Here is a 57,671-nt window from a genome sequence, read left to right as displayed (position 1 = left end):
CGGGGACGTTGCCGGCCTTGTCTATCACCTTGCCCTCATCCCGCTGGTTGACCACCTGCCAGGCGGGCCAGAAGTTAAATTTGCTGGCTATCTCTGGCTCTTCATGGATGCACTAGTGGACATGGTGTCCATCAACCACATCGGTGAAAAAACGGTGTGGGCACTGCGGATGGGCGTTCATCTGTTTGCCGCTATCTGGATTTGCGGCGTCTCATGGGGTCTTGGTGGAGTTGCACTATGGATCGGAATTCCGCTCGGCCTCTTTCTTGCGGTCCATGCCACATTCCTTGCGGACGTGAAAAATTCCAAGGCTATCCTCGGGGTCGGTGTAGTGCCAGCTATGTCTGCCTGGCTCCTTGCGCTATCATATCATTTCTTGATGAGTGCAAATCTCGCATCCTGACCCAAGAGTTTTGAAACATCTGGATTGATGGCGCTCTTCTCCATGTTGCCGGCATCTACTGGCCGTGCGATCCGCGCCAAGTTACTCGGCGTGGCCCTTCAAGGCCACGCCAATTTTGATCAGAACTTTGTATGCGAGTAGCTGCAGGCGATTGTCAGAAGCCAGATCACCATGAGCGGGATGGCCGTCACCCCCAGGACCAGTTCGGAATCCGGCAGGTATGGGGAAAGCACTGCGTGAAGGGCTAAATAAGAGCCTAGCAGGATGCCAGGAAGTTTCATCCTAAGCGGCATATTTAGCGATGTACCGATGATCCAGATGGCCGCCGCGACGTGGATGCCAAGACGAAACGCCCAAATGATTTCCTCATCGAGGTTGTTGAGTCTGGCGACATCGAGAACAGCGTCGCTGTATATCCAGACAAAGCCGGCCATTGTTGCCCAGGATGGCGCTCTCAGGTTCGCGACCACCGGAGCGAGCGACAAGTGATAGACGAGCCCGAAGAGACTTCCAATTTGCGCTGAACCCAGCCCTGTACCCACAAACAGCATGACCCAGCCAAAGCACGAGAAGGCAGCGCCGATTCGTGTCTGAAGCTCAGGTGATTGTGATACGGCAGTCAGCATGAACTGACCTCTCGCAAACGGAGAGGTGGCAACAGATTGATCACTGTTTCGCATATCGCAGATTTCCAACGTCATTTGGCCGTGGCGCGGCAAAGGACACGGGCAGAAATCGCAGAGGTCCGGAGTTCAAAAATGGCAAGCCCACCATGAACCTCGCCCCGATGACCTCGACAAAAACGGCACACGTCCGCCTTCGTCGTGGTCCGCGGCCTAGGGGCTGGATTTAGGCTTCCTTGAGCGAAGCTGACCGGGGCTCACCAAAACCGGTCTACCATTTTCGACAATCAAAATCTATTCGGTGTGGCTTTGTAGTCAAGTTGTTTGGCAGGGCCGGCAGTCGGCTAGTCTCCCTTTTGTAGGTTGTCGCGGATAGCGTCGATAGCAACCTGTATCTTGCTCAGAGTCTCGGCATCCAGCCTCACTGTCTGCCTTTTGATCAAACACATTTAAGAGCGGACCGTCTGCAGGCCACCTCAAAACGGGAAATACCGACCCCATTCCGGCCAATTAACTAGTCTTTGACAGCTCTCAAAAGCTGCCGAAACTAATGTCGTTCGCAGTTTACATTTTGCTGCTAGGAATGGGGTGGTCGGCGTCCCACCCAGAGACTATGCATCTAGCGTCAAATTCCAGCGACAATTGTTCCAGTGTCACCTGAGAGAAACGCGCCATCAATTGTCTCTCGGCATCAACCAGCGTGTCAGCTAAGGCTTTGTTGACGACCGCCTCCACAGCGCACTGCGGATGATCGTTGTCGCTGCCGATAGTAAAAAGGCGTTCGGATCCGATCGAACGGTGAACATCGAACAGGGTTATCTCGGAAAGCTCACGCCCTATTCGCCATCCGCCATGATGGCCTTTTACCGCCCGAACCAAACCCGCTTCCCGCAGCCCAGCCAGACTCCGACGCACCACTGCACTGTTTGTGCCGAGCATTTGCGCAATTTGGTCGGACGTGAATGAGCCATCGTGGCGAGCCATGTGCAACAGCGTTTGTCCGGTAATGATCAGACTATCGAGCATGGAGAGCCTCCCGCCATGCAAGGCATTGGCTTCCACCAGATCGACATAGCGCGACTTGCGTGGGCGACGCAGCAAGGCCATCGCACCCAGGACGATGCCGCCCAATGCGGGGATAAAAGCAGCGTCGAAAGGCTATTGGTCCAAGGCGCTCAGGCGTTGGTTCGGTCCCAAGTTATACAGCAACTGCTGCAGCCTGTAGGCAAGTTCACGCAGGATCAGCACCATCAGACCCGCCAGGGCACCCGCGATGACCGCCAGGAGCACCAGCCAGCTTTCCCGGCGACGGACCATGGTGCGAAGCCGCACCAGCATGGCACCGAGCGGAACGTTTGCGACCCACCAGCGCGTAATTCGGAACCAAGCTCGCCCACCTCCGGACATGGCTAACGTATGCCGTGTCGGCGAAGGCGACGCATCAGGCCGCTGATCTTGGTTGTTAAGCTCGGACATTTTTTATCGGTTTACCTTCATGCTATCATAGGATCAACCATCGCTGGTCACCTGGACCGTTGAGCCAGCGAGTTCGAATGTTCGATTTTGTTTTGGTGACAACTAAACTGCAGCAACTGAGGTCCAACGCCCGGATGCGGACTGGCTCCGCTTGCCACCATGGGCTGGCTGTAACCGACCCCATTTCGGTCATTAGCTCTTCGATTCTGTGAGCTTCTCTAGTGGCGAGAAAGTGGCAAAAGTCGTGCACGGCGCCAGTCCACTTGCCGCCCGACGCACACCTTTTCCGATGCAAACTGGCTTCGAAATTTCGACGCTGCGTCGAGACGAAACGTGGGGGTTGCGTCTCTGATCACTCGCCCTGCGATTTTCAGCCGTGCTCATAGTCTGTATGTCGTGACTGACAGTACGGTTTACTGGGAAGTTTCTTCACGCCTGCAGAGCTCGATCAGTCTGCCGAAAACAGTAGTGCTGTCTGCCTCAGTGTGGTGGGAGCCGGCAGGGATGCCGACCCCATATCGGTGCCTCAGGCGTCGAGTTCGAGATAAAATGCCAGCATGGCCTCTGCCAGTGCCTCCGGTGCTTCCATGGCGACAAGGTGGCCGACACCCTCGAGCGTGACGACAGAGACGTTGTCTGCCACTTGGGCCATCGTGCGGCTGGTGAACGGGCCGCTGCCGGCATCGACCGCCAAAACCGGCAAGCTCAGCTTATGGTCGGCCACCAGGGCGCGGATTTCGACGCCTTCGGTCAGAAGGGCGGCATAAACGCCATTGGTGGCGCGCAACCCGCCAGCGCGCGAGAAGACCCGCTCGAACTCAGCCACGTCCCGCGCATCTATGGCGCCTGGCGTGCCGTTCATGACTGGATGTGCATAGTCGGTAAGGAATTGCCGCATACGGCCCTGCAGCAGCATCTCGGGGATGCCCTGTGCCGCGAGGAACCCGACATGCCACATGCCACCATGGGCGACGTCGGCAAATTTCTCGAAGCCAAAGCCGGGTAAGGCCGTTTCGATGGCAGTAAAGCTGCGAACCAAGTTCGGATGGGAGGCTGCCAGCCGAAAGGCCGGCGTGCCACCAATGTCCTGTCCGCTCAGATGCACGGGTCCAAGATCGAGATGGGCAATGAGATCGGCCAGCGCCTCGGCAATGCTGGCGCAGGTATAGACATCCGCCCCCGTGCTTGAATCGCCAAAGCCGGGCAGGTCGACAGCGATGACCCTATGATTGCGCTTCAGCAGGGGCATGAGCTTGTGGAACGCCCACCAGGATTCAGGAAAACCGTGCACCAGCAGGATCGGGGTCCCGGTCTCGCCGGCCGTCACATAGTGCAGGTCCTGGCCGTTCTGGCTGAGGGTAGCGTGCTCAACGTCGGGAATGGTTGCAGGGATAGCAGGCATCATGATCTCCGAGTAAAATAGACAATATGGTTGACTATCAACAAGGTTGACGCTAAGTCAACCAGGTTGTCCATAAGTCGTCAATTTGGTTGTCGGATCAGCGCGCTGCGCCTAGAATGGGCAAATGACCAAGAGTAAGACTGGCAATGGCGTTCATCTGGCGCAGCTCCTCATCGGCAGCTATCGCGCCCTTGTTGACGCCGCGATCGCTGATCTCGAAGCGTCCGGCATCCACGATTTCAGGCCCGTGCACGAGTTCGCCATGCAGGCGATTGCCGACGGAACGGACAGCGCCTCTGAACTGAGCCGCAGATTGTCGGTCTCCAAGCAGGCTGCTGCCAAAACCATCAAGACCCTACTGGACCGCGGCTACATCACCCGGCAGGTTGACCTGTCCGATTCCCGGCGTAAGCGATTGATCGTGACCCCCCTGGGTTTTGCGGTCATCCGCAAGGGCGAACTGATTTTCGATGCCTTGCGCGACAAATGGGCCAAGCAGATCGGCGGCAATGAATTGGACTGGATGGAACGGCAACTGGCCGAACTGGTTGGCGAAGCGCCGTTGCAAATCGACACGCCTGGTTGGATCGCCAGCACGACGGAATGAGCCGCGTATAGAACGCGACATAGGACCAGACGTCGAGGTTGATCGCCGTATTGACCTGCATTAGCGCTTGAGACGCGACGCGCCGCCATCGAGAATTTTGCCATCTACGAGGATTTAGAGATAAAATGATCCAAATGTGTTGAGCAAATTTTATTTAAGCAGACCAAATTCTGTTCTTGAGAAATTGGTCTGCTTGTCAAATTTTTTCGTAGATCGTCATTAAAGTCGCAGTGCCTTAATAACTGAAATCGCGGTAATTATTTGATCGTTGCGAAAATATCTGCAGGTGCCGTGGAGTTCAAAACGTTTTTAGATCTCAGCCACGGGGGGGGGGCACCATGAAACCCACCTACTAGTGCGTTTCTGCAGTTGCAGGTTCGCTCGTGGGAGATCGTGCCGATAGCGTCGATCAGGGTCTTTTCGATCAAGTCATGCAGACCTTCGCGGTAATAGGCGTCATTCATGCTGCCGGGGCCAAAGTGAACTACAGCTGGCGCCATCCCAGAGCCAAAATTTATAACTGGAGCGATCGATGCAAAGCACATCTCTGCCTCGCGCGCGAACACGACTTCAGGCACCAGCGGCGTGCCAACAATGTCTCCCCCTTCGCGCTGGAAACTGCGAATTTCTGCAGGAGTTTCAAAACGGGGACCTTCGGCACAGACGAATACGCCGCGTTCAATAACTCTGTTGGAGAACTTGGTGGCAGAAGTGATGAGATTGTTGCGCAACCGTGGGCAGAACGGATCGGTGAAGTCGACGCGTACCCAGCAGTCCCAATCGTCGAACAAGGACTGCGGTCGGTCCTTTGTGCGATCAAGGAAGTCGTCCGAGATCACGATATCCCCGGGCCGGATCGCCGGATTGACCGAGCCTATCGCGTTTTGAGAAATGATCGATTCAACACCGAGCTCGCGCAATGCCCAGATATTGGCGCGATAGTTGATCTTATGGCTTGGCACCGTAAGGTTGGCGCTGTAGCGCAGGACCACAGCCGATGGGCGACCTGCAATGGACCCGAGGAGGACCGAAGCTTCCCCAAATGGAGTCTTGACCACTTCAGTGCGCCGGTCTTGCATTAGTGTCTCGGAGGCGGCGCTGGAAATCAGGCCAATTGGGGCATCCGTCATTGTAGGAATCCTAAGCTGAGGGGATATGCGCGTAGTGTTGCTTAATGCGCGCGAAGATTGCGCCGGCATCAATGTTGCTGAAGCGGCCATCCGCATAGATCGTGCTGCCGGCGACCATCACCTCGCGCACGTGCTGGGGGCCAGCCTTGTAGACTATGTCCGAAAGCACGCGCTGCGCGGTATTGCCGAGCGGATGATCGAGATCGAGTACGACGAGATCGGCCTGTTTGCCGGGTACCAGTGTGCCGATGGCGTCTTGCCAGCCAAGGACCCTAGCGCCCTCCCGGGTTGCCATGGCGAAGGCATCGGCGGCATCGGTAATATGGGCGTCAAGGCTTGATGCACGTTGCAGCAATATCGATGCTTTCATCTCCTGGAAGATGTCTAGACTGTTGTTGCTGACCGTGCTGTCGGTTCCAAGGCCGACCACAATGCCGGCTTGGCGCATGGCCGGAATCGGCGCGATACCACTGGCCAGCTTGGCGTTTGACACAGGATTATGTGCAACACTTGCGCCGGTCTCAGCAAGTAGCTCTATTTCTTCGTCATCGAGCCAGATGCAGTGTGCTAGAATTGAGCGCTCATCGAGCAGACCTAGGCCGTGCAGCCAGCGCATCGGCGTCGTGCCGTGGCGCTCGCGAACGATCTCGGTCTCCTTGGCACTTTCTGCAAGATGGATGACGAAGGGCAGCCCCAATTCATCAGCCGCCTGTTTGACCTCGATGAGGAGTTCTGCCGTGCAGCTATAGGGGGAGTGCGCACCCAGATAGTGGCGCACCAAGCCATTGCCAGCATGCCGCGCCATGGCCCCTTCCGTTTCCTCCCTTGCAAGGGGCCAGTTGGCCCGTCCAGTCTTGCGATATTGAGGGGAATTGGCGAGAGCGCCACTGAGCGAACGCATGCCTATCGCGCTTGCAACGTCCGAGAATATGCCGGCGCCGAAACGAGTGCAGTCGCAGGCGGTAGTGATGCCATTGCGCACCATTTCCATCACCGCCAGCTCGCACCCAAAGCGATTATCCTCCAGCGAAAGGACCGAGGTGAATGGGGCAATTGTCTGCGCCCATTCAAATAGATCCCCATTGTCGCAACAGCCACGCTGCACGCTCATCCCGCCATGAGCATGAGTGTTAATAAGGCCGGGTATGACCACACGGCCCGCAAGGTCGCGAACGGCGGCGGCCACCGGCGCCTCGCTCGCAGGGCCGGTCCAGACTATGGTTTTACCCTCGATGAGGATGGCGGCATCAGCAATGAATCCGTTCGGCGTGCCGTCGCAGAGGAATAGGTTAGACAGCAAAATTCTCATGGGGCCCCCAGACAAAAAACTGCTTCATCGATGGTTGAGGCTATTTCGGTGTGCAGTGGCCCGGTGGGCGTCACGCCGGCATCGCTGATGCGAAGCGGGACATCATGTCCCGGCACGATAATGTCGGCCATGGCCATGATACGAGCAATGCTACCGACGGCCGCCGCCGTATCATGGGCTCCGCTCGTCTGGCCCGTTCGAGCATCAACCCTATGCTTTATGGCGTCCTGAGCCAGGATGTGGGTCTGACCAGCCCACTGCAAGGCCAAGGAAATATGGCCGGTCGTGTGGCCGGGCGTATGCAGCAGTTGCACGCCCGGGAACAGCTCAATTTCCCCATGGATCAATTGAAGCTTGCAGCGAGCCAGCATGCCCTCGATCTGAAACACAGGCAGTGCTAGATCGACCAGTCTCTGGTCATAGTAATACATCAGCTCGGTCTGGTGCAGCACCAATTCGGCATTAGGAAAGCACTCGACGTTGGCGATGTGGTCGAAGTGTAAATGGCTAAGCACAATGGTGCCGATATCTCCAGGAGCAACGCCCCGGTTTTCGAGGGCAGCAAGCAATGCCGGCCTGTCGCCGCTGGAGCCGGTATCGAAGAGGACAGGCCCGCCTGCCGTGTGCAACAGGACGCTCGTGCTCCAACCTAAAAAGCCGCGCGAAGTCCTACCTGGAAACCCATGGATTAGGATCTCATACATTGGACCTTGTCCCCGCGTAGAGATGGCATGCAACATTATGGCCGGGCGCAATCTCGACGCTCTTCGGCTCGATCGTTCGACAGGCCTCACCCACATCGGCAGCGCGCGGGCAGCGGGTATGGAAGCGGCAACCAGCGGGTGGGCGGATTGGCGAGGGCACGTCGCCCTGCAGCACGATACGCTGCTTCTTGACCCGCGGATTGGGCGCGGGAATGGCCGAGATAAGGGCCTGGGTGTAGGGATGGGCCGGAGCCGCGAACAGCCGCGACTTGGGCGCCGCCTCAACCAGCTTACCCAGATACATCACCCCGACATCGTCGGAGATATGTTTGACGGCTGCCAGCCCGTGGGCAATGAAAAGGTAGGACAGGCCCATCTCCCGCTGCAGGCGCTTGAGCAAATTGAGCACCTGGGACTGGATCGAGACGTCCAGAGCCGAAACAGGTTCGTCGCACACGATCAGCTTTGGGTTGAGTGCGATGGCCCGCGCAATACCGATGCGCTGTCGCTGGCCGCCCGAAAATTCGTGCGGGTACCGGTCGGCTTGCGAGGAGGACAGTCCGACCTGATCGAGCAGCTGGCGCACTCGTGCATGGCGTTCGCTGCCCTCCATGGAGCAGTGAATCTCGAATGGCTCTTCCAAGATCTGCTGCACCGTCATGCGGGGATTGAGCGAGGCGTAGGGGTCTTGGAAGATGATCTGGAGGTCCTTGCGCAGATCGCGCAGGCGCTGGCCCGAGCTGGCGAGGAAGTTCTCGCCGTGGTAGAGAACTTCGCCCGCCGTCGCGTCCTCGAGGCGGACGATCAACTTGCCAAGGGTCGACTTCCCGCATCCCGATTCGCCCACAAGGCCCATTGTGCGGCCGGCCTCGATCTTTAGCGAAACGCCGTCCACGGCATGGACCTTCTCGCTGCGGCGGTCGAACACGCTGGTCTTCTTGACCTTGTAGTGCTTGACCAGATTGCGGATCTCAAGAATCGGCTTGGTCATGCCGGGATCCCCTCGCGCAGCCGATCGGTTGCCAGAAAGCAGGCCGCCTGCCGGCCATGACGGACCTCCACAAGGGGAGGCTGTTCGGCACGACAGCGCTGGAAGACATAAGGGCACCGTCCGGCAAAAGCACAGCCCGGCGGGCGGTCGAGGGGATTGGGCACGCTGCCCTCGATGGCGTAAAGCTCATCGACATCTTCGTCGAGCCGCGGAATCGAAGCCAGCAGGCCTTCGGTGTAGGGATGCAACGGATTATCGAAGATCGTCGTGACGTCGGCGACTTCGACGATCTTGCCTGAATACATGACCACGACCCGGTCGCACATTTCCGCCACCACACCCAGGTCATGAGTGATCAGCACGATCGACATGCCTAGATCGCGGCGCAACTGACGCAGCAGGTCGAGAATTTGTGCCTGAATGGTCACATCGAGCGCGGTGGTCGGCTCGTCCGCAATCAGCACCCGCGGATTGCACGACAGGGCCATGGCGATCATGACGCGCTGGCGCATGCCACCGGACAGTTGATGGGGAAATTCGGTTGCTCGGCGCTCAGGCTCGGAAATATTGACCAAGCGCAGCATGTCGATGGCCTTGGCGAAGGCCGCCTTTTGCGACAGCTTCTGGTGCAGGGCTATGGTCTCTGCGATCTGCTCCCCGACGGTGAAGACCGGATTGAGCGAGGTCATCGGCTCTTGGTAGATCATCGACAGGCGGTTGCCGCGCAGGGCACGCATGTCCGCCTTGTCGAGGCCGAGAATGTCTTGGCCCTCGAACAGAATCTGACCACCTGCGTAGCGGCCCGGTGGCGTGGGGATCAGCCGCATGATCGAGAGCGAGGTGACGCTCTTGCCGCATCCGGATTCTCCCACAATCCCTAGGGTTTCTCCGCTGGCGACGCTAAAGGAGATGTCGTCCACCGAACGGACTTCGCCGCGTTCGCTGGAAAAGTAGGTCTTGAGGTTGCGGACCTCGAGAATGGGCGGAAGCGTCTGGTTCATCAGATGAGGGCTCCCTGCTGGCGTAGGCCGGCCTGCAGTTCGGCTACCGGCAGGTGGCGCGGGGTGGTACCGGCGCGCAGGCTCATCGCCGCCGCCAAGCCCGCGGCCTCGCCCATGGCCATGCCTGGCCCCATGACTCGAACAGAGGCCTGCCCGTCATGGGTCGCCGACACGCACCGCCCAGCCAGTAGCAGGTTGTCAATTTCAAGCGGTACCAAAGAGCCATAGGGCACGTGGTAATAGTCATCGCCGGGCAGGTGCAGGCGGATCGTGGTCTCGCCCTGGCTGTGATCTTCAATGGGCCAGGAACTGCGGCAGATCGCGTCGGGAGACTTTTCGGCGCCCAGCACATTCTGCCGTGTCAGTACATGCTCGCCCATGACGCGGCGCGTTTCCCTTACACCCAACTGCGGCGCGATTGCATCGACAATGGCATTTTCGAAGCCGGGTACGTACTTGATGAGGAAGCGGGAAAATCCCTCCACCTGCCGCCGACCTTCAAGCGTGCCGTTCGACAGGCTCCAGGGGTCGACACCGTTCACGCCGGCCACGCGGCTCATGTTTACATGCACCTTGCCTGGCTGCGGCGCGGGCGAGAATGAGCCGCTAATGCGCGGAAAATCAAACTCGCCGCTTTCCTTTACGGCAACCAGCAGCGCGCGGATGTCCTTTTCGGGAAAGGCCATGGCGCACGCGACGTCGACCCCACCCATGTAGAACACCATGGTGGGGGCCTGCAAACGCCCCTCTTCGTCACCCATCTCGAACGGTGCGCCCGCCAGCGCGGCAACATCGCCGTCGCCTGACGCATCCACGATCCGATCAGCCAGAATGACCTCGCGCCCGCCCTTGTGCTCGACCACGACGCCCTTGACGGCGCCATCGGCGACCAATGTTTCCACCACCGTGGCATGAAACAGCAGCTCAACGCCCGCTTCCTCGACCATGCGGTCGAGCACGACCTTGAAGATCTCGTGATCCACCTGAAAGCGGTGGCGGTACTTCATGCCGCCGCCGATGGCCTCGAGCCGGTTCATGACCTCCCTTGGCAGGCCGCCGACCAGGATCTGATGGGTGGCCTCGGGGCCGCAGGTATAGACGCCGCAGAACACGCCGACCATCGCCGCCGTCGCCGTACCACCCAAAAAGCCATTGCGTTCCACCATAAGAACGCTGGCTCCGTTGCGTGCTGCTGAAACGGCGGCAGTGCATCCGGATGTGCCGCCGCCGACGACGAGAACATCAATTTTGCGCGCGACAGCCAGGGTACGGGCAGGCTGCAAGACGCGCTCGCCATCCATTGCAAAGGCGATAGGCATCTCAGTTCTCCAGTTGCTTGAGGCGTGGGTCGAGCATGTCGCGCAGGCGGTCACCCACCAGGTTAATGCCGACCACGGTCAGAAAAATCGCCAGACCCGGCATGGCGGCGACCCACCATGCATTGGCGATATAGTTGCGGCCCTCGGCGATCATGGCGCCCCATGTCGGCGTCGAGGGCGGTACACCCAGGCCGAGAAAGCTCAGGGAGGATTCAAACAGGATCATCTTGGCCACCAGCAGACTGGAGATGACGATCACTGAACTCATCACGTTAGGCAGCAGGTGCTTGATCAGGATGCGCGGGGTGCTGGCGCCGAGGGCTTTGGCCGCCTGCACATATTCGCGGTCACGCAGAACCAGCACTTCGGCACGCACCACGCGGGCATATTGCACCCAGTTGGTCAGCCCAAGCACTACGATCAGATTGAACAGGCTTGGCCCCAGAACAGCCACCACGGCCAGCGCTAGCACGAGAAACGGAATGGCGAGCTGGACATCGGTAATGCCCATCAGAAACTTGCCCAGATAGCGGTCCTCGTAGCCGGCGACGATACCGAGGGTAATGCCGACCAGCGAGGACACGACGACCGAGCACACACCCACCAGCAGCGAAACTTGCGCCCCCACGATCAGACGGCTGAAAATATCTCGCCCCAGGGCCTCGGTACCCAGCCAGTGGATGCCGTTTTTGCCCAAGGCCAGTGGCGGCTGCAGGCGCTTGATGATATTTTGCGCGGCGGGGTCGTAGGGTACGACGAAGCGCCCGACCAAAGCGGCCACGATAACCGCCAGGACGATGGCGAGGCCGAACATAGCCAGTTTGCTTCGCGAGAAGCGCTTCCAGAACACGATCATAACTCAGCCTTTCCTCAGGCGGGGGTCGAGCAGGCCGTAGCAGAGGTCGACCGCCAGGTTGATCGTTACGATGAGAACGGCCATGAGCAGGACGAAGGCCTGGATAACGGTGAAGTCGCGGTTGGCTATGGCCTGGATGGCCAGGCGGCCGACCCCCGGATAGGCGAAGATCTCTTCGGTGATAACCGCGCCTCCCAGCAGTGCGCCGACTTGCAGGCCGATAACCGTCAAGGTCGGAATGGCAGCGTTGCGCAAGGCGTGCTTGAAGACGATCTGGCCATCGGCAAGCCCCTTGCCGCGGGCGGTGCGCACATAGTCCGATTGCAGCACCTCGATCATTGAGGAGCGCAGCAGGCGCGTGATGATGGCGGTGGAGTAGGCAGCCAGGGCAATGGAGGGCATGACCAAGGTCTGGCAACCGTCCCGACCCGAAGGCGGCAGCCAATGCAGCTTTTCCGAGAAGATCAGGATCAGCATGATCGCCAGCCAGAAGGTGGGAAAGCTTTGGCCGATCAGCGATATAACTAGCCCAGCACGATCGACGACAGTGCCGCGATGTGTAGCGGCAGTGATGGCAAGCGGCACTGCGATGACGAGGGAGAGCGCTAACGCGGTGCCGCTCAGTTGCAGTGTGGCGGGCATGCGCTCCAGCACCAGTTGCATGGCTGGTTGCTGGTAGCGCATCGATTGCCCGAAATCACCATGAACGGCGCGAGCCAGAAATTCGAAGTACTGCACGATGACTGGCCGGTCGAAGCCCATGGCATGGCGAAATTCCGCAATTTGCTCTAGCGACGCCTCGGGTGGTAGAAACAACGCCGAGGGATCGCCTCCGATCCTGATCAAGAAAAAGACGGCTACGGACACGCCAAAAACAACGGCGAGCGCGTACAGCAAACGTGAAACGACATACCCAAGCATTAAGGAGCTCCGACCGGTTCTGGTTTATTCGAAGCTGGCTTTACGCAGATCGATGATAGAGTCGGTACGCGGGTGCCAGTCGAGATCGGCATCCAGGCCGTAGATCAGCGGTGGCGTCAGCAAGGGCAGGTGCGGCGCCTCTTCCTTGATGATGGCCGCCGCTTTATCATAGATCGCGGTGCGTTCAGCTGGTTCCAGGGTGGCCCTCCCTGCATCTAGGAGAGTGTCGAGTTCGGGATTGGCGTAATAGCTTTGGTATTGTCCGCTATAGAGCAGTGGATACCAAACTAGATCGGGGTCACGCCCACTCCAGCCTGGAAAGATGATGCCTTCGCGGCCCTTCGCTTCCGACACAGTGGCCCAGACACCCGGCTCGAGGAAATTGGGCTCGACGACAATGCCCACTTCTGCCAGGAAGCCGATCGTGGCATCCATGATCTCGCGATCCTTCATATAGCGTCCTTGGCGAGCCGTCAGCGTGATGGTGAAACCATCAGGGTAGCCAGCTTCAGCCAGCAGTGCTTTGGCCTTTTCAGGGTCATATGGGTAAGGCTGCCAAGCCTCATCATATCCAAAGGCATTGGTAGGCAGGGTAAGTGCAACCCGGGTGCCCAGGCCTCCCAGTAAAGCCTGTTGGATAGCGTCGACGTCGACGGCATAGTTTATCGCTTGGCGAACCAGCTTGCTCTGCAGCGGACTTTCCTTAAGGGTGTCGAATGCGTAGAAATAGATGAAATCACTGGCGATAGTTGCAATTTTGGTTTCACCAGCTTCAAGAGATGGAACGTCTTCGGGCGGAATGTCGGCCGCGATGTCTACGCCGTTGCTGGTCAGTTCGGCAATGCGGGTGCGCACTTCTTTGATGGGGCGGAACACCACGTTTGCTACCGCCGGCGCGCCGCCCCAATAATCCGGATTTGCTTTTAGTACTACGCGATCGTCCTTGAGCCACTCCACGAAAGTGTAGGGGCCCGTACCAACGGGCGCAGATGCAAGCGCTTCAGGGTTTTCAGCTGTGTACTTTGGCGGCACGATTAATGCTGCAAACGATGCTTCGTAAAGTGAGAACAGCATCGTCGGAAACGGTTTGTTGGTCTTGAAGTCGATGGTGTAGTCATCGACGATTTCGACCGATTTAATTGCCGCAATGCGCGAAAAATAGGGCGCTTTAAACTCAGGGTTGAGGGCACGATCGAAGGTGAACTTGACTGCTTCGGCGTTGAAGTCCTCCCCGTTGTGGAACTTGACGCCTTTTCGCAGCGTGAAGCGCCAGGTTAATGGGTCGGGATTGCTCCATTCAGTGGCCAGTGCGGGAACGAACGTACCCTTGTCATCCATTGTCACCAGCGCGTCGTACAGCTGGAACATTATGTTTGCTGTCGGAAAAGCTGAATGCTTGGCCGGATCCATGGTCAACGCATCTACAGGCTGGGCCACCGTAATGGTGTCCTTATCCTGAGCAACTGTCGGATTAAGCAGGCCGAGCAGCGCTGTCGTGCTCAATATCACACCCAGCAATGGGGCATGCAGCATTCGTTTCATGTGATCACCTGTTTTGCAGTCGGGGCTGGCTTGGCGCCAAACGCCCTGGTTGGCAGTGCAGACATTCCCTCTCGTGACCGGTTGATCCGGTTCCTTTTTCCTTGGCCACATCACCCTTCTCCATCAAAGAGCAGGGCGACGGCGGCAAAACTTTCGAGCCGGGGAAGTGTGAACTGCACCCGTCCGTTGTGTTGCGTCAGGGCCAGATCTTCGCCGGTCTGGAGCAGTACGGCGCGTTTTGCGGGCACTGCCACCGACACGGCGAAACCCGCCAGTGGGGTACACTCGATCAACGGCTTGTTCTGCGCCGTGGCCCCGTTGATCGCATGTATCACTGCACCGGCTGCATGACTGTAGAGTGTGAAGTCGACGGATGTGGGCGCGATCGTCGTTATAGGGGCAGGTCCGACCGGTCGCTCCAACACGGCACCGATCACGGTGGCATAGTCACCAATCCCATACTGGTGATAGAGGCTGCCGATAAACCATGGCAACCACACGGCAGTGCCCTCGCCATAACGGCGGCTAAGCATTCCGGGAGCAGTGCCGGGACCCCTGACCACCGTGAATTCGGGAGCATTATTGGCAAAGGGCCCGATCAGGGCGAGCCCGATATCCCATCCCCCGTCGAGTGACGTGGGCGGGCAGAAATCGCCTGCAGCCCCGATATGGGGAATTCCATCCATTGCGGACCGAACATTGTCGTCTCGTATCTCGAAATAAGCGCCTGAGATGGATCGTCGTGCGGACGGAATAGATGGCAACGCTGCACTCACTGGATTGCTGCGTGGCGCACCAAAATCTGTCGCTGCGGCAAAGTCGCCGGTAGCGACTAGTGTGCCTCCATTGGCAACATAGTTGTCTAGCGCCGCCGCATCGGCGTCTGAAATGCACGATATCGCCGGGCACAGGATTGCGGCGTAGGTCTCTAATGCAGTGTGTGCCAAATCGCCCGCAACGACGACATCGATCGGGTGACGTAGCGCGGAACTGATTTCGAACAAGCCTCGAAACTCATCGAGATGCCCGCGCGGGCCTTCGCGACCGCTTAACTTGCCTGCGTCGACGCCCCATTGCACGCTGGACTCTGACCGCACGATAGCAAGCTTCGCCATCGAAGTGAGGTCGTGATACCAGCGGACATTCTTGGCCAAATACTGGGTGAATCGCTGCAGCGGCGCCATGGACCGAGGGTCGTCCTGTGCCAGCAGGCCGTTGATCGCTGGAGCCGTGCCCGCGCCATGGGCGGCAGTAAGAGCCAAGTTGTGTAGCAAACGTCCTTTGGGGACAGCCGTCTGGCGACTGGCGAAAAAGCCGGACGTGCTTTGGATCAGAAATGGGGCGGCCCCAGGTTTTACGGCGCGTCCTACGAGAGCCTCTTCGGCGGCCCAATGGTTCCACATCGGTTGAGGATCTATGGGATTGGGTACTATGGGGTTGGACGCCTGTGCTCCGATCAGGTCGGAGGCCTCAGCCATGGCGGCAAGATCCCAGCCCGCGCGGACATGGTGGTACGGCACCAGAACCGCAGTAGGTTTGCGGACACGGATGAAATCTCGCATGCGCGCCGTGTACTTGGCTAAGCTCGATTGCCGCCAGCGCTCGTAAGACACCGTGCGCTGGGATGGCGCAGGAACGGGCATGCCGGTGGCATCCATAACCTGCTGTTGGCAGCGGGGGCAGTAGCACCGGGGTATATAGAAGTAGTTATAAAACAAGCCGTCGATTTCGTAGCGGCCAAGCAATTCGTCCAGAATGGCAAAATTGGTGACCTGCCAGAAAGGGCCGGTAGGGCACATCTGCGGCATGTCCCATACCGTGGCGTGTGTGCCATCGGCGTTTCTTACAAACCAATCGGGATGGATGTTTTGCGCGCCGGCGCGGCCCTTGCTTATATCCATACGTAGGATGACGCGCATGGCGCGTTCATGGGCTGCCGTAATTACATGGCCAACAAGATCGATTTCCAAGTCGGGATTGACGGGCTGAGCTTCGATCTCAGTAGGGTACCAAGCGGAGAAACCACCACCCATGCAAAGGTAGGTGTCTGCGCCCATCGCTGACGCCTCGGTAATCAGTTGGATCGGATCTAGTCCGACGGCGTCACTTTCACGCAGCAGGTGCTGGAAAACGCGCGCTGGTTGTTGGGTCCAGGTCTGACTCATTGCGAGGTGCTCCGGTCGCGCCCGATCCGGGCAAACATGGCTTCAATTGGTGCAGCGAGCTTTCTTGCATTAGCTTGGATCTGGCAGTTGGCCAGATGCTGTCGCGCTGCGTATTCTTGTGCTTCCTCCCAGATCGCCGACTCATTGAGTCTCGTGCAAACTCCCCCACGCAAAACTGTTTCGCCTGCCACCACAACGTGGACTACGGACGATCCATTTTCGGACAACACCAACTGGCGGACTACATCGTTGAGCGGAGTGAAGGCGGGTGTATCTAGTCGCAACATGGTGATGTCTGCGCTCTGCCCTGGCGCAAGATTGCCGACGCTGGAACCCAGCCCGATTGCGTCAGCGCTGCCTTGGGTTGCCAGTCGCAAGGCGGCCGCTGCGCCAAGCCAACGAGCGTGTGGGCGCACTGGATTATGCAGCAGCCCGGCCCATTTTGTTGTCTCGAACAGATTATTGCTATCGTTGCAGCAGGCGCTATCCGTCCCCAAGCCTACGCGAATGCCGCGTTCGAGGTAGTCGGCGAGGGGGCAAAAACCACTACCAAGACGCGCATTGGAAACCGGGTTGTGAATGATTGCGGTATCTGTGCGCGCTATGCGGTCGAGATCGTCACCTTCAATCCAGATGGCATGGGCGAGATTCGTTTTAGGTCCAAGCAGACCGAGATCGTCGAGATGAGCGACTGTGCCCTTGCCATATAGACGGTGACCCATGATCTGCTGCGCACGCGTTTCGAGCGCATGGAGGTGAAGGATCAGGCTGTGCCGTGCAGCCAGCGCTGCAGCGCCAATTAGCAAGTCGTCACTACAGCGTTGCGGAGCCGATGGCCCTATCCCCGCCATAATGCGTTGCTCGCAACCGTGCCACCGCTCGACAAAGGCCTCCGCGATCGCAATCTGCTCCGAAGCAGGTAACAGCGCCCGCATGCCATACGCGGAGAGATCTAAATCGCGCAGGTCATCGGAATCGAGCGGCAGGGTTGATGCGACGGGCCTATCTGCCACGATCGGCGCGACAACGGCACGCAAGCCGAGATCGAGATAGGCCTGGGCGATCGCATCAAGGCAAGCACCGTCAAGTTCGGGTGAGATACGCACATGATCGAGCAACGCGGTTGTACCTGTGCGCAGCATTTCGATGCCGCCTAGCGCCGCAGAAATGTAACATTGGCGTGGGGTGCGACCCTCGCGACCGGCTGCTGAATGAAGCGACCAGAGCTCCAGTGGCAATTGTGGGGCCGACCCTCGCAACAGGTTGTCCGGCGAATGTGTATGCGCATTGACCAGCCCCGGAATTGCTAAAAGCCCGGTGCCCACGATTACCTCGTCCTCTGGCGCGATATAGGGTGTATAATGATGCAGCGCCACGATGCGTCCGGATGCAATTTCTATGCTGCGCCGGGCGCTGATCCAGCCGCCATCCTCATGGGTGAGGCACGTGGCATCTGTGATCCAAGTGGTGGCCATGGTTGCGCGGCGTCCCCTTTGCAGTGCACAGTTGCGCTGCCGTGGCGCATGAGAGCGTGATGAGAAGGGTGTGATAATACCCTTTGCTGGAAATACTGCTTTTCCAGTTTGGCTATTTTGAAGGCGCTGCGCAGTATTGATTAAAAATTGTGCAACTTGCCCCGAATTGGAGCACCTCAATTGCTCTTTCGCAGATGACAAAATTTCAGGATATGCTGGCCTTTAAGGCTGTTGCCGATCTAGGTGGCTTTACATCAGCTGCAAAATCGATCGGCGTCACCACCTCTTCGGTTACAAAAAGCGTGACACGCTTAGAGGTCAGTTTGGGTGTTCAGTTGCTGCATCGCTCGACTCGTGCGGTCCACCTGACAGAGTTCGGCGCTGCCTACCTCGAACGCTGCACGCAAATCTTGCTCGACCTAGAGGATGCTGAAGCTCGGTTGCGAGATTCAAATCTTGCGCCCGCTGGCCCGGTGCGCATTTGCCTGCCACCCTCTTTCGGCCGGATGACCGTCGTACCGGCTTTGGAACGATTTTACAGTCAGTATCCTTTGGTCAAGCTGGAGCTCTATCTTAAGGGCCAAACGACAAACCCAATCGAAGGTGGCTTTGACCTGACAGTGCATTCGGGCCGGCTAGCAGATAGTCGACTAGTCAATCGTCTTCTTATTCGCGGTCCACAGAAGACCGTCGCCTCGCCGCAATACCTTGAGAGAGCTGGCGTTCCTCAGCTGCCAATGGACCTGTTACAGCACAATTGCATCGTGGGCGGATTTGGTCCGATGTGGCCGTTTGGCAGCACTAGTCAAACTTGCGAGACCGTTCGCGTCTCCGGCAACCTTACTACAGATAGCGGCGACGTTATTCGAGAGGCTGCGATTGCCGGGGTAGGTATTGCCCAAGCCACATGGTGGCTATTCAAGGACGACATTGCGACTGGGCGTCTCATACCGGTTCTCGGCAATTTCGAAAGCGAAGCTGAACCTATTTCAATCGTTCTGCCCGCCAACAGGCGCACGCCAGCTAAAGTGCGCGCGGTAGTCGATTTCCTACGTGAAATTGCTCAGGAATTTTGAAATGCGGATAACGACCTAAATTGCGCGACGCACATACAATTTTTCCATACTCGCGCGAAGGATTGAGATTTTCTTAGAGTTTATTGTTGTAGGTCGGCGATTATTCCAGAATCGCTATCTCATGATTTCGTTAAGAGGCGGACGGCGATGTCGAACCGGAAGTAGCGTTGTTCGTCAACCTGTCGGATCCGTCAGAGAACTGAGTTTGGGACGCCGCCTTGTTGAACCAAGCTCCATTCACGGTACCGTCTGCGGCCTTTCTCAAGATGTGATCGCATGGCCGCGCGCGCCCCAGCCGAGTTTCGGGAAGAAATTTCTTCATATATACCGTAGTGCTCGGATTGGACCTCAGCTAGGAAGCTGCGGCGATCGCTCTCGGTCCCGATCGAGCTTTCAAGAACGTGGCGAGGAATAAGCAGATAGCCGAGGTCATCCAGGAACAAAATAAAGCGGCTGTTGCCAGTGGCTATGGCAATCTCCCTGTGGAAAATCCGGTCCGCGTCGCTTCCGCCAGAAACAGTGAGCGGATCATGCCTGGCAGAGCGTAACGCCGTTTCCATGCGCAGGAGATGTGTTTCTGTTCTACGTTCTGCCGCCAGAGCGGCTGCCTCGATTTCCACGCTCATGCGTAGTTCCATCATTTCAAGAACCGCGCCTGGATCCCGAGGCTCCTGCATAGAAGCCGAATTGGTTCGTAGTCGTTCCATTTGTGTCACGAACACGCCACTGCCCCGGCGCGACCATAACAATCCGTCGGCCGTGAGGCTCGCAACAGCTTCCCGGATGACGGTGCGGCTAACGCCGAACATGGCGCACAACTGCTCTGCAGTCGGCAGTTTGTCGCCAGCGATGAGTCCCTGCTCTTCGATCATTTTGACGAGCCCTGCCTTTACCTTATCGGTCAGACGGGCCGGTACGGGCGGGTTCATGGGTTCTGACGCCTTGAAAGTGTCGAGTGGTTAATACTTATTGTGGCCATCCGCTATCATAGGCATGTGCGGTTGCCGAATACATATGGCACGAGTCCGGGGACATCTGACCTGAAACTGACAATCCCGTCCTTACCCGTTTCTGGCAGACCTGAATCGAGGCTTGTCACATAGACGGTGCGCATATCTCGCCCGCCAAAGCACGGCATGGTCGGTTTCAAGATGGGAAGATCAACCCAGCCGAGCAGGCTTCCATCAAGGCCGATGCGGTTGATCCGACTGCAAGACGGCGCTGCCGACCAATAGGTGTCAAAGATATCGAAGGCGCCACCATCGGCTCGGCCATTGGCTAGGTCGTGCTCCCGCAGCCGCCGCCGATTAGAGATTTCGCCGGATTCGGGCGAAAAATCCCAGCGATCAACGAACATCTTGCCCTGCGAGTCCGAGTGGAACATTGTCCGTCCGTCTTTTGTCCAAGCGAGCCCGTTCGAGGTCGAAAAGCCGGAAGTGAGGATGTCGACACGTCCGGTGCCGTCTACCCTATAAAGCGCACCTTCAGGCTCAGAGGATCTATCCATGCTCCCGACATAAAACGCTCCGTCGGGACCAACTTTGCCGTCGTTGAGCCGGCTTAAGCCGGGCGGCAGGTTTATTGTCGCGACGAGTTCACGCCCACCGGTGTCAAGTCTGAAGAGGATGATGCTGCTGGCCAGGGCAACGACGAGACGGCCGGCACCCGCCAAGCCGAAACTGGCTACTGGCTCGCCTAACGACCAGCGGCGCCGATGTCCGCTCTGGGTGTCGAGGGCGTAGATTGTGCCCGCGGGGATATCACACCAGAACAATGCTCCGGTAGCCGCTTCCCAGGTCAGGCTCTCGGCCACGCCGAAGCGCTCCTCGATGACGAACATGACGTCTGGATGGCTCATAGGCTTGCATCTGCGAAGTGTTCGAGCGTCCAGTTGCGATAGCGGCGGCGGCCATTATCGAGATGGATGCGCATACTGTCTCGGGCTGTTTCGGGCTGCCGTTCAGCGATAGCGTCGGCGATGACACGATGCTCGGTATGGATTTTTCTTAGAAAGCTGATCTGCTCGTCAGCATCGGCAAAGTCGGCGCCAAGTGCCCTGCGCGGTATGAGCCGCTCACCGAGCCGATCGACAAATTCGGAAAATTTGGGATTGCCAGTCGCCTGCGCGATCGAGAGGTGCAGCGCACGGTCGACATCGCTTGCGATCGTCTTGCCCTGCAAATGCTGCTCGAAGTTTATCATGGCCTGCTCGATCCGCAGTAGGTCGGTCTCGGTGCGTCGCTCAGCCGCGATCCCCGCCGCCTCGATCTCGACGCTCATGCGCAATTCCATGAATTCCAGCATTTCCGCGATATCGTTGGGCGAACGCATCACCGACGGCCCTGTCGGCACTGGCGTTGCGTCGCTGACATAGACCCCCGATCCGCGCTTCGAAATCAAGCGGCCTTCGGCTTCGAGGCTCGCGATCGCTTCGCGAACGACAGTCCGACTGACGCCAAAGCGCAAGCAGAGCTGCTCGGCCGTCGGTAATTTGGCGCCGACCGGCAGGTTATCGGAGGCGATCAGGCGGACGAGACCATCCCTAACCCCATCGGTCAGCCGCGGCTCTCCTTGGCGTATCATCCGCTATCCACCCAGTTTCGCGACAGCCCACCGCATCCGCGTTAGCGATTCAACTTGTAGCATCGCAATATATTTCATACAACTTTTCGAAATTGGTATAACTTGGATCTGATATGTATGTGGGAACCCAACTTGGCGGCAGGGACATGGAGCGCCTTGGAGACCGCTACCTCCGGCAACTTGGCCAACTGGGCGTAAGGCACGTCTCCATCGATCCGCCAGGCGACCCCTATGAATGGACGCGCGACATCATCGCCCGACATATCGACCGTCTGGACAAGAACGGCTTGGTGCTCGACATGGTGCAGCTGCCCATGCCGTCCTCGGGGATAAAGAACCACCAATCTCCGGGTATTGTCCTCGGGAAATCGCCGGAGCGCGACCGGGAGATTGATGGCATCTGCACCATCATCGAGAACCTGTCTGCACTCGGCGTTCATGCCGCAAAGTACAACTTTAATCTGCTGGGCATTCCGCGCACTCAATCCGAGCGGGGACGCGGCGGGGCGATTGTGCCGACCTTCCGGCATGAGCAATTGAAGAACAGCGGTGAATTGACGGAAGCCGGCGAGGTCGGCGCCGAGGAGTTCTGGGAACGCATCACCTACTTCCTCGAGCGAGTGGTACCGGTGGCGGAAGCGGCCAAAGTTCGCCTTGCCTGCCACCCGCATGATCCGCTGACCCCGCCAGGCTATCGCGGCGTGGAGCAGCGCGTGCTGGGCAGTGCTGAAGGTCTGAAACGCTTCGTCCAGATCGCCGAAAGCCCCTACCACGGGCTCAATTTCTGCCAGGGCACGGTCGGGGAAAGCATGGAAAATCCCCAAGAGGAGATCGACGAAGTCATCCGCTGGTTCGGCAGCCGGAAGAAGATCTTCAACGTCCACTTCCGAAACATCAAAGGCGGACGCTACTCGTTCACCGAGGTGTTCCCGGACGATGGCGACATGGACATGGCGCGCAGCTTCAAGGTCTATCACGAGGCCGGCGTAGATTGCATGATCATGCCCGACCATATGCCTCAGATCGACGGCGAAGCGCCGTTCGAAACCGCCTTCGCCTTCGCGTTCGGCTATATCATCGCCCTCTTTCAGGCCAACGGCCTCGACCCCTACGGCCCCTAAGGTCGAGAATTTCGTAGGCAAACAGAAAGGCCCGGCATCGTAAAGTACCGGGCCTTTCACACTCGGGAGGAGCAATCAGGACCGGTGAGCTGAAATCAGGTGAGCGAGAGCAGCACGGTCGGCGTCGCTCAGTTCAGTGAGCGGGCTGCGCACCGGACCGGCAGGCTTTCCGACGAGCGCGGCGCCAGCCTTAATCATCGACACGGCATAGCCGCGCTTGCGGTCACGTAACTGGATCAGTGGCAGGAAGAAGGAATTGAGTAGCCGGTCGATTGTGGCCTGATCGCGACCACGGACTGCTCTGTAAAACTCCAGCGCCAGATCGGGCACGAAATTGAACACGGCCGACGAATAGGTCGTTACGCCCATTTCGAGATAGGGCCGGGCAAACACTTCGGCCGTGGGCAGGCCGCCGACGTAAGTCAGGCGATCGCCGAGGGCATGGGCAATCTTCACCATCAGCTGCACATCGCCGATCCCGTCCTTGTAGCCGACGAGATTCGGGTGGCGCTCGGCCAGGCGAGAAAGTGTATCGGGATTGAGATGTGTGTTGTCGCGCGCGTAGTAGATCACGCCAATATCGACCGCCTCGCAGATGGCCGAGATGTGTGCCTCGATCCCTTCCTGCTCAGCGAACATCAGGTAGTGAGGCAGAGCTAGAATGCCGTGCGCTCCCGCCGCTTGGGCGCGACGAGCGAGATCGACGGCGATGCGCGTGCCATAGCCGACGCCGGCAATGACGGGGACATCAGGCGTACTATTGGCGACCGCGGTGCGGATGACATCGTCGTATTCATCCATGCCGATGGAGAAAAATTCGCCGGTCCCTCCCGCGGCAAAGAGGGCGCCAACGTCATAGGACGACAGCCACTGCAGCCGATCGGCATAGGATTTTGCGTCGAAACCGCCGTCCGAACCGAAATCCGTGATCGGAAACGAGAGCAGCTTGCTGCCTACTGCCGACTTGAGTGTGGTGAAATCCACGATGCCTCTCCCAAGGTATGAAACAATCACGGATTAGTACGTCAATGATCAACAGGTCAATATGACTTATGATTAAGTAGTCATATTTCTAGTTGACAGGCTAACGCCCTCGCGCCATTTTCCGGTCCATCCGCTGGGAGGGGGATGAATGACCAAAACGCTACTCACAGGCGCATCGGGGGTATTGGGCAGCCATCTGCACGCCCACATGCTGGCCGCGGGCCGCAGCGTGATTGCAACCGACCTTCGTCCAGCTGGCGATGAACGTGACGTCATCGAGGCGGATCTCTCCAATGCCGATGCAGTGAACCGCCTCGTCAAAGGTACTGATGCCGTCGTGCATTTCGGCGCCATTTCAAACGAAAAGAGCTGGGACCTGGTCCAGGCCGCCAATATCGAAGGCACACGTAATATCTTTGAAAGCGCCCATACGCATGGCGTGCGCCGCGTGATCTTCGCTTCGTCCTATCACGTCATGGGATTTCACCCGACGCGCGACACGCCCATCCGCCTCGATGCGCCTGTCCGACCGGACACTCTCTACGGCATTTCGAAGGTCTTCGGCGAGAGCTATGGCCGCTATTGCTACGACCGCTACGGGCTCGAATGCCTCGTTGTTCGCATCTGTACGGCCTTCCCGCCCAAATCGTCGCGGGACGCCCGCAATTTCTGCGATCGGGACGACCTAGCTCGGCTCGTCGACGCCGGTCTTGATCTACCGGACTTAGGCTTCCGCACGGTCTATGCCATTTCGGACAACCCCAATCCGCTCTTCGTCAACGAACCCGATCCAGGCCTTGGATGGAGTTCCCAATCCTCGTCGCGCGCTTACCCCGAGATCGCGCCGGAGGCTGAGATCGATCTCGACGAACCCGTCAATCGTGTAGTGGGCGGCGCTTTCGCCCTGCCACGCAACTAAAGCGGCGAAGCACCGCAGTTCTGCTTCAGGAGGAAACGATGTCTAAACTGATGAAGAGTCTTTTGTTGGCGGCCGTGGCCAGCACGCCACTTCTGGCTTCTGCAGCGCTAGCGCAAGAAAAGGTGACACTGCGCATCGTCTGGTGGGGTTCGGAAGGTCGCACCACGGCGACCCTAAAGGCGATCGAACAGTTCGAAGCGCTCAATCCAAACATCGACATCGAAGCTGAAGCGCTTCCGTTCGATGGCTATATGGACAAGCTCTCCACACAGATCGCCGCCAATGATGCGCCCGACGTCATCCAGCTGCCGGTTGAATATGTTTCTCAGCTCGCCTCCGGTGGCGCTCTCCTTAACCTCGACGCTGTCGATGTGAGCAAGCTCGACGCCGCCACTACCCAGGCCGCCAATATCGACGGCCAGCAGTTTGCAGTGGCGTCTGGCCTTTCGGCAACGGCCATCGTCGCCAACAAGAGCCTCTTTGAAGCCGCCAATGTGCCGCTGCCGGACGACGCGACTTGGTCGTGGGACGACCTTGCCGCCGTATCGAAGGCCATCACGGATGGCAGCGCGTCGGGCATTGTCGGCGTCCAGGCGCTCGGTACCGACCTGACCTCGTTTGAAGCATATCTCCGCCAGAACGGTTCGCAGGTGTACGACGCCGAGGGCAATATCCTGATCGAGCCGGCGGCCGTTGTCTCCTATCTCGAACTGACCAAAAGGATCATCGACGAGAGCGGCTCGTATGGCGCCGAAACCTCGTCGGAAGTGACCGCTCTGCCTCTCGAGCAAACTCCGTCCGCCACCAATACCGCCGCCATGGGCTTCTGGGCCTCCGCCCAGTTCACCGCCCTTGCCAAGGCTTCGGGTGAAGATTTGACCCTCCTGCGCTTGCCCAGCATGACCGGCGAGGCGAGCGCGCATCAGATGTCGATCGGCGTCGCTCAGTATTGGTCGGCCTCGTCTCGGTCCGCGCACCCTGTAGAAGCCCAGGCGCTGTTAAATTTTATCGTCAACGACATCGATGCTGGCAAGACCCTCCTCATCGTGCGCGGTACCCCGCCGAACAGTGATGTACGCGATGCGATCACCCCTGAACTACCGGCCACAGATGCGGTTGCCGCCAACTTCATCAGCACGCTGAGCGCCGAAGCGATTTCGACCCCGCTACCGCCGCCGGGTTATGGCTCGTTCCGTGATATTTTCCGCCGCTACACGGCTGAATATCTCTTCGGTCGCCTGTCCGCCGAAGATGCCGCCAATCAGATGATCGGCGAACTCAAGAACAACATCGTCCAGTAATTTTTGGCTCGGGCCTTCCTTCGGCCCGGGCTATCCGCCGCGTCCTTGGCGCGGGTAACCCCCAATCGTGGTGACACATATGAGTGCCCTGAACGAACTGCGATCCCTGGGCAGCCAAAGCCGCCGCGGCAAAGGCAATACGCTTGTCGCTTACGTCTTCCTGCTGCCTTGGCTGATCGGCCTCATCGCCCTGACCCTCGGACCGATGATTGCCTCGCTCTATATTTCTTTCAGCAAATACAATCTGATCCAGCCACCGCGCTTTATCGGCTTCGACAATTACCTTCGCATGTTCTCCGATCCGCGGCTGCTCAACTCGCTGCGCGTCACCTTCACCTATGTGATTGTGTCCGTGCCGTTGCAGTTGATCTTTGCGCTGATGGTCGCCGTTGCCCTTGATCGCGGCATGCGCGGATTAGCGCTGTATCGCTCGATCTTCTATCTGCCTTCGCTGCTCGGCTCGTCCGTCGCCATTGCCATTCTCTGGCGCCAGCTGTTCGGCACCCAGGGCCTCTTCAATCAAGTGCTGGCGCTTTTCGGCATTCAGGGCATGGGCTGGATTTCCAACCCTACCACGGCGCTCGGCACCATTATCCTGCTAAATGTATGGACCTTTGGCGCGCCCATGCTGATCTTTCTCGCGGGGCTTCGCCAGATCCCGACGCTGTACTACGAGGCGGCGCGCGTCGATGGCGCTACGAAGCGGCAGCAGTTCTTCACCATCACTCTGCCGATGTTGACCCCGATCATCTTCTTCAATCTGGTCTTGCAGATCATCGGCAGTTTCCAGTCCTTTACCCAGGCGTTCATCGTCTCGGGCGGCGATGGCGGACCGGTGGATTCCACAATGTTCTACACCCTCTACCTCTACCAGAAGGGCTTTGCGCAGCTGGATATGGGCTACGCCTCGGCGCTTGCCTGGGGGCTCGTTTTCATCATCGGCGCCTTCACCGCCGTCAACTTCTTCGCGGCTCGTTACTGGGTGTTTTATGATGACTGATCAAGTAAGTCCCGCCCAGCATCGGGCCCACAACCTGCCCTGGTATGTTTCCTTCCGCCGCCACGCGGTCCTGATCGCGGCAAGCATCGTGATGATTTACCCGCTGCTTTGGCTGGTGGTTAGCTCTCTGCGGCCGAACGACGAGATCTTCCGCAATCCGGGCCTGTGGCCGCTGTCCTTCGACATCGGCAATTACATCGCCGGATGGACGGCGCTGCAAAGCCCGTTCAGCACTTATCTCGTCAATTCGGCAATCGTCACCATCGGCTGCGTCATCGGCAATCTGTTTTCCTGCGCCTTGGCAGCCTATGCCTTCGCGCGCATGGAGTTCTTTGCGAAGCGCACCATGTTCGCGATCATGCTGGTGACCATCATGATCCCGATCCACGTGATTATCGTGCCGCAGTACATCATGTTCGCCCAGATGGGCATGGTGAACACGTTCTGGCCGATCATCCTACCAAAATTCCTAGCCACCGACGCCTTCTACATCTTCCTGATGGTGCAGTTCATCCGCGGCATTCCGCGAGAGCTGGATGAGGCGGCACGCATCGATGGTGCGGGCCATTTCCGCATCTTCTTCCAGATCATTCTGCCTTTGATGATGCCGGCATTGGCCGCTACCGCCGTGTTCACGTTTATCGGCTCGTGGAACGACTTCTTCAGCGCCCTGATCTACCTGACGAAAAATGAGGTCCGCACCGTTCCGGTAGCGCTGCGCGGGTTCATCGACTCCACCGGCTCGTCATCGTTCGGGCCGATGTTCGCAATGTCGATCGTGTCGCTGGTTCCCGTCTTCTTCGCTTTCCTCTTCGGCCAGAAATATCTGGTGAAGGGCATCGCCACCACAGGTCTCAAGTAAATGACGCGCATGCCGGCAGCGTCCGAGGATAAATCCATGTCTCAAAACACCGTTTCCACCGGCACCCAAGCCGGCATCTCGCTAAGGTCCATTCGCAAGAACTTTGGTGGCATCGAAGTCATTCACGGCCTCGATCTTGAGATCGAGGGGGGCAACTTCATCGTGTTCGTCGGCCCTTCGGGTTGCGGAAAATCCACCCTTTTGCGCATGATCGCCGGTCTTGAGGACGTTACCGAAGGGACGATCATCATCGATGGCGCCGATGTCACCGTCTCTGAGCCCGCCAAGCGCGGAATCGCAATGGTGTTCCAGTCCTATGCGCTCTATCCCCACATGAGTGTCCGGCAGAACCTGGCCTACGGCTTGAAAGTCGCCGGGACGCCAAAGGACGAGATCGAGCGTCAGGTGGCCGCAGCCGCCGAGGTGCTGCAGATAACCAAACTTCTCGACCGACGCCCGCGCCAGCTGTCGGGCGGCCAACGCCAGCGGGTCGCTATCGGTCGCGCCATCGTGCGCAAGCCCAAGGTTTTCCTCTTCGACGAGCCCTTGTCCAATCTCGATGCCGAGCTACGCGTCAGCATGCGCATCGAAATTGCAAAACTGCACCAGCGGCTCGGCAATACCATGATCTACGTAACCCACGACCAGACCGAGGCCATGACGCTCGCCGACCGCATCGTGGTGCTGCGTGACGGCAAGATCGAACAGGTGGGCACGCCGAAGGAAGTCTACGAAGATCCGAACAATGAGTTTGTCGCGGGGTTCATCGGCTCCCCGCGCATGAACCTTATGCCTGGCACGGTAGAGGCTGGGGGCATCATTAGCTGTCAGGGCGCCGAAATCGCTGTTCCCGTCTCAGTAGCCCTTGCAGTGGGCAGCACAGTCCGGCTTGGCGTCCGGCCCGAGCATCTCTCTGTCGTGTCTCCAAGCGCCGCCTCTTTTGCCGTGCGCGTCGACTATGCCGAATATCTCGGGACCAACGGCTATCTCTATTGTACGACATCGGATGGCGAACCCATCGTCGTCGAACTGCGCGAAACCGACGCTCCAGCGCAGGGCGCCGAAATCCATCTCGGTTTCGATCCTGTACGCGCCCGTCTCTTTAATGCAGAGAGCCAGCGCCTCCGTTAGGGCCGGGATTTGACCATGACCACTATTATCGACATCCCGCCCGGAGCTGCACACAACCACTTGCAGGCCGAAATCGACAAACTGTCCTACATCGGCGGCGGACAGATCCGGCTTCTTCCCGGACAGCACGTCTGCGGGCCGCTGCAGCTGAGGAGCAATATCGACCTGCATCTCGAAGCCGGGGCCGTTCTGGCGCCGCTTCCCGACCATGCTCTTTACGCCAACAACACGTCACGAATTCGGGTAGAAGGCAGCGATCGCTGCATGATCATTGGGCAGAACCTCGACAATGTGGCTGTTACCGGAATTGGTACCATTGACGGCGGCGGCCGGCATTTCGTCATCGGCGACGATGTAGAGGCTGGGGTCTATATACCCTTCGAGCCACGGCTGCGGACCGTCGTCCTCGAGAACTGCCGCCACGTGCGGATCGCGCAGTTAACGCTCCGCGAATCCTCAAGCTGGACCATGCACCTCGTCCATTGCACCGACGTCCTGGTCGATAGCTACCAGGTGCTCAACGACATGCGCATGCCCAATACCGACGGCCTCGTCCTCGATGGCTGCACTGGGGTCACCGTGCGAAACGCCATCATCCGCACTGCGGACGACGGCATTGTCCTAAAAACCTGCAAGAGCGTTCCTCAGCAGCATTGCAGCGACATCTCCATCCTCGACTGCGTGATCGAAAGCGGCAGCTGCGCCATCAAGATCGGTACAGAGACATTTGGAAATGTCGAAGGCGTCACCGTCGACAACTGCAAGCTCGAAGCCTCCAACCGGGGCCTCGGCATTCTGTCGCGCGACGGTGGAGAAATCCGCGACATTAGATATCGCAATATCGAACTCGATTGCCACGAGACGCCGTTCGGCTTCTGGGGTTCTGGCGAAGCGCTGACCATTACCCAGCTCAACCGCCGTTCTAGCGTGCCGGCCGGTAAGGTAAGGCGCATTCACGTAGAGAACCTGAGGGGAGCGCACGAAGGCGCGATCAATTTCTATGCCGCCGAACCCGGTGGCATCGCCGACGTGACCATCAATCAGGTAACGCTGACCCAGCGCCCAGGCGGCCTCGGCACCGGACAACAACAGGACATTCGTCCGACCGAAGCCGACCTTGTTCCGTCCAAGGATGCAGCAGGGCGGGTCGGCGCCTGGGTGCGCGACGAGAGCGGCAAGATCATCGGGCTCAATGACTATCCCGGTGGCATGCCTGGTCTCTTCAGCCACAACGTCGCGAACCTGTCGCTGGCTAACGTCAAGATTAGCCGTCCCGAACCGCTTCCGGAGGGTTGGAACCAGCAGGTCATCCTGATCAACTGATCCCAATCGGCGCGGCCGCGAAAAGTCCTGAAAAGTGTTCCATGTCCAGTGCCAGAAATCGCTTCTTCCTCTTCAGCTATTTCACCAATTCCGACGACGGCCAATCCGGCATGCGTCTCGCCGTCAGCGATGATGGCCTGAACTATCGGCCCATCAATGACGGCAAGCCCCTGCTCCAACCCGGCGTCGGTGAATCTAGGCTGATGCGGGACCCTTTTCTTCTTAAGGACCCGCACCGCGATCTCTATCATCTGGTCTGGACCACATCCTGGAAGGGCACCACCATCGGCTATGCGAGTTCGCCCGATCTCGTGAATTGGTCGGAACAACAGGCACTTCCCGTGATGGCCAACGTGTCGGGTACCCGCAATTGCTGGGCGCCCGAAATTGTCTATCACGAAAGAGCCGGCCACTTCGTGGTTTTCTGGTCGAGCACCGTCGCCGATCAGGCGCCGGAAGAGAATATCCGCGACCACCGGATTTACTTCGTCACGACCAGCGACTTCGTCACATTTTCCGAACCCGCTATGCTGTTCGATCCCGGCTTCAACGTTATCGACGCCAGCTTCCTACGTATCGGCGGAAAACTCGTTCTGTTCGTCAAAGACGAGCGCCACGTGCCGGAAATGAAGAACATCTTTTGGCTCGAGGCCGACAGCCCAACGGGCCCGTTTGGCCCCATATCTGCGCCGATCACCGGAAACTGGGTTGAAGGGCCAACCGCCATCGCTCTAGACGGTGAGACGATCGTATTTTTCGATCAGTACCAGTTGGGCAAATACGGTGCGGTAGCAACGCGAGACTTCCAGAATTGGTCTGATGCAACAAGCCGTATTTCCATTCCCAACGGCGCCAGTCACGGCAGCATCATATCGATCAATCGCTTCACATACCTGCACTTGAACACGCTCACCGAATAGATAGACAGCGTTGTGATAGAGCAACGCAGGCTTGGCGAAATAAATGGTGTGAAGGTCGCTGGCTTTCGTATCTCAGGCGACGATACTGAAATCGAAGTCATGAGTTTTGGGGCAACAATAACTCGGGTTGAGAGGTTAGACCGATTTGGCACGATAGCGTTCCACGGTGGTGTGCACCTCAATCCCCAGTAGCGCAGCTCAGCAGTTGTGGGGGAAAGCATGCAACTGGCAATCTGTTGGTTGCGACCATGCAGTGAAATGTTTCGTTTGGGGCAGTGCACTTCCGAAAGCCGCCAGTCCGCTGTGCACCCCGAAGCTGCGTGAGAACTCACTGCTCGCCTGGTCACGGTCTGCACCTTCAACGAAGCGTCCCATAAGACATCTCAGGAGCAGTGCCAGATCATACCATGATCAGGGTTTTTCACACAGCCTCCACCCCAATCGGAACGGCAGGCCAGGGCGCCGACAGCAGACCGTCGACCACCGACCCCTTTTTCAGCCATTCGAATGGCAATGTCAGGCCGACACAAGCGGACATCGGTGTTTCGCTGGCATAATCAACCTCAACTTGACTAAGTGTGCAGCGCCCCTCCGGATTTTACGAACATGACAAACCCTTCGCTCAATATCCCTTTGCGGGACTACGAGGGGCATATGGCGCTACCTGACGTGGGCCAGGCGGACATGCTTGGCAAGCAGCTTGAAGGCTTGCTGGGACGATACCAGCCCACCTCCGTTGCGCTTATCGGATGTGCCGGAGGAAATGGGTTTGTTCAGATCGCAGAGGCCGCGTCAGACGATTGGTGGGGATCGATATTAACTCAAAATACGTTGCAGATGCGCAGGCTCGTCTCGGCGACAAGATCGTGGGGCTTGAGACTATCTGCGCCGATATCGAAAAGCCGCTCTCTGGAATCGAACCGGTTGATCTGATCTACGCCGCCCTCGTTTTCGAGTATGTCGACACTGCCAAGGCAATGCGGAGCCTTCGGGCGCTATGCGCCCCAAGGGGTTAGTCTTGCCACCTTGGTCCAGCTGCCGAAAGAAGGCGTGGCGAGTGTTTCCCCATCCCCCTTCAGCAGCTTACAGGACCTCAGTTCAATCATGAACCTTGTGCCTCCCTCACAGTTGAGAGCCGCTGCGGAGCACGTGGGCTTCACGGTCCTGTCGGAAGAGACCATCACCTTGGCGTCCGGCAAGCAGTTCTGTCTCCAAGTCTTCAACTTGTCCGGATGACTAAATGGCCGAAGATGCCATCCGCAACGCGAAAGAACGCTCCAAAGATGCTGGTTAGCAACCAACCCAATCTTGAACATTCCGTGGACGCTTGTTTGCCCCCGAAAACTTACATACTGCCACGCAGCCACATGGCACCACGCCAAGCTGGTGATGAAGCGGCTTAAGTTACTGGCAGTTCAGCCAGCCTTTTGAAAATTCACTTCGATGACGTTCGTCACAGGTGGATATCAGTCGGGGGCATCGATCACCAATCCGCCTGGGGTGGCGTTGAACACTTCAAGCCGCATGTCCGTTTCATCAGGCCGGCTGGCTAGAATGGTGATGCTGGCTGGACCAACTGGGATGATGCGTTGGGGTGGCAAGCCAAGAATTGTCTGGAGCAAGGCGCGAATAACGCCGCCATGGCATACCACGAGAAGGCGATCGGCCGTTTCGAAGTGTCGCATCGTGGCTTCGGTGGTCCGATCTGCGAAGTCCTGCCACACTTCGCCGCCGTGTGGCGCGAAGGTGCCGGCGCGCCAGCCACGATAGCCCTCGGCGTCTTGTGCGATGATGTCCGCAATCGGCATGCCGGTCCAATCGCCGACGTTGATTTCACGGAGCCCAGCGTCGAGTTCGGCATCGCTGTGGCCGAGCAATTCGGCTGTGTATCGAGCCCTGCGCAGGTCGGAAGCAACAACGCGGTCGGGTGCCAATTGGGCAATGGTGGGGGTAAGGGCGAGGGCCTGTGCCTCGCCCTCTGGTGATAGGCCGATATCGGCCTGGCCTTGCAGGCGGCGCACCGCATTCCATTCGGACTCGCCATGGCGAACGAGCAGCAATCGCTTCATGAGAGGCGCTCCCCGCTTTGAGAGAAGAGGGCGGCTGGCGCTTCGGGGAGCCCGAAATGAACCTTGTCGCCAACTGTTAGGCGCGGTGCGCGATCGACGACTGCGGTGATGCGGAGAGGGCCGGACGTGCCGGTCAGCATGGTACGGCCGGCGACGGGGCTAGCTTCGGCGAAATCGGTGGGCAGAGTGTTTTGGTTTGGAGTGGCGGATGCCGTCAGTTCTTCTGGGCGATACATGGCGAGGGCGTTCTCGGGCAAGCCAGTGGCGCGCTCTGGCGGCAGGGCGGAGACGGGGATCAGGTTTGCCGGCGGTGTACCGACGAAGGTGGCGACGAATGCAGTTGCGGGGTTCTGCACAAGTTCTTCGGGTGTGCCGAACTGCTCGACCTTGCCGCCATTGAGCACCGCTACATGGGTGGCCATGGTCATGGCTTCCACTTGGTCGTGGGTGACATAGACCGAGGTGGCGCCGGTTGCCCGATGGACGCGCAACAGTTCGGTGCGCATCTCGACGCGCAGTTTGGCGTCGAGGTTGGAAAGGGGCTCGTCGAAGAGGAGCGTGCCGGGGCGCGGCGCGATCATCCGTGCGATGGCGACGCGTTGCTGCTGACCGCCCGAGATTTCATTGGGATAGCGCGCTGCAAGAGCCTCGATGCCCAGCAGGCGCAAGACTTCGCTCACCCGTGCCTGCCGCTCGGGTTTGCCGAGGCCAGCCACTTTCAGGGGCCAATCGACATTGCCCGCGACGGTCATGTGCGGCCAGAGCGCATAGGACTGGAACACGAGCCCGGTATTGCGCTTCGCCGGATCGATCATCCAGCCAAGATTGCCGTTGGAAACCAGATCGTCGCCGAACTGCACGGTGCCGCCGCTTGGCAATTCGAGCCCGGCCAGCATGCGCAGCATGGTGGATTTGCCACAGCCCGAGGGGCCGACAAGGACGAGGAAAGAGCCCTGCGGTACTTCGAAGGAAATGTTGTCGACGGCGTGGAAATCGCTGAAGGTTTTGGTGAGATTTTCGATGCGGATCATGGCGGGACTTACGATTTGAGCCAGGGCTGCGACTTGGACTGCAGCTTATTGGCAAGGAGGGTCACGGCGATCGAGATCACGAGGATCACGACGGTGATGGCATTGGCGAATTGGGTGAAGCCTTCGGAGGCATAGCGATAGGCCAGCACGGAAAGCAGCGGCGTGGTGGGCGTGAACAGCAGGACCACCAGCGACAGGTCGCGCATGATTTTCACGAAGACGATGAGCCCGCCTGCAGCAAGGCCGCGGCTGGCCAGCGGCACGGTGATGGCGGTGAGGCGACGCAGGAACCCGGCGCCGGTCATCCGGGCGCTTTCGTCGAGGTCGCCCGACACCTGCTGGATGACGGCACGGCCGGTCTGCACGGAGAAGGGGAGCAGATAGGCGGTGCCGGCGATCAAGAGGAGCGGGAAGGTGCCGTAAAGGGCAGGGAAGGGGCCGATCGGTGCGCCGAAGAGAGCGATATAGGCGGCGCCGAAGGCAATGCCGGGCACGAGGAGTGGCAGGAAGCTGATCTGGTTGATGATGCCAGCCAGCGGCCCTTTGCCATCGCGGGCGAGGACGAAGGCGACGATAAGCCCGATAATCGTTGTGGTGATGGCAACGGCAATCCCCAGTCCCACAGTCAGACCGGTGGCCGAGACGATGAACGGATTGGTCCAGATGCCGGCCTGGCCTTGGGCAATGGATGGATTGGATAGGCCCGTCCAGTAGTGCAGCGTCCAGTTGGAAAACAGCGCTGACGAAGCTGGCGCCAGCGACGACGCGATGAGAATGACCACGGGGACGACGGTGGTGAGAAGGCAGATTAGTCCGGCCAGAGCCAGCAGTGGCAGGCGTGCAGCACGGAGTTCGAAACGCTTGGCGCGGCCGCCCTTGCCGGTAATGGTCGCGTAGGAGCGGCGGCCGGAAATGACCTTGTTGCCAAGCCACAAAAACAGCGCCGAGACGGCAATGAGCAGGATGGCAATGACGTAGCCGCGGGCAGTCTGGCCGACTTCGATCAAGCCGTATAGCCGCGTCGCCATGGTCTGCATGCGGACCGGCAAGCCCAGGAGGGCGGGCGCAGCGAAATTGGAGACGGCGCCGGCGAAGGTCAGCGAGGCGCCTGCGACGACTGCAGGCAACGCAACCGGCAGGACAATGCCGAGCAAGATGCGACCGCGTTTGGCGCCGGCCATCTGCGCGGCTTCGACGAGGTCGGAATTGACGGTGGCAAGGGCCGCCGCGACGACGGTGAAAGCCAGCGAATAGTAGTGCGCGATGAGGACGATCAGCGTCGGCACCATGCCCCAGGCCAGCCAATCAGGCACCGTCAAGCCAAGACCTTCAAGAAAGCCGCTTTGGCCACCGACGCGCGAATTGCGGAACAGCGAGCCCCAGGCCAGCGATGTGGCAAAACTCGGGATCATGAAGGGCAGGGTGGCAAGGAGCCCGATCGTGCGCCGGAATGGTACGTCGGTCATCACCACGAGCCAGGCCAGGAACCCGCCAATAAGAACGCAGCCACAGGCGACGCCGACGCCGAGGATCATGGTATTGCCTAGCGGCAACCATAGAAGGTTCTTTGACAGTCGGCCGCTCGTCACATCGCTCCAGGCCGAGATTGCATCCGGGCCAAGCGTTTCGAACAGGATGCGCAGCAGCGGTGCAGCGACCAGCACACCGAGAAAGGCGAGCACGAAGAGTTTTAGCGCCAGTCGTCCGTTGATTTGAAAGGGGCGCGCCAGCGGGCGGGCTGCCGGAATGGACATGATTGAAAGCCTTGTTGGCTCCCGGCCGAAACCGGAAGCCGTTGCAACGAGGTTTATTGGAGAGACAGAACCAGATCGCCGACTTCCTGGCGAATTTGGGCGGTAGCGGCAGGGTCGATCGACCACGCCTTGAAATCGGCCAGCGGCACGGCGTCTGGGTGGCTGACGATGTCGCTGCGGGTGGCATAGTCACCCGCCACATAGAATGGCTTGAAGCCGGCGCCACCGGTTTCGCTCTCGTCGCCCATCAGGAAGTCGATGACGAGACGCGCGGCGGCTGGGTGCGTGGCGGTTGAAGAGACGGCAAGAACCGCGGGGAAGATGATGCCGTTAGATGGGGTCACGTCATTGGCGACCTGGAGGGCCCAGCCCTCATCTTCATTGTCGCGGCGGTCGGAGTAGGAGGTAAAGCCGACCGGCGGATTGCCCTGGCCGAGCGAACCCACTGCGGCGTTGACGTCATCGGTCGAGGACACGAGGATCAGGTCGTTTTCGAAGAGGTCGACGATGAACTGCTGGCCGGCATTCTCGATGCCATCATCGAGTGCGATCGGCTGGCCGAATTCGGCCTCGTAGGCGCTGGCCATTTCATCGGAGCGCAGCACGATTTCGGTCATCAGGTCGAGATAGTCGCCGCGCTGCAGCGGATCGACCATGATCACGCGGCCCGTCCAATCGGGCGTGGTCAGTTCCCAGAGATTGCTCACCGGAGCGCCATCGGGATTGGCCTCTTCGTTATACATCAGCACCTTGGTCGAGAGACGCTGGGCCAGCAGTGGGGTCTTTTCGCTGTCGTCGAGCAATGCATCGACCCGCGGCGGCACATAGGGCGTGATAAAGCCTGGGCCGAGCAAGTCTGCAAAGACCACCGGGGCGTCGGAAATGTAAACGACGTCGACGCTGGCGATGCCGGCACTGGCTTCGGCCTTGATGCGCGTGATCTGCTCGGTCGAGCTCATGTCGTGGCTGACCATGTCGATGCCGGGATAGGCCGCCTCGAAAGCGGTTTCCACTGCCGCGATGCGGCTCGTGAAGGCATAGACGGTCACGGTGCCTTCAGCCTGCGCCAGTGGCAACAACTCTTCGGCGGTCATGGCGTCCAGCGCTGCACTGTCTTGCGCAAAGGCGGAGCTGCTCATGGCCAGCAGGGCAGTCGAAAGCAGCAAAGTCTTCTTGTCCATCAAATCCTCCTCAGGAACAGACACATCATGCGTCCTTGTGGATGCATGCGCATTTGCATGTTGTATATGACGTGCATGTGAACTTGCACGAATTGAGCGTGCGAGGATCCTCTCCCTCACACGCCTTAGTCGAAACTGTCGATGAGCTGCCCCAGCTCCTCAAGCTGTTGCAGGGCAGCCTTGGGGTCTTGCTGTGCCATGCACAGCACCAGGCCATTGCAGATAGCCATCGGCACGGTCAGCGTTTGGAAGGCGTCCTGCGAGCCAGCGCGCGGCGCAAACAGGAGATGGTCGGCCGAAGGCACCAGCGAAGGGCCGACACTGCCCGAAATCGTCACGGACACCGCGCCCTTGGATTTTGCGTGGTTTATCAGCGCTGCGTAGTGGCTGGGCTGGCGGCGGAAGGCAAAACCGATGATGGCGTCATCAGCGCTCATGCCCAAAACCTGTTCGGCCAGATCACGGCCTTCGCCGTGCAGCACAACGGTATCGCGTCCCATGCGGCGCAGGCGTCGATCAATAAGAACCGCGAGGGCCTCGGCATTGCCACGGGCAAAGATGTAAATGCGGCGCGCCTTGTGCAGCGCCTGGGCGGCGGCTATCAGCTTGCCATCGTCGACATATTTCTGAAGCCCGGCAAGGGCTTCCATTTCTCGCGTCACAAGATCTGTGAGCAGGCCGGCAGTGGTCGTCTGCGCCAGCGTGTTGCGCACCCGCGTTGCCGGGTCCGTCTTGACGATGAATTCTTCCTGTATCGCGGTGCGAAAACCGGCATAATTAGGATAGCCAAGTTTCTTGGCGAGTCGAGACGCGGTCGCTTCATGCACGCCGATGCGCTGGGCCAGTTCGCTGGCCGTGCCCAAGGCCACGTCACGCGGGCTGGCAATCACCTGCTTAATAAGAAGGTGTTCCGCTGGCGTTAGACTTTCTGCCGCTTCTTTGACGCGCTCGAGCACTGACATAGCCATCTCCCCGTCTGTAGGGCTTATCGTAGTGCAAGTTTTCTTGCAATATAATATTTTTATGCAAGTTATCATGCGTTGCGCGTTATGTGGTCAGCTTGACTGTGCCCCTGCCTATCGGACCGTTTGCGCCAATTAGTCCTATACAGGCAAAGCCCCTGCGGCTTAGGCTTGATGGAGTCTAACACAGGGATCGGGAGAACGACTTTGGACCACAAGCGAGTTGGTAACAGCGGCCTCAAGGTTTCTCGTCTCTGCCTCGGCTGCATGACCTATGGCGCGTCCAACGAGGGTAACCATCCCTGGACCCTACCCGAAGAAGAGAGCCGTCCTTTTATCCGCCAGGCTCTTGACCTCGGCATAACCTTTTTTGACACGGCGAACGTCTATTCCGACGGCAGTTCCGAAGAAATCGTCGGTCGTGCCATCAAGGACTTTGTGCGCCGCGAGGATGTCGTTCTCGCCACCAAGGTCAACGGCGCCACAAGGCGAACCGATGCCAACGCAACTGGCTTGTCTCGTCGCGCGATCATGCGCGAGATCGACGCCTCGCTCACTGGAGTGGACCCCTTTTCACCGGACAGTCGGCGGTTGGGTTTAGGCACTGAGGCGCAGGAACTCGCGTGGTGAGCGGAACTTGAGCCCGGAGTGCGGGTGGACCTCACAATAATCCTCGATCCATTCGGGCAACAAGGCCAGGATGGTCTCGGCGTCTGGAAGTATGACGGTTGAGGCGTAATCCCTCTTCAAGGTTTTGACGAAGGCTTCGGACATGCCATTGCTTTGCGGGCTTCGTACCGGGGTAAAGAGCAGGTCAATGCCCAGTGCTGCGGCCACCTGTGCAGTCTGCCGGGCGATATAGGCGCTGCCATTGTCCGACAGCCATTCGAGCCGGTGTGGGACCTTGAGTGTGCGGAAGCGGCGCTCGACGGCAGCGATCATCAGATCACAGACCATCTCGCCGGAGATGCCGGCATTGGCAACAGCTGACCAGGCGATGATCTCGCGGTCACAAGCGTCGATGACGAAAACGATCCGCACCACCTCTCCATTGCGGGCATGAATCTCCAGATGATCGGAGCACCAACGGATATTGGAGCGTAGGGCAACCACAACTCCGTCGTGGGTGCGGGTGGGCCGGAGAGCCGTATGCTTTTGAAGGGTGAGCCCGTTCTGCTGCATGACCCTAAGCACACGCTTGGTGTTGACGACGGCCTTGCCTGCCTTACGCCGCTGCCTGTTGAGCAATGCCGTGACGCGACGATAACCATAGGTGGGGCGCTGGTGGATGATTGGGCGCAGCTCGGCAAGAAGGGTAACATCCTCGGGCTTGCGATAAGGTCCGCGTGGCTTGGCAGGCTTGCTGGCGCGCTCGGCCAGGTTGGACCTGGAGACACCCAGAGTGCGGGCAACGACGCTCATTGGGTATCGTCCTCGAGATTGCTCCACGACAGCAAGGGCGAGGTCCGTTTTTTTGGGCGGGCGAGATCCAGGGCCTCCCTCAAGATCTCGGCTTCCATGGTCTTCTTGCCGAGCATGCGCTCGAGGTCACGCACGCGCTTTTCCAGATCGCGAACCTGAGAGGCGCCAACAACATCTTCATCGGCCTGGACAGCCGCGTGGCCGCCCTCGAGCATCCGGCGCTTCCAGGCGAAAAGCTGAGACGGAGAAATGCCAGCCTGGCGGGCCACATAGGAAACGCTCATGCCTGGCTGCGTGGCTTGCTCAACCAGCCGCACCTTCTCGGCCACTGACCAGCGACGGCGGCGCTGCACGGAGGTGATGACTTCGACCCGTCGAAACGGCTCGTCGGTACTCTTGGACATAGTCGTACTCATAGGCGCATGCCTATGCCTTATCGGCTATGCCGACTGTCCGGTCAAAATGGGGTGCGCTCCACTCACCCGCCTCCAGACCGATTACGTCGACCTCTACCAGATCCATCGCTGGGACAATGACACGCCTATAGAAGAGACTTTGGAGGCGCTGCACGACGTCGTGCGGTCGGGAAAGGCAACCTATATCGGCGCCTCATCCATGTCGGCCTGGCAATTCTCCAAGGCACAGTATGTGGCCAAAATGAACGGCTGGACGCCCTTCGTTTCCATGCAGAACCAACTTAGCCTGCTTTATCGCGAGGAAGAGCGCGAGATGCTGCCACTCTGTGCCGATCAGGGCGTCGGGATCATTCCCTGGAGCCCGCAGGGGAGGGGGTTGCTGACGCGTCCCTGGGGGCAGGCTACTGGCCGCTCCGCGACCGACAATGTCATTCCCAAGGTCTATGGCAACACCGCCGAGATGGATCGTGGCATCGTCGATACTGTTCAAATGGTAGCCCAGCGGCACGGCGTGCCTATGTCGCAGGTCGCCCTCGCCTGGGTTCTGCAAAATCCTCTTGTCACAGCCCCCATCATTGGCGCCTCCAAGCCGAACCACCTTGATGATGCCGTTGCTGCATTGGCGCTGAAGCTCAGCCCGGAAGACATTGCGGATCTTGAAGGCGCTTATCGGCCGAGGGCGGTGGTGATTTAGGGCGGATTGGTATTTTGGTCCGTGTTCGGAAAGCGCGGGAAAATAGGTCGCTCAGACTTGAAAACGCGGGCTATCGGGACAAATCACGAACTGGGCGAGCGTGAGCGTCAAACGGTACGCGTCGCCGCTGAAAAGCGATGCCTTCTTTGACTGCTGGTTTGCTGATCCGATCCATTCGAAAATGACGGAAACCATCGCGCGCGGGATCCCATGCCACCAAATACCAAAGCGGCGGTAGGATGAGCAGGGCATGCGGCTCAACGATACGATTGGTTATTGCCCCCTTTGCGTCACGGTATCTAAAGTCCAATTGTTGTCGCTGGAGAAAGGCAGTTTCGAACGTGGGCAGCAGTTCAGCGTCCATCGCCGCCAGATCGGAAATGTTCACCAGCGGGGAAAGCTGACCGACATAGAGGCAATCCAGAAGCCGGCGCAGGTCTCGCACCTTGTCTGGTGGCAGGGCTTTTTCGATTTTGGCAAGTCCGTCATCCGCCAAGCCCACAAATGGCAAATTCCCTGCAGCCCGCATGGAAGCGACGCTGATGAGCAAAGCAAAGACCTCGGCTACTGATAGCCTTGCCGTGGCCTGAACCGATTGCGGATCAAGTTGCAGCCCTCCACCACGACCCGGTTCGGAATGGATTACGAAGCCCGCGTCGCGCAATACGATGATGTCACGCAGTATGGTGCGTCTGGATGCGCCAACCGCCGTTGCCAGGTCAGCGACCGTCGAAGTGCCGTTGCGGCGAAGGCTGCGCACTATGGCGTCATGTCGAAGGCGAACATTCATGCCGCAACCTACCGTCTTTTAGTGTCAGCTTTTGGCACCATTAGTTCCTAGTCGATCACGGTGCAGTGCATCCGGCCACCAAAGCTTGGTGCCTGAAGGGCAGGTAAATGCCGAGAGCCATAAAAGGACATATCGTGTCGACCACAACCGAATTTCCCCAGCCGACCCTGATTTCAATCAACGGCATTGAATTAGAGGTCTTCGAAGCAGGGCGTGAAAACGCAGGAAATCCAATGGTGCTCTGCCATGGATGGCCCGAGCATGCCTATTCCTGGCGGTATCAGATGCCCGCTTTTGCCGCTGCCGGCTACCATGTCATCGTCCCCAACCAACGCGGTTATGGCAATTCATCTCGTCCGAACGAGGTGATAAAATATGACATTGAACATCTGACAGGCGATCTTGCAGCACTTCTCGATCACTATGGGTACCAGGATGCGACCTTTGTCGGCCACGACTGGGGCGCCTCGGTCGTTTGGGGACTGGCGCTGTTGCATCCAGGCCGGGTCAACAAGATCATCAATCTGAGCTTGCCATATCAAGAGCGAGGCGAAATGCCGTGGATCGAGTTCCTGGAACTGATCTTGGGCAGCGACTACTACTTCGTTCATTTCAACCGGCAGCCTGGTGTAGCGGATGCAATTCTGGACAAGAATGTGCGCCGTTTTCTCGTCAACCTGTACCGGAAAAATGTGCCTCTCCAGACGCCCGAACCGGGCATGGCGATGATAAATCTCGCTAGAGCGGAAACCCCGCTCGGTGAGCCCGTAATGAGCGAAAATGATTTGGCGGTTTACGCCTCTGCCTTCGAAAAGTCCGGTTTCAGGGGCGGCATCAATTGGTACCGAAATCTTGACCGCAATTGGCACCTGTTGGGAGAAGTGGACCCCATCATCCATCATCCCACGCTCATGATTTATGGCGATCGGGATGTGATCCCAAAATCTGAAAAGCTGGCAGAATTCGTGCCCAATGTGGACGTATTGAGCTTAGATTGCGGCCATTGGATCCAGGAAGAAAAGCCGCAGGAAACCAACGCGGCGATCTTGGACTGGCTGGCACGCAAATCCACAATCTGATCCTTCAGCTTTTCGGCCTCCTTGCTCATGACTGTGGCCGGGGCTGAAGTAACACCCGGCCTGCCGGTAAAGGCCAAGGACGCCAGCAAAGTGGCAAGCGACTGCTTTGGCCATACGAAGCGAGAAAGCAGTCCTTCCGCTTACCACCCCCATTCAGACGTCCTGATCCATGAGTATGGTAGTGTTGAAGCAGAGAAACTAAAGTAGTTCCAAAATTTTTGTTTTATAAGAATTGTTTTGATTTTCAATATTTTAACTCCATAATCGAAAATTGCCCTAATAATATTTTTGTAAATTTTGCGTCATTGGATTTTTGCTGTCAATTGTCTGCATGCTTCGTCCGGAGGTTGTCCGTCTTGGGATCGCCCGTTGGAGGAATTCGACGGCGTTCGCGATCGGATCTTCCGCCATGATCTATGCCTGTCCGAGTTGATGGCCAATCGCCAGATTTCGGGCGCTTTCGACCTGGCTACCGGAACCGCCAAAATGCCACAGAAGAAGGAGCGCATACTCTTCAAACTGCCTATAGAACGTCTTCGGCGACCTCGTCATGGGACCCTTTTCCTCCGGCGAACCGAGTGGATCGTAAGATTGTGGCCAGGACGAAAATGTGAGGGAGCACGTTTTTCTGTCTAACCCCGAGCGCGAGCGATTGTCTGCGAGCGCTCGAGGAGCGTCTGTCTGCCTCTAGGCCATTCTTACCAGCGTGTCGGAGGAACCCAACACCATCATGTCGGGTAACCATCCGCTGAGTAAGACACCGCCATGTCGTAAACGCTGAACATCTTAAATGTCTCGCCTTCGCGGCTGAGCATCCAGTAATTCGTTTCTTTTTCCCGTGGGCGCCCAACTAGGTCAGAATAGACATGCGCGCACCAGTCTATGGCTTCATTGGAACGCGTTGCGGGAATGCGTAGCTCGCCAGCGTCGTCGAAGCTGCAAAGGTCATCCCAGCAAAGGCCAACGAGATACCACGTCCAGAGGTTATCGTCGTCGCTTTTGGAATAGTTGATTGCACGAGGAAGCACCTCCAAGGTAGGACAATCAGTTTCACGACTAATGGCCTTCAGCGCGGTCTCGAGACAGGTGTCCCCCGTCTGAATTGCACACTCGTACCACTTGCCGCGCCAGACAAAGGCGACAGAACTCGGCGACCAATCAATGTGCTGCTGGGTATTCGTTTTGGGCGTCATCGGACTCACTCAATTCTCACAACAAAAAAATGCTCAGGCCAAAAGAGATTCGTTGCAATAGCTACGGCGAACTTTTTGGCTACCGTGAGCGTTGGACGCAGACGCCCGCGCTGAGACGTCAGGTCGCCTGGTGCGACCGTGACCGCTAGAGTGTGATGACGAAGCCTGGGTCAAAACTGGTCCCGGCATACCCGTCGGCAAAGGCATAGCCACGAGGATTGCAGACCAACCGGCATGCGCCGATGCGATAGTCTCGGAACTGATGAATGTGGCCATGAAGCCAGGCGGCCGGCGCATTTTCACCAACGAGTAGATGTCCGAGGTCGGATGCGAAGCAATAGTCTAGGTCCCCGCCTGAGCTAATGTCGAGGGATCTGGAATGCGGCGCGTGGTGGGTGGCCACAACGGTGGGGCCATGAAATGGTGTCTTGAGAGCTTCGGCGATGAACAGGCGGCTCTGAAAATGGGCCACGATCGTATCCTCGGGTCGCAGACGCCGATGCGCACGGTTTTGGTGTGCAAATGCCGGCTGCCAGATAAGTCTATAATCTGCAAGGCCGTTTCGACCGGAAGCTCTTCTGATTTTCTCTGAGAGAGAGGCACTGCCAATCGAACAGAAGTCTGACCACAGGGTGCTGCCGATAAAGCGGATGCCGGCAATGTCGACGATATCGTCAGAGAGAAGCGTGATGCCACGTTTGTAGGCGCGCTCCCGGCCGGCATTCAGGATCTCCGACACGGTCTGGATGTCAGCACTTGAGGAGCAATAATAGTCGTGGTTGCCGGGAATGTAGACGACACGAGCGCCCGCGAACCGATCTGCCAACCAGTCGATTGCTGCCGCCAACTGCACCGAGGCGTCACCGCAGACGACCACCACGTCAAATGATGCCGGCGCAGCCAGGGCCGGGTCAAACCTGGTCAGCGGATGACGTCCATAAATCGTTTTCGCATACTCTTGGTGTAAGTCGGACATAAGCCAGATCTTCGACACGCTCTATCACTCCATGATCGTGGGTAGGGGCGTCACAATGCCAGCACTTCGGAGTTCGCGGCCTGGAATGTCTGGGAACGACCGCAGCAGATGGAGGCACTGCTGGTTCCTCGCAGGCCTTTCGGCGCCTCCATTGCATCAGCGCTGCACGTAGTGACGTCGCAGCTTCAGCGCCTTCAGCGCGAGACCGGCAGCCTTCGCACTCTCGCCAGTGTCAAAGGTTTCAATCCGCTCATGGCCCCAAGAGCCGATCCGCCCCCAACGTCGAACGAGGGACCACCGGCCAAACAGATCCGGCTCTGTCATGAGGTAGTAGAAGCGCGCCATGTTGCGGCTCGCGTCGATGCGCTCGAGGTAGATGAGGTTGAGATCAGCGTCACTCATTGGGTAACCCTCTGCGCTCAACCCTGCGGCGTCCAATTCATTTTTAGAATCGAGTAGGGCCGGTCGATTCACACCTGTGATGCGGAGATAGACAGGCAGTGACAGCCGTTTGCGATAAAAGTTAATTGCACACGATCGTGTGCAATTAACCATGCATTAACCATGATCGGTGCAAACAATTCTTGCATTCACGCAACGTTTCGGCAGGTGAGGAGGGCAAGCGCCATCGTGAGGACTCGATAGTCCGTAATTTCTGCGAATAGCAGTGAACCCTTCCCAGATTTTCACGCCGTCTACTGGGATTTCACGAACATCATCTGGGCGTGAGAACCGTACCAAACCGTTCTCATTGGCCGTCGGGAAAAGCCTGAATACCCTTATCCGTGCCTCTTCGACCAAGCATGGTAAGCGCAGCACGGCTACTCGCCAGCGCTGCCGCCTGCCCTGTCGGAATGGCCTGACGGGAATCTGGTCCCTCGATCACGTTCGGTCAGTTCACCCACCATCTCGGTATGCAACCACCTCAATGATCAATGGAGGGGGACGTGGAATTTTCGTGCCTAGAGCAACAGCTCATTACGAGTGCCTTTCGCGAAGCGAAGGCGAAAGAGATTTTTGATGGCGGTCTTTATGCAAGCTCTTCGCTAGGGAGGGAGGCCCCCGATTCAACTGACGATACGACTATGCCCAACTCTGTTGGGCTGGCGGCCCTGTTCATGCTGGCAGCAGGACTTGGTTCGCTAAACACGTTTGAAAATGCCCGTGAAGGCGGTTCTCTGACGATTATTGAAGTGGAGAGTTCGCTCTGGGTCCCCGCGGTCGCGAAGGTTTTGTCCGATGCGTTGAGACCGTTCGGCCGCGTCAGCCACGGATTAAGCGGCGGGAGCTTCGGCCACATGAGCTCATACAACCACTATATCGTCGTGAGCGCAGGGGGATCGTCCGGCCGGTATCTTCCGCGCGCCAAAGAGAAGGTGGAGTGGGATATCCCTGACCTCGCGACGATTGTTGAAGCGATCTCTACGCGGGCCGCTGTTTACATCGTCGTGCCAACAGGATCAGACGAAATTCCGCCCATGGTCCGGACCGCCGCCGACCGGGTCCTGACTGTAACAAATCCAACCATGCAGGTCCTGTCCAAGCTGACCCACGTGTTTGGCGCCAGCGGTCCCTTGGAAGACGTACCGGCTCCCGAGGCAATCGATCCCTATCGAATGGCGATCGCTTTTCGGGGGCGATACGAGCAACAGAAAATATCTCAGCTTCTGCGCTTTCCGGCGGACGCCGATGGGGTCAAGAACTCGTCAACGGGCAATCCGGACGCTTTGGATTCTATTCATGGAATGGACACGCTCAAAAGCTGGTCGCGCGATCTCAAGCATGACCTGGAACAGATCGCCGCTGGCACGGCCAAGCTGACTGATCTGTCCCGTGGCCTGCTTGTTTCTGGCCCCCCTGGGCAGGGTAAGACCAGGGCCGCCAAGGCGATCGCGAGCTTTTCCGGCCTGCCGCTATTTCATGGGTCGGTCTCAAACTGGCTCGGAACGGGCGGTGGGCATCTGGGATCATTCCTCGTCGCCCTGCGTCGAGCATTTGCTTCGGCAGCGAAAGCGGCACCCAGTCTGCTCGTCATCGACGAGCTCGACGCTATTCCTGCGCGTGGCAAAGATTCTAGTTTCTGGGACGCTGCCATCGCCGGCCTCCTCGAAGCGCTGGATGGCTTGTCTTCCGTTCCGGGTGTGGTCGTCATCGGGCTGTGCAATCGGCCGCTCGTTACGCTTGACCCTGCGTTACGGCGCGCTGGACGCTTTGACCATCACCTGACTCTTGAGCCGCCCAAACTGGCCGATATCGTGGGCATGTTTCGCAGCTGCCTCGCGCCAGATCTTCAGGATTTGGATTTTGGAGACTTGGCAGTCAGGGTACTTGGCTGCAGTTACGCCGATGTCGACCGGATCTGCAAGGATGCACGCCGTAAAGCGCGTCGGCACGGTCGCACGGTTGCGCTCGCCGATATTGACAACGTTTTGGCTCAGGAAGCCGGTGGGTCCGAGGGGGAACGATTGCGCACTGCGACCCACGAAGCCGGGCATGCACTCATCGCACATGTCAGTGGCGTCCCCATCCAGTACATCTCGATGACGATCGCGCGTTTCAATCACGGCGCGGACGGCCTGTTCATGGCGGACCTCGACAACTTCGGCGGCACGATGAGCCAGGTCTTGACGATGGCAGGGGTCGCGTTGGCAGGACGCGCAGCAGAAATTGCCATTTTCGGCGAGGCAGCCTTTGGAAGCAGTTCCGACCTTCGCCTGGCCAATGGCCTTGTGATGCGGGCCCTCGCCTCGGAGGGATTGGGGGGCGGGGTGTGCTGGCTCCCTGCTCAGCGCCTCTTTTCCGGGCGAGCTCCCGAATGGGTTTTGGCTGATACAGAAAGTCTGCTGCAGGACTGCGCAGCCAGCGTCGCGAGCAAGATCGCGTCGCTCCTGCCCCAGCTCGTGCGACTGCGTGACGCCCTTCTTGACCGACACTATCTCGATGCCAGTAGCATTTCCGATTTGCTCAGCGATGTTCCTACCCATAAGCCCCGGGGGGACGCCGCGTGATCATCGATACGATGGGCCTGACGGCCAGCCATCTTGCCGACGGGGTCGGCAACTTTGTCCATATCCCCTACCGTATTGCAAACCAAGGCCTATTTCTGTTTTCGAAGGAAGCAGACGTTGCCCTTGTGGTGCTGCCGGTTACCAGCATCGAGGACCCCACATTCCTGCGCTGGCTTGGTTTGCGCGGCATCTACTCGGTGGAGGATATCAATGGGTCCTTTGCCCGCATAGGCGAGGGGCGCGTCATCGAGCGTCTCCGCCGGCATCGCAAGGCGCCTCTCCTGTTGCCTGGTCGCGTTGTCGCCGCCTTCGGACTATCACGTGAATGGCCCTATGTCGCGCGTCGTTACCTTGAGGCGCGACTTGCTTCGAGTTGGGTCGCCGGCGGAAATAGTCTGGTCACACGCACCTTCAATTGGACAATTCTCAATAACAACCCGAGCCTGCGCGCAGAGCTCGACGGTAGGCACGATGCATTGTGCGAAATGATCCGCACGACCGAGCGCATTCTCGACAATGATGCAGATGAGTTCACCGAAGTGCCATCAGGTACGCGCTTTTTTCGCGATGTCTTGCGCACGGAGAGGGCAGAAGAAGATGCCCCCGACGAGTCGGGTTGGACGGAAGTCAGGATCGAGCAGCAGCGCGCGGTCGCGCATGCGCGAACATTCCCACCCGGATCGCGCCTTCGTTTCGAGGATGGATTGATCCGCGCTTTGGCCGTCGTTCGTCGGGACGCCGTGGTGCTGGAGCCGGGATCGACTGTCTACACCAGCACCGGCCAGCAAGCCGGCCGGAACTTCCGAAAAACCCATTCCAGGTTTCTTGCCGCGGCTCAGGTCGAGCAAGAATGCGAGGTTGGCATCACGCGCGTGGCCGTCACTGCGGATAGCGCTGCCTTCCTCATTAAAGCGGCCACCGGAGGCAGAGTTCATGTCGCCTCGCGCTGGCAGATCGTTTAGCACTAGGGGTAGTTATGCTCGATACCGATGATATCTCTGAAGACCTACTTTTTGGGGCCGACGCGATCGCCGAGTTCCTAGGAACGGACCGCCGGCAAGTCTATCATTTCCACCAGATGCAGTATCTTCCGATCTTCCGGATCGGCTCCACACTTTGTTGTCGTCGGTCGACCATTGCCAACTGGATTCTCGAACGCGAGCGGGCCAATCAGTCTTACAACCGGGGTCTGAGCCGTTAGCTGGGCCCTCCGCCGTCAGCCATGCGCGCCGGTTCTGCACCTTGCAGGGCCGGCGCTATTTTCTTACTGAGGACTTCGGGAAAAGCACCGCCGGCCGTGCGTCCAGGTCGAGTAGCACCACATCGAGGTCGCTTAAAACCTTGAGACACAATGCGATCGTATCGACCGCAATGCTGTCGCTGTCTTTCTCGACATTCCCGACGGTCTGTCGGTCGATGCCCGCCAGACGCCCGAACTTCCTTTGATCAAGGGTCATGCCGACTCTTGCGGCCAACATTTGCGATCCGCGGGATGTTTTGGGGGGTAGAATGACGCCAAGACGACCACTGATCTCTAGAAACTCCACCCCGTGGCGCTCGAGCGCGTGTTGGCAGGCCAGCAGCATCGCGACATAGATGGTCGCACCCTGCTCGATCGCCGCTACAGTATTGCGGTGAACCCCGGCCTCGCGGGCAAGCTGGGCCTGGCTCATACCGAGTGCGCCGCGTGCTGCTCGAATTCGCGCGAATGGATCCAACATGCCAACTCGATGGCACAGGCTAAATTCGAAATCCAATCTGCCATTAACAAGGATTGCATGAAGCACACGATCGTGTGCTTCATGCCAGTTATCTACAGGGCGATCTTTGAAAAAACAGGCTTCCGAATCGAATCGAAGTGCGATCAGGAGGCTCCGATTGGCAGGCAAAATCCTCTGGCCTCGACTCCCTTGAGTGCGGTTCTTAAAAAGGCAGTCGGGCTGACGTCAGCTCCATGCCGTTGCCGGTCATTAACGCACTGCTGCTAGACAGAAAAAAACGGGGGTGCCAGTGTCGACAGTAAACCAGATCATTGATCAAATTCGGTGGACCGGGAAGGGCTATGCGCGCCCCCGCGGCCTGCCCTACCTGCTGAACTCTTTCAAAGCACTCGCCAAGGCAAGGATTTTGACGGACGCCGCAGATGACCGGCTAGCCGACGCGCTTGAGGGCTGTGCTGCACAGCCTGACCTGTTCTTCAACGATATAATCGTCCGTGTCCTCGCCGATCCAGACAATTTCCGGAACCGTGCGATATGGGCGTTTTACTGGGCGGTTGTGGAGGCAGAGCATGACCTGGCCCGAGATTACGATCTCAATGCCAACGAAGACGGACTTAACGGCGCGTTCCTGAAAACCATTGTAAGCTCGGCCCGCGCATTCCAGCACGGGAGCATTTCCGATGGCGCCCGCACCATGATCGGAGCCACGCATCTGGTGCGCAAATGGAACGAGGGTCGCACGGGTGCCGACTTCGCCATGGTTTTGGCTTTCCAGGAAGACGGCGTGGCACGCTATTTCACGACGATTGTACAGGCCAAGATAGCCAAGCGGCGGAGTGTCAATATCGACAGGGCGGCGGGTGAGACGACCCAGCTTGAAAAGCTCTATGCGTCTGGGATTGGACAGTACCTCTTCTATAACGAGTTTGAGTCTAACGTGCCCACCGGGATGAGTGCACAGCTGGTGTACGACCAGCACAAGGCCAACTACGTCGACAGCCTGGATTTCGGCGATGATTTTGCCGCGCGTATGGCGCTGCTGGTTCCCTATGAGCAGGTTGTCGACGCCCCTGCCCTCGATTCACCTGAGGCTGCTCTGGAGCGTGTTTTTTCGACCCATATCCCCGACATTGCTCACTACCCCGTCCTCGTTGCCGTGCTCAATGAACGGGGCTTTTCACACGATGAGGTGGAGGCGGTTCAAAAGCGGTGGAACAAGGCGCTCGAGCGATGCGAGAGAGCATATCGTGCCCAGCATACGCCAGACGATGATCGCGAGAACGATGCGACTGGATTTAACATCTGAGCACCCTTCCCCTGATTTTGGCCTCGCCGCAATGCTCGGATCATGAGCGGCCTGGTCTCTTGAGTATCTGCGATGGAATTGTGAGCGATCCTCGTCGAAAATTCGAGCATCTTCCTCGCGGCTGTCACACGGCTGGTCTGGCGGCGGTATTGCTTCACATCAACCGTCGGTGAGGCGCATCCTATGCCATTCGATCGGCGGACCCTACCCTTGATCACGTTCGGATCGTCGGCCCCAGCCACTGAGCTGGCTCCGATACGACATCTGGAAAGGGGCCGTCTGCAATTGGTTGGGACCAGTTTTTGGGCTTGTCAAATGCACGTTGCCGGTGACTGGCTGGATGCCAATTCGATGACGGCAGGCCATCGCAGATTTTCGGTTTTTGGGCGAGCGCATCGTCGCGGCCGAACATGCCCTCGCGCGTGTTGCAAAAGCGACACATCTCAAAACGGTGGGTGCGGCTGGAAGGTCACCAATGCCTAAAAATCAATCCTTGTGGCAGCATGTGCGCTAGACAGTGGAATTAAGTGTTTATTGTCAGTGTGTTACGACTATCAATAACAAGACAGCGCATCGAAGCGCATTTCCGTCGGAAATGAGTTTCCACACCCGACCGTGCATTTCACAAATAATAAAACGTTTAAAATCAACGGCTTGAAGAATTGGAAAAAAGGATTACGCGGCAATCCTTCAGCGTTCTATTTCAATCCGAAAATCGCGAAACATTATTCCTCCGTCACAGGCCGTGACAGATCTTCCGTGGCAGCATTTACAACCACACGCCCTCCAATTGACCTCCGCCACCCGTCCCACAATGCTTAGCGCGTCGAGTAACCACAGACGCAAAGAAAGGCACATTGTGGGACACAGGGTCGAAGTGCGTAACAACGGGAGGGTGGTCCATGTCGCGGCCATCCGCAGCATCCAGGGCAACCGTCGGGAACTTAATCGCAACACCAAGGCAGAAGCGCTCGGTATGATCGACCGGCTCGATGCCACAGTGCGAGAGGACCAGACTTTGGCGAGCTTTCTCACGTTCATGGGTGAGCACCTCGATCACTACTTCTCCGGACCCCTGATGTGGCAGATGCGTTATGCATGGGGGAAGATACTCAAGGGGGTGGCGGCCGATCCAACCGCTCCCCTCCTGTTCGGTCTGAGCGAGACCCCGATCGACGCGCTCTACGAATGGTTGCTGCAGGCCGGCCTGGAGCCGGGGACCGTCTACGCTTATATCGGCCACATCGCGCGCGCGCTCGATGTTGCAATCGGTCAAGGCCGAATGGAATCGAACCCTGCACGTGCGTTCCACCGTAAGCTTGAGCGACCAAAGAGCAGAGGTCTCAACCTGCCTGCACAGGGTTGCGCAACCACGCTCGAACCGCATCTTTGCGAAGGCTTCCAGCTTGCGCTTGGTTTTTCCGCGTACGCTGCGTTGACCAGCTCAGAATCGATGGCACTTCGCGGCTGCGATGCGGACCTCGACCCCGATTACCCTATCGTTCGTGTCCAGAACCGCGTGTGCAGTCGAACCGGTCAGCTCGTTCCCGTAAATCTGGCGGACCGTCGCACCGTGCCTTTGCCCGATAGCCCGTTCACTGAGCAATTGCGAAACCACCTGCGCACGATCGGTCGAAATGATTTCGTCATCCAGCACTCCGGTACCAGGCGAGAAAACATTTCCCGCACTCACATGCGCCGGCTGTTCTACAAAGCCCTCGAGCAGGCGCAGGTGGCTGCGGAGGTCTGCAATCTCGAAACCATGAAGCCTTTTGTGCCCGACGACTTTCGCGACCGCTGCATAGTGGATTGGCTCAGTGACCACGAAGCCAACGTCGTAAAAATTCAGGCGCAATCCGGGTACGCCAATCCTGAAGTCTTCTTTAACCGCTATTTCGCCTATGCAGAACGTCCCGATGCGTGGCTCTCGATTGAAGACGCAATAACTGCCATGGCCGAGATGGTTTAGACGCCAGGCCCTCTGCTCGACCCTCACTCACCTCCAACCCATCGACAAAACGCCCAGCGGATTCCTCCCGCCGGTCAGACACATCCTTAGGAACAACAACATGAAGTCGACCAATAAGCCTAAACAGTTCATTGCGAACGTGAAACACCGTGAGACAGGTCGCCGCCGCCGCAAGCTTCACAAGACTGCAACGGCAGCAAAACTTGCCGAAGCCAGGGACGCGGTCTTGCAGGAAAAACTAGCGACCCTGGGAACGACAACACTCGCAGACGCCGGACAAGCCTTGTTGAACAGGCTTGTGCTTTCAAAGAAAGAAAAAGTAGCCCAGGCATTGGAAGTCAGCCTTCGCTGTCACCTCAACACACTCTTTGGGGCTAAACAGCTTCGCAACGTTACCTACCAGTACATCGTGGACATCGGCCGGGCTATCCAGGCCCTGCCGTTTGCCCTGAACAGCGTCAAGCGTATAATGCGGGACTTTTTCAAAGTTCTTCGACACGGATTCAAGGACGTACCCTTGGTTGCGCGTTTCCCTAGCCAAGTGCCGGAGCTTTGCGTCCGCGGAGCATACGGGTGCAGGGCGATCGTCAACCAGCATCGTCCCATCCCGATTGGTGCCGAGCTAGAGGCCAGGCTAACATTCGCCCAGGGTCCGCTCAAAGTCTTCCTGCACCTGCTCGCGCATGCCGGTCTTCGCCCCGGCGAGGCCATCGCGCTGCGGGTTGGCGATGTGGATCTGGCAAAGGGCATAATGCGCATTCGCGCCACGACCGATTGGGCAGGCAATCGATCAAAGCCAAAGACAGCAGCGGGTATCCGTACCGTGCCCATGAACTCTGTCCTGCGCGCATTACTGGCGAACTGGATTGAGCAAAACGCACTGGGGCTCATCGATCAGGTGCTCAGCGACAAGGCTGGGACTGTCCACCTTTATAATTATTTGCGCGACAAACACGACGTCTTGGAGCGTCGGCTCAACCAGCAGCACTATAATTTTCATCTCTATCGTTCCGCTTGCGTCACCATCTGGCTTTTTGCCGGCCTCAATCTGATGCTTGTCCGCGAATGGATTGGCCACGCTCACTTGAGGATGACCGTTCAGGTTTACGGCAACGCCATTGCCGTGGCCGATGATTTGTGGCGCAAGCGCAGGACGGCAAACGATAACGCCACAAAGAGCCCGCTTGAACGCGTTCAAGAAGCCCTCGCCCTTGTGAAAAACACTGTGGGTCGCAAGCGCTCCGCTTAGTTGACCTTGGCGATCGGCCTGCCGATGACGGTACCGCTTCCGTCATCGGTGGGCCATTCCGCGAGCCGATGCACAGTTCGGCGCGAACGTTCCCAACGTTCAAGACATCGGTCAAATGCCGGATGCTTATAATCGGCATCGAAGTTTTGCCGGGTTGAGAGAAAAATCCAGAACTGGCCGCTGCGGGCATTGCGTCACCGGATGTCTGGTCGCTCGTTCACGCCTCTCTTGCCGCTGCTGACGACCAAATCAATATCCATGATCGACAAGAGGCTTTGGCTGCCGTGTGTCGGATCTGAAACTAGAAGTCGCGGCAGCATTAGGTATCGGTTAGAACCGTCCCTTCATCAATCGCGCTACCTCGTGCTGGACGAAGTCGTACGACACGCTTTCTGCGTCGAACCGCTCGAAAAGCTGGGAGACAAGGGGCACCAATACACCCGCCAGATCCTCTCTCAGTTTTTTCACGGGAATATCCGCCTCGAGCAGGACCTCATCGCTGCGCGCTGGCCGCCCCTCCAAAAACATACCAGATAGCGGGTTGGCCCAGCTTTTAAGCTGACGGCCGCGAAGGCCCGAATAGAGGACCCTCACCTTCACGCTTAACGTGTCTGGGTCGTCCTTTGCCAAATGGGTTGCCAGATGGCTGGCATGGAGAAGAATTTCGCCTAGCCGCCATATGGGCAGTGTGGAGTCGAAGACGGTCGCTGGAGGAAAGGTTTCCTGTCCATCCTCCTGATACCCGCGGATCAGGAACATGCGTCCCGAAGGCACCCCGCGCCAGAAGTCGCAATGAGCAGCGTCTGAAAAACTGCGAGGCACGAGGTGATCGGGCGCGAGCCAGCTTTCAATCGCACCATCCACCTCACGCGGCCGCGTTTCCTCTCGGCTCATGAACATGAATGCGGGCCAGCCTGTGTATTTTATGTGCGCGACTTTCTCGAGCATCCGCTCAAAATCGCCAGTTGTGATTGCCTTTAGCTCACCTTTGAAGCAGTAGTCGGCACGGTAGAAGCCATCAGGAAAGCGCGCTGGGTTTTCAGGCGGAAGGTCCGTTACCAACATCTGCCAGCGCTCGATTGACTCGCGCAGGAAGCGCTCCTGCGCGCCCATTTCTTTCGGCTCATCGAGCAGACCTACAACGCGAAGAATGTCAAAAGCCTTTGCAAGGCTGAGTGTTGTCTCGCCGCGTTCAAATGCAGCCATGGTCGGCGCGCTCACCCCTGCAAGGGCGGCGTGCTCGCGCTTGGTCATCCGGCTTTCTCTACGGCGCTCGATCGTTTCATCAATCAGCTTCTGCCAGTTGAGAAGCTCTACTCCTCGAAGAGACGCAGGCATTGATTCCTCACAACTTCCGCAAAGCGACTTATAAATCCATCTGGCGGCTCGCCGTCGGGGACTTTGATGGGGTTTTTGTCGATTTGCTTTTTCAGATCGCGCAAGGCGAGTTCGACAGCTCGTTCCTGAAGACCGATTGCGACGCCAAACTGACGAAAGAGCGCACCGTTGAGCTCTTCAATGTTGCGAACCTTGCCTAGCAAAGAGAGACCGAAGTTGCGATCAAGATTCTCGTAAAGCGCAGTGTTCAGGACATCATAGACAGGCGACAGCCGAAGGCCGTCTTTGTCTTCGAGCAGCGAGAAATTCTTGAGATGTGCGTCGCAATTGGCTAGCGCTGCGAACACGATAAGCCGACGGAACAGCTTATCGAGATCAATTATCGGTCTCGAAGAGTGCCTCTTGATGACCTCTGCGACCTCTTCGTAGCTGCTTGCGTATTTTCCGTCGTACTTCGCCCCTCTGGGTTTGGCGAGAATCTGCGCGAAATCCTCCAGCCTGAGCTTGCTCCCCTCTGGAGTGCGGTCAAAGCGCTCCACGACCAGGGCGATTTCATTCTCTACCTGACCGAGCCTGAAGCTGGTAACTTCCTGAGCGCCCAGAATTGAAGCCGCCCACGTGAGAGAGCGAAACTCGTTTCTGACGAGTGTGGTCTCTGACTCAGAATTGAACTTGGCGATAAATGGTGCCGGACCATCTCTCCCAGCGGGAAAGAAGTCATCGCCGCTTTTCACCACGAGGAGCTTTTTTTGCACACCAGAAAGCGTCTTACCGGGTGAGGGAGATCCTTCCTTGATGACAGGGATTTCAGCCTCATCGAGCGGACGGAGACCAACGGCGCCGATGCAGTCTTCGCCATAGGCTAACAGAAGGGCGAAGTCGTTCTGCTCGTCTTTGATATGGGCCCCGCGTGCCTGCTTCTCTCGTAGCCAACCTTCTGGGCCTAAATGCTGGAAGTATGGATGAAGCCCGTTTTCCCAGTTATGCTCCTTCTGGGTGGCGGGAAAACAGCAAGCGATGTCGGTCTCCCACTCCTTATGGTAGGTGAACCGCGTTCCTCCCGCTATAGTCTGTTCTAGGGTGCCGGCTGACTTGTCCTTGTAGAGGACATCCGCCCGGTATAGGTTTTCAGTTATAGCTTCATTTCCCCTAATTGGGCCAAAATTCGAGCCAATTTGATAGCTCAGGTTTCATTATGGGGCATTTCTTTAAAAAAATGAAGCCGTAGTTTCCTTTTTGATTTTGGATGCGGATTATGTAGGCATTGCCTTCAAATTGGCGAGGTCTCACCCTGCGAACGACCTTGAAGGAAGCTGCGCTTTCAATCTAGTCTGTGAAAGTCGGGGACACACTCAGCTCAAAGCCTCTACAAGGTCGCACGTCTCGAAATTGAGCAGAAATTGGGCGTATGATGTATTGAAGATGTCGGAAATGTACTCCCTGACTTCAACTACATCTGACCGGTCGCGGCAACGTGACATATCATAATTTCCAGATTGTGTAATGCTGAACAGCTGAACAGAAACAGTGCGTGAAATATACCGCGCTGATATATCGGTTAATCCCCAACTGGATGGCCCCTTCCGTTTTGGACTTGGCGTTGAAATCTCGCAGCACGGTGCTGTCTAAATTGATAAACACATGAGAGCTCCTCCCTTCGTCGGCAAGGGGAATGACGACGGTACCATTACCCATATTCTGACCTTTGTCGGACATTTGCTCCCATGAAGTCGTGCCATTGCGACCGTCCTGACCGCGCAGTAATCGGCTCCGGTAAGCGCATTACTCATTGCTGATTGATGCGCTGACGTCATCGTACCGACGCTGGAGGTCTTTGCTCTACTGTGCGCTGCAAATGCTGTGGAAGCATGGAGCGTGAATGCAGCAAGTCGCGATGTCGGCTTCCGAGAAATTCATAGTGCTCTGTGCACGACGAAAATGGTCGAAAGCGGCCCTGCCCCGGCAGATATGCGCCCCATTTCTGCCGCCCAGACTGCCATTTCGAGCTCCTAAAAGCGGTCAGTCCGCCCTGGTCCCGACGACGTCGAGAACGGGCTGGGTCGCGGAGGAGCGGCAGCCAGCAACTCGTGTAGCCATCCGCCAGGGTCCGAGCAGCCCTACCCAGGGAAGTGCACCATCTATGCATCGGAGCCTGAACACTCGGCTGACGCGAAGACGAACTCGCGCCTTGGTCACGAGATGCTTTATTGCTTCAAGTTGCCTACCACGACTAAGTTGAAAAGCCCTGACGTTGCCCCCAACTTCTATCCAGCGTGAAGTAGACTCGGGCGGTTGGTTTGGCCGATCTGGCCGGGGTGAGTGACGGGGGCTGGCGCGGAGCTGGTCATTGAGCGGAGCGGCAGATCCCG

51 protein-coding genes and 3 pseudogenes (1 of these 54 running past the window's edge) are annotated in these 57,671 nt (G+C 58.2%); 21 read left to right on the top strand and 33 right to left on the bottom strand.

The annotated features are described in order from the left end of the window. Positions 1-403 carry the 3' portion of a hypothetical protein gene (locus DevBK_RS20600; protein WP_317186873.1) on the top strand. The gene continues 89 nt to the left of window position 1, outside the view, so the window shows 403 of its 492 coding nt (coding positions 90-492); its start codon lies beyond the left edge, outside the window; it ends in the stop codon at positions 401-403. Between the two features lie 119 nt (positions 404-522). On the opposite strand, the gene DevBK_RS20595 is transcribed toward DevBK_RS20600, so the two are convergent. The 4 genes from DevBK_RS20595 to DevBK_RS20580 all read right to left on the bottom strand — a co-directional run bounded on the left by DevBK_RS20595 (position 523) and on the right by DevBK_RS20580 (position 3,904). Further along, a complete protein-coding gene (locus DevBK_RS20595; protein ID WP_317186872.1) occupies positions 523-1,029 on the bottom strand; it encodes a hypothetical protein in 507 nt (168 codons plus the stop codon). A 561-nt stretch (positions 1,030-1,590) separates the two neighbouring features. After that, positions 1,591-2,052 (bottom strand): Rrf2 family transcriptional regulator, encoded by a 462-nt coding sequence (locus DevBK_RS20590; RefSeq protein WP_317186877.1) that lies wholly within the window; start codon positions 2,050-2,052, stop codon positions 1,591-1,593. A gap of 132 nt (positions 2,053-2,184) precedes the next feature. Further along, entirely contained in the window at positions 2,185-2,502 is a 318-nt protein-coding gene (locus DevBK_RS20585) for a hypothetical protein (protein WP_317186871.1), read from the bottom strand. Positions 2,503-3,028: 526 nt separating this feature from the next. Continuing rightward, positions 3,029-3,904 carry an alpha/beta hydrolase gene (locus DevBK_RS20580; RefSeq protein ID WP_317186870.1) on the bottom strand — a complete coding sequence of 292 codons (876 nt, stop codon included), beginning with the start codon at positions 3,902-3,904 and terminating at the stop codon, positions 3,029-3,031. Positions 3,905-4,028: 124 nt separating this feature from the next. Here DevBK_RS20580 and DevBK_RS20575 point away from each other — a divergent pair, with 124 nt between their 5' ends. Next, a complete protein-coding gene (locus DevBK_RS20575; protein ID WP_317186869.1) occupies positions 4,029-4,511 on the top strand; it encodes a MarR family winged helix-turn-helix transcriptional regulator in 483 nt (160 codons plus the stop codon). 257 nt (positions 4,512-4,768) lie between these two features. Here DevBK_RS20575 and DevBK_RS20570 read toward each other — a convergent pair whose 3' ends face one another. The 11 genes from DevBK_RS20570 to DevBK_RS20520 all read right to left on the bottom strand — a co-directional run bounded on the left by DevBK_RS20570 (position 4,769) and on the right by DevBK_RS20520 (position 17,924). Then, entirely contained in the window at positions 4,769-5,641 is an 873-nt protein-coding gene (locus tag DevBK_RS20570; protein ID WP_317186868.1) for an MTAP family purine nucleoside phosphorylase, read from the bottom strand. Positions 5,642-5,651: 10 nt separating this feature from the next. Continuing rightward, positions 5,652-6,950: an amidohydrolase gene (locus tag DevBK_RS20565; RefSeq protein ID WP_317186867.1), complete on the bottom strand. Its 1,299-nt coding sequence runs from the start codon at positions 6,948-6,950 to the stop codon at positions 5,652-5,654. Then, a complete protein-coding gene (locus DevBK_RS20560; RefSeq protein ID WP_317186866.1) occupies positions 6,947-7,654 on the bottom strand; it encodes an MBL fold metallo-hydrolase in 708 nt (235 codons plus the stop codon). The genes DevBK_RS20565 and DevBK_RS20560 overlap by 4 nt, the downstream gene beginning before the upstream one ends. Then, positions 7,647-8,645 (bottom strand): dipeptide ABC transporter ATP-binding protein, encoded by a 999-nt coding sequence (locus DevBK_RS20555; RefSeq protein ID WP_317186865.1) that lies wholly within the window; start codon positions 8,643-8,645, stop codon positions 7,647-7,649. The genes DevBK_RS20560 and DevBK_RS20555 overlap by 8 nt, the downstream gene beginning before the upstream one ends. Then, a complete protein-coding gene (locus DevBK_RS20550; protein WP_317186864.1) occupies positions 8,642-9,646 on the bottom strand; it encodes an ABC transporter ATP-binding protein in 1,005 nt (334 codons plus the stop codon). The genes DevBK_RS20555 and DevBK_RS20550 overlap by 4 nt, the downstream gene beginning before the upstream one ends. Then, positions 9,646-10,965, bottom strand: coding sequence for an FAD-dependent oxidoreductase (locus DevBK_RS20545; protein ID WP_317186863.1), 1,320 nt, complete (start codon positions 10,963-10,965; stop codon positions 9,646-9,648). Before DevBK_RS20545 ends, DevBK_RS20550 begins: the two co-directional genes overlap by 1 nt. Before the next feature lies 1 nt (position 10,966). Continuing rightward, positions 10,967-11,821 carry an ABC transporter permease gene (locus DevBK_RS20540; RefSeq protein WP_317186862.1) on the bottom strand — a complete coding sequence of 285 codons (855 nt, stop codon included), beginning with the start codon at positions 11,819-11,821 and terminating at the stop codon, positions 10,967-10,969. Between the two features lie 3 nt (positions 11,822-11,824). Then, entirely contained in the window at positions 11,825-12,742 is a 918-nt protein-coding gene (locus DevBK_RS20535) for an ABC transporter permease (protein ID WP_317186861.1), read from the bottom strand. A 24-nt stretch (positions 12,743-12,766) separates the two neighbouring features. Beyond that, positions 12,767-14,284, bottom strand: coding sequence for an ABC transporter substrate-binding protein (locus tag DevBK_RS20530; protein ID WP_317186860.1), 1,518 nt, complete (start codon positions 14,282-14,284; stop codon positions 12,767-12,769). A gap of 110 nt (positions 14,285-14,394) precedes the next feature. After that, positions 14,395-16,449 carry a family 10 glycosylhydrolase gene (locus DevBK_RS20525; RefSeq protein WP_317186859.1) on the bottom strand — a complete coding sequence of 685 codons (2,055 nt, stop codon included), beginning with the start codon at positions 16,447-16,449 and terminating at the stop codon, positions 14,395-14,397. Continuing rightward, positions 16,446-17,924, bottom strand: a complete 1,479-nt coding sequence (locus DevBK_RS20520) for an amidohydrolase family protein (protein ID WP_317186858.1) — start codon at positions 17,922-17,924, stop codon at positions 16,446-16,448. Before DevBK_RS20520 ends, DevBK_RS20525 begins: the two co-directional genes overlap by 4 nt. A gap of 149 nt (positions 17,925-18,073) precedes the next feature. Between DevBK_RS20520 and DevBK_RS20515 the strand changes: the two genes are divergently transcribed. Continuing rightward, positions 18,074-19,000: a LysR family transcriptional regulator gene (locus tag DevBK_RS20515; RefSeq protein ID WP_317186857.1), complete on the top strand. Its 927-nt coding sequence runs from the start codon at positions 18,074-18,076 to the stop codon at positions 18,998-19,000. 191 nt (positions 19,001-19,191) lie between these two features. On the opposite strand, the gene DevBK_RS20510 is transcribed toward DevBK_RS20515, so the two are convergent. Genes DevBK_RS20510 through DevBK_RS20500 form a run of 3 tightly spaced genes read right to left on the bottom strand, consistent with a single transcriptional unit; the run spans position 19,192 to position 21,583 of the window. After that, a complete protein-coding gene (locus DevBK_RS20510) occupies positions 19,192-19,929 on the bottom strand; it encodes a FadR/GntR family transcriptional regulator (RefSeq protein ID WP_317186856.1) in 738 nt (245 codons plus the stop codon). Positions 19,930-19,985: 56 nt separating this feature from the next. Continuing rightward, the gene (locus DevBK_RS20505) at positions 19,986-20,840 is read right to left on the bottom strand and encodes an SMP-30/gluconolactonase/LRE family protein (protein WP_317186855.1); all 855 of its coding nucleotides are present in this window, start codon (positions 20,838-20,840) and stop codon (positions 19,986-19,988) included. Between the two features lie 14 nt (positions 20,841-20,854). After that, positions 20,855-21,583, bottom strand: coding sequence for a FadR/GntR family transcriptional regulator (locus DevBK_RS20500; protein WP_317186854.1), 729 nt, complete (start codon positions 21,581-21,583; stop codon positions 20,855-20,857). A gap of 113 nt (positions 21,584-21,696) precedes the next feature. On the opposite strand from DevBK_RS20500, the gene DevBK_RS20495 reads away from it, so the two are divergent. Then, complete coding sequence (locus tag DevBK_RS20495; RefSeq protein ID WP_317186853.1) at positions 21,697-22,704, top strand: mannonate dehydratase; 1,008 nt, start codon at positions 21,697-21,699, stop codon at positions 22,702-22,704. A 75-nt stretch (positions 22,705-22,779) separates the two neighbouring features. Here the strand turns inward: DevBK_RS20495 and kdgD are convergent, their stop codons facing one another. Continuing rightward, a complete protein-coding gene (gene kdgD, locus DevBK_RS20490; RefSeq protein ID WP_317186852.1) occupies positions 22,780-23,688 on the bottom strand; it encodes a 5-dehydro-4-deoxyglucarate dehydratase in 909 nt (302 codons plus the stop codon). A gap of 148 nt (positions 23,689-23,836) precedes the next feature. Here kdgD and DevBK_RS20485 point away from each other — a divergent pair, with 148 nt between their 5' ends. The 8 genes from DevBK_RS20485 (at position 23,837) to DevBK_RS20450 (ending at position 32,160) form a co-directional block, all read left to right on the top strand. Continuing rightward, a complete protein-coding gene (locus tag DevBK_RS20485; RefSeq protein WP_317186851.1) occupies positions 23,837-24,607 on the top strand; it encodes an NAD(P)-dependent oxidoreductase in 771 nt (256 codons plus the stop codon). A gap of 38 nt (positions 24,608-24,645) precedes the next feature. Beyond that, complete coding sequence (locus DevBK_RS20480; protein WP_317186850.1) at positions 24,646-25,908, top strand: ABC transporter substrate-binding protein; 1,263 nt, start codon at positions 24,646-24,648, stop codon at positions 25,906-25,908. 79 nt (positions 25,909-25,987) lie between these two features. After that, on the top strand, positions 25,988-26,908 hold the full coding sequence (locus tag DevBK_RS20475; RefSeq protein ID WP_317186849.1) for a sugar ABC transporter permease: 921 nt from the start codon (positions 25,988-25,990) through the stop codon (positions 26,906-26,908). Further along, the gene (locus DevBK_RS20470; protein ID WP_317186848.1) at positions 26,901-27,770 is read left to right on the top strand and encodes a carbohydrate ABC transporter permease; all 870 of its coding nucleotides are present in this window, start codon (positions 26,901-26,903) and stop codon (positions 27,768-27,770) included. The genes DevBK_RS20475 and DevBK_RS20470 overlap by 8 nt, the downstream gene beginning before the upstream one ends. A 36-nt stretch (positions 27,771-27,806) precedes the next feature. Next, positions 27,807-28,901: a sn-glycerol-3-phosphate ABC transporter ATP-binding protein UgpC gene (locus tag DevBK_RS20465; protein ID WP_317186847.1), complete on the top strand. Its 1,095-nt coding sequence runs from the start codon at positions 27,807-27,809 to the stop codon at positions 28,899-28,901. A gap of 15 nt (positions 28,902-28,916) precedes the next feature. Continuing rightward, entirely contained in the window at positions 28,917-30,224 is a 1,308-nt protein-coding gene (locus DevBK_RS20460; RefSeq protein ID WP_317186846.1) for a glycoside hydrolase family 28 protein, read from the top strand. A 41-nt stretch (positions 30,225-30,265) separates the two neighbouring features. Beyond that, the gene (locus DevBK_RS20455; protein ID WP_317186845.1) at positions 30,266-31,144 is read left to right on the top strand and encodes a glycoside hydrolase family 43 protein; all 879 of its coding nucleotides are present in this window, start codon (positions 30,266-30,268) and stop codon (positions 31,142-31,144) included. 749 nt (positions 31,145-31,893) lie between these two features. Next, a complete protein-coding gene (locus DevBK_RS20450; RefSeq protein WP_317186844.1) occupies positions 31,894-32,160 on the top strand; it encodes a class I SAM-dependent methyltransferase in 267 nt (88 codons plus the stop codon). A 450-nt stretch (positions 32,161-32,610) separates the two neighbouring features. Here DevBK_RS20450 and DevBK_RS20445 read toward each other — a convergent pair whose 3' ends face one another. The 5 genes from DevBK_RS20445 to DevBK_RS20425 all read right to left on the bottom strand — a co-directional run bounded on the left by DevBK_RS20445 (position 32,611) and on the right by DevBK_RS20425 (position 38,141). Next, positions 32,611-33,213, bottom strand: a complete 603-nt coding sequence (locus tag DevBK_RS20445) for a histidine phosphatase family protein (protein WP_317186843.1) — start codon at positions 33,211-33,213, stop codon at positions 32,611-32,613. Then, positions 33,210-34,244 (bottom strand): ABC transporter ATP-binding protein, encoded by a 1,035-nt coding sequence (locus DevBK_RS20440; RefSeq protein ID WP_317186842.1) that lies wholly within the window; start codon positions 34,242-34,244, stop codon positions 33,210-33,212. Before DevBK_RS20440 ends, DevBK_RS20445 begins: the two co-directional genes overlap by 4 nt. An 8-nt stretch (positions 34,245-34,252) precedes the next feature. After that, positions 34,253-35,998, bottom strand: coding sequence for an iron ABC transporter permease (locus DevBK_RS20435; RefSeq protein WP_317186841.1), 1,746 nt, complete (start codon positions 35,996-35,998; stop codon positions 34,253-34,255). A 53-nt stretch (positions 35,999-36,051) separates the two neighbouring features. Then, entirely contained in the window at positions 36,052-37,179 is a 1,128-nt protein-coding gene (locus DevBK_RS20430; protein ID WP_317186840.1) for an ABC transporter substrate-binding protein, read from the bottom strand. Positions 37,180-37,304: 125 nt separating this feature from the next. After that, on the bottom strand, positions 37,305-38,141 hold the full coding sequence (locus DevBK_RS20425) for a MurR/RpiR family transcriptional regulator (protein WP_317186839.1): 837 nt from the start codon (positions 38,139-38,141) through the stop codon (positions 37,305-37,307). Positions 38,142-38,315: 174 nt separating this feature from the next. Here DevBK_RS20425 and DevBK_RS20420 point away from each other — a divergent pair. Then, positions 38,316-38,696 (top strand): annotated as a pseudogene (locus tag DevBK_RS20420) (aldo/keto reductase); the annotation flags it as partial. A 42-nt stretch (positions 38,697-38,738) separates the two neighbouring features. On the opposite strand, the gene DevBK_RS20415 reads toward DevBK_RS20420, so the two are convergent. Continuing rightward, positions 38,739-39,967 (bottom strand): IS3 family transposase gene (locus DevBK_RS20415; RefSeq protein WP_317186838.1). Its coding sequence is split into 2 segments (ribosomal slippage): positions 38,739-39,619 and positions 39,619-39,967, totalling 1,230 coding nucleotides; the frame shifts between segments, so codons are not numbered across the junction. A gap of 73 nt (positions 39,968-40,040) precedes the next feature. On the opposite strand from DevBK_RS20415, the pseudogene DevBK_RS20410 reads away from it, so the two are divergent. Next, positions 40,041-40,673: pseudogene (locus DevBK_RS20410) on the top strand (aldo/keto reductase); the annotation flags it as partial. A 70-nt stretch (positions 40,674-40,743) separates the two neighbouring features. Here DevBK_RS20410 and DevBK_RS20405 read toward each other — a convergent pair. Next, a complete protein-coding gene (locus DevBK_RS20405; RefSeq protein WP_317186837.1) occupies positions 40,744-41,463 on the bottom strand; it encodes a helix-turn-helix transcriptional regulator in 720 nt (239 codons plus the stop codon). A gap of 134 nt (positions 41,464-41,597) precedes the next feature. On the opposite strand from DevBK_RS20405, the gene DevBK_RS20400 reads away from it, so the two are divergent. Next, positions 41,598-42,542 (top strand): alpha/beta hydrolase, encoded by a 945-nt coding sequence (locus DevBK_RS20400; protein WP_317186836.1) that lies wholly within the window; start codon positions 41,598-41,600, stop codon positions 42,540-42,542. 728 nt (positions 42,543-43,270) lie between these two features. Here the strand turns inward: DevBK_RS20400 and DevBK_RS20395 are convergent. The 3 genes from DevBK_RS20395 to DevBK_RS20385 all read right to left on the bottom strand — a co-directional run bounded on the left by DevBK_RS20395 (position 43,271) and on the right by DevBK_RS20385 (position 45,113). Continuing rightward, entirely contained in the window at positions 43,271-43,735 is a 465-nt protein-coding gene (locus DevBK_RS20395) for a hypothetical protein (protein ID WP_317186835.1), read from the bottom strand. Between the two features lie 145 nt (positions 43,736-43,880). Continuing rightward, positions 43,881-44,729 (bottom strand): metallophosphoesterase, encoded by an 849-nt coding sequence (locus DevBK_RS20390; RefSeq protein ID WP_317186834.1) that lies wholly within the window; start codon positions 44,727-44,729, stop codon positions 43,881-43,883. Between the two features lie 138 nt (positions 44,730-44,867). Beyond that, positions 44,868-45,113, bottom strand: a complete 246-nt coding sequence (locus DevBK_RS20385) for a WGR domain-containing protein (protein ID WP_317186833.1) — start codon at positions 45,111-45,113, stop codon at positions 44,868-44,870. Positions 45,114-45,658: 545 nt separating this feature from the next. Here DevBK_RS20385 and DevBK_RS20380 point away from each other — a divergent pair. The 3 genes from DevBK_RS20380 to DevBK_RS20370 are packed head-to-tail and all read left to right on the top strand — an operon-like array spanning position 45,659 to position 48,920. After that, positions 45,659-47,719, top strand: a complete 2,061-nt coding sequence (locus DevBK_RS20380; protein ID WP_317186832.1) for an AAA family ATPase — start codon at positions 45,659-45,661, stop codon at positions 47,717-47,719. Continuing rightward, the gene (locus DevBK_RS20375; RefSeq protein WP_317186831.1) at positions 47,716-48,681 is read left to right on the top strand and encodes a hypothetical protein; all 966 of its coding nucleotides are present in this window, start codon (positions 47,716-47,718) and stop codon (positions 48,679-48,681) included. The genes DevBK_RS20380 and DevBK_RS20375 overlap by 4 nt, the downstream gene beginning before the upstream one ends. Before the next feature lie 14 nt (positions 48,682-48,695). Then, positions 48,696-48,920: a DNA-binding protein gene (locus DevBK_RS20370; RefSeq protein ID WP_317186830.1), complete on the top strand. Its 225-nt coding sequence runs from the start codon at positions 48,696-48,698 to the stop codon at positions 48,918-48,920. Positions 48,921-48,975: 55 nt separating this feature from the next. Here DevBK_RS20370 and DevBK_RS20365 read toward each other — a convergent pair whose 3' ends face one another. After that, positions 48,976-49,440, bottom strand: a complete 465-nt coding sequence (locus tag DevBK_RS20365) for a helix-turn-helix transcriptional regulator (protein ID WP_317186829.1) — start codon at positions 49,438-49,440, stop codon at positions 48,976-48,978. 289 nt (positions 49,441-49,729) lie between these two features. Between DevBK_RS20365 and DevBK_RS20360 the strand changes: the two genes are divergently transcribed. From DevBK_RS20360 to DevBK_RS20350, 3 genes are all read left to right on the top strand, one after another. Beyond that, positions 49,730-50,746: a hypothetical protein gene (locus DevBK_RS20360; RefSeq protein ID WP_317186828.1), complete on the top strand. Its 1,017-nt coding sequence runs from the start codon at positions 49,730-49,732 to the stop codon at positions 50,744-50,746. Positions 50,747-51,641: 895 nt separating this feature from the next. After that, entirely contained in the window at positions 51,642-52,715 is a 1,074-nt protein-coding gene (locus tag DevBK_RS20355) for a hypothetical protein (RefSeq protein ID WP_317186827.1), read from the top strand. A 100-nt stretch (positions 52,716-52,815) separates the two neighbouring features. After that, complete coding sequence (locus DevBK_RS20350) at positions 52,816-53,964, top strand: site-specific integrase (protein WP_317186826.1); 1,149 nt, start codon at positions 52,816-52,818, stop codon at positions 53,962-53,964. 330 nt (positions 53,965-54,294) lie between these two features. Here DevBK_RS20350 and DevBK_RS20345 read toward each other — a convergent pair whose 3' ends face one another. From DevBK_RS20345 to DevBK_RS20335, 3 genes and pseudogenes are all read right to left on the bottom strand, one after another. After that, positions 54,295-55,302: a helix-turn-helix transcriptional regulator gene (locus DevBK_RS20345; protein ID WP_317186825.1), complete on the bottom strand. Its 1,008-nt coding sequence runs from the start codon at positions 55,300-55,302 to the stop codon at positions 54,295-54,297. Then, positions 55,278-56,057, bottom strand: a complete 780-nt coding sequence (locus tag DevBK_RS20340; protein ID WP_317186824.1) for a HipA domain-containing protein — start codon at positions 56,055-56,057, stop codon at positions 55,278-55,280. Before DevBK_RS20340 ends, DevBK_RS20345 begins: the two co-directional genes overlap by 25 nt. Before the next feature lie 135 nt (positions 56,058-56,192). Continuing rightward, positions 56,193-56,369, bottom strand: a pseudogene (locus DevBK_RS20335) (HipA N-terminal domain-containing protein); the annotation flags it as partial. Positions 56,370-57,671: the final 1,302 nt, after the last annotated feature.

Source organism: Devosia sp. BK (assembly GCF_032907385.1).
Lineage (GTDB): Bacteria > Pseudomonadota > Alphaproteobacteria > Rhizobiales > Devosiaceae > Devosia.
Note: the sequence above shows the minus strand (reverse complement) of the source record. Positions and strands in the feature narration are given on the sequence as shown.

Excerpts from the sequence above, each read along its gene's own strand:
- DevBK_RS20595 (WP_317186872.1), bottom strand. The coding sequence starts at position 1,029 with ATGCTGACTGCCGTATCACAATCACCTGAGCTTCAGACACGAATCGGC.
- DevBK_RS20590 (WP_317186877.1), bottom strand. The coding sequence starts at position 2,052 with ATGCTCGATAGTCTGATCATTACCGGACAAACGCTGTTGCACATGGCT.
- DevBK_RS20585 (WP_317186871.1), bottom strand. The coding sequence starts at position 2,502 with ATGTCCGAGCTTAACAACCAAGATCAGCGGCCTGATGCGTCGCCTTCG.
- DevBK_RS20580 (WP_317186870.1), bottom strand. The coding sequence starts at position 3,904 with ATGCCTGCTATCCCTGCAACCATTCCCGACGTTGAGCACGCTACCCTC.
- DevBK_RS20575 (WP_317186869.1), top strand. The coding sequence starts at position 4,029 with ATGACCAAGAGTAAGACTGGCAATGGCGTTCATCTGGCGCAGCTCCTC.
- DevBK_RS20570 (WP_317186868.1), bottom strand. The coding sequence starts at position 5,641 with ATGACGGATGCCCCAATTGGCCTGATTTCCAGCGCCGCCTCCGAGACA.
- DevBK_RS20565 (WP_317186867.1), bottom strand. The coding sequence starts at position 6,950 with ATGAGAATTTTGCTGTCTAACCTATTCCTCTGCGACGGCACGCCGAAC.
- DevBK_RS20560 (WP_317186866.1), bottom strand. The coding sequence starts at position 7,654 with ATGTATGAGATCCTAATCCATGGGTTTCCAGGTAGGACTTCGCGCGGC.
- DevBK_RS20555 (WP_317186865.1), bottom strand. The coding sequence starts at position 8,645 with ATGACCAAGCCGATTCTTGAGATCCGCAATCTGGTCAAGCACTACAAG.
- DevBK_RS20550 (WP_317186864.1), bottom strand. The coding sequence starts at position 9,646 with ATGAACCAGACGCTTCCGCCCATTCTCGAGGTCCGCAACCTCAAGACC.
- DevBK_RS20545 (WP_317186863.1), bottom strand. The coding sequence starts at position 10,965 with ATGCCTATCGCCTTTGCAATGGATGGCGAGCGCGTCTTGCAGCCTGCC.
- DevBK_RS20540 (WP_317186862.1), bottom strand. The coding sequence starts at position 11,821 with ATGATCGTGTTCTGGAAGCGCTTCTCGCGAAGCAAACTGGCTATGTTC.
- DevBK_RS20535 (WP_317186861.1), bottom strand. The coding sequence starts at position 12,742 with ATGCTTGGGTATGTCGTTTCACGTTTGCTGTACGCGCTCGCCGTTGTT.
- DevBK_RS20530 (WP_317186860.1), bottom strand. The coding sequence starts at position 14,284 with ATGAAACGAATGCTGCATGCCCCATTGCTGGGTGTGATATTGAGCACG.
- DevBK_RS20525 (WP_317186859.1), bottom strand. The coding sequence starts at position 16,449 with ATGAGTCAGACCTGGACCCAACAACCAGCGCGCGTTTTCCAGCACCTG.
- DevBK_RS20520 (WP_317186858.1), bottom strand. The coding sequence starts at position 17,924 with ATGGCCACCACTTGGATCACAGATGCCACGTGCCTCACCCATGAGGAT.
- DevBK_RS20510 (WP_317186856.1), bottom strand. The coding sequence starts at position 19,929 with ATGAACCCGCCCGTACCGGCCCGTCTGACCGATAAGGTAAAGGCAGGG.
- DevBK_RS20505 (WP_317186855.1), bottom strand. The coding sequence starts at position 20,840 with ATGTTCGTCATCGAGGAGCGCTTCGGCGTGGCCGAGAGCCTGACCTGG.
- DevBK_RS20500 (WP_317186854.1), bottom strand. The coding sequence starts at position 21,583 with ATGATACGCCAAGGAGAGCCGCGGCTGACCGATGGGGTTAGGGATGGT.
- DevBK_RS20495 (WP_317186853.1), top strand. The coding sequence starts at position 21,697 with ATGTATGTGGGAACCCAACTTGGCGGCAGGGACATGGAGCGCCTTGGA.
- DevBK_RS20485 (WP_317186851.1), top strand. The coding sequence starts at position 23,837 with ATGACCAAAACGCTACTCACAGGCGCATCGGGGGTATTGGGCAGCCAT.
- DevBK_RS20480 (WP_317186850.1), top strand. The coding sequence starts at position 24,646 with ATGTCTAAACTGATGAAGAGTCTTTTGTTGGCGGCCGTGGCCAGCACG.
- DevBK_RS20475 (WP_317186849.1), top strand. The coding sequence starts at position 25,988 with ATGAGTGCCCTGAACGAACTGCGATCCCTGGGCAGCCAAAGCCGCCGC.
- DevBK_RS20470 (WP_317186848.1), top strand. The coding sequence starts at position 26,901 with ATGACTGATCAAGTAAGTCCCGCCCAGCATCGGGCCCACAACCTGCCC.
- DevBK_RS20465 (WP_317186847.1), top strand. The coding sequence starts at position 27,807 with ATGTCTCAAAACACCGTTTCCACCGGCACCCAAGCCGGCATCTCGCTA.
- DevBK_RS20460 (WP_317186846.1), top strand. The coding sequence starts at position 28,917 with ATGACCACTATTATCGACATCCCGCCCGGAGCTGCACACAACCACTTG.
- DevBK_RS20455 (WP_317186845.1), top strand. The coding sequence starts at position 30,266 with ATGTCCAGTGCCAGAAATCGCTTCTTCCTCTTCAGCTATTTCACCAAT.
- DevBK_RS20450 (WP_317186844.1), top strand. The coding sequence starts at position 31,894 with ATGTGCCGGAGGAAATGGGTTTGTTCAGATCGCAGAGGCCGCGTCAGA.
- DevBK_RS20445 (WP_317186843.1), bottom strand. The coding sequence starts at position 33,213 with ATGAAGCGATTGCTGCTCGTTCGCCATGGCGAGTCCGAATGGAATGCG.
- DevBK_RS20440 (WP_317186842.1), bottom strand. The coding sequence starts at position 34,244 with ATGATCCGCATCGAAAATCTCACCAAAACCTTCAGCGATTTCCACGCC.
- DevBK_RS20435 (WP_317186841.1), bottom strand. The coding sequence starts at position 35,998 with ATGTCCATTCCGGCAGCCCGCCCGCTGGCGCGCCCCTTTCAAATCAAC.
- DevBK_RS20430 (WP_317186840.1), bottom strand. The coding sequence starts at position 37,179 with ATGGACAAGAAGACTTTGCTGCTTTCGACTGCCCTGCTGGCCATGAGC.
- DevBK_RS20425 (WP_317186839.1), bottom strand. The coding sequence starts at position 38,141 with ATGTCAGTGCTCGAGCGCGTCAAAGAAGCGGCAGAAAGTCTAACGCCA.
- DevBK_RS20405 (WP_317186837.1), bottom strand. The coding sequence starts at position 41,463 with ATGAATGTTCGCCTTCGACATGACGCCATAGTGCGCAGCCTTCGCCGC.
- DevBK_RS20395 (WP_317186835.1), bottom strand. The coding sequence starts at position 43,735 with ATGACGCCCAAAACGAATACCCAGCAGCACATTGATTGGTCGCCGAGT.
- DevBK_RS20385 (WP_317186833.1), bottom strand. The coding sequence starts at position 45,113 with ATGAGTGACGCTGATCTCAACCTCATCTACCTCGAGCGCATCGACGCG.
- DevBK_RS20370 (WP_317186830.1), top strand. The coding sequence starts at position 48,696 with ATGCTCGATACCGATGATATCTCTGAAGACCTACTTTTTGGGGCCGAC.
- DevBK_RS20365 (WP_317186829.1), bottom strand. The coding sequence starts at position 49,440 with ATGTTGGATCCATTCGCGCGAATTCGAGCAGCACGCGGCGCACTCGGT.
- DevBK_RS20350 (WP_317186826.1), top strand. The coding sequence starts at position 52,816 with ATGAAGTCGACCAATAAGCCTAAACAGTTCATTGCGAACGTGAAACAC.
- DevBK_RS20345 (WP_317186825.1), bottom strand. The coding sequence starts at position 55,302 with ATGCCTGCGTCTCTTCGAGGAGTAGAGCTTCTCAACTGGCAGAAGCTG.